Source organism: Kitasatospora sp. NPDC098652 (genome assembly GCF_044760155.1).
In the GTDB taxonomy this organism is placed as follows: domain Bacteria; phylum Actinomycetota; class Actinomycetes; order Streptomycetales; family Streptomycetaceae; genus Kitasatospora.
Genome location: NZ_JBIWAQ010000015.1, coordinates 57,672 through 112,268, shown reverse-complemented (window position 1 = coordinate 112,268; position 54,597 = coordinate 57,672). Strand labels below are relative to the sequence as shown.

The 54,597-nt window shown below is 69.7% G+C and carries 46 protein-coding genes, 3 tRNA genes and 1 pseudogene (1 of these 50 cut by a window edge); 25 read left to right on the top strand and 25 right to left on the bottom strand.

Features of this window, described 5'->3' with window-relative positions:
- The 5 genes from ACIQWA_RS28150 to crcB (ACIQWA_RS28130) form a co-directional block, all read right to left on the bottom strand.
- Window positions 1-1,830 (bottom strand): DEAD/DEAH box helicase (locus ACIQWA_RS28150; RefSeq protein ID WP_402487271.1); only part of this gene is annotated, 1,830 nt, incomplete at its 3' end.
- 195 nt (window positions 1,831-2,025) lie between these two features.
- Window positions 2,026-2,676, bottom strand: a complete 651-nt coding sequence (locus ACIQWA_RS28145) for a hypothetical protein (protein WP_402487269.1) — start codon at window positions 2,674-2,676, stop codon at window positions 2,026-2,028.
- A 144-nt stretch (window positions 2,677-2,820) separates the two neighbouring features.
- Window positions 2,821-3,195 carry a fluoride efflux transporter CrcB gene (crcB, locus tag ACIQWA_RS28140; RefSeq protein WP_360237829.1) on the bottom strand — a complete coding sequence of 125 codons (375 nt, stop codon included), beginning with the start codon at window positions 3,193-3,195 and terminating at the stop codon, window positions 2,821-2,823.
- Window positions 3,192-3,596 (bottom strand): DUF190 domain-containing protein, encoded by a 405-nt coding sequence (locus ACIQWA_RS28135; protein ID WP_402487267.1) that lies wholly within the window; start codon window positions 3,594-3,596, stop codon window positions 3,192-3,194. The genes crcB (ACIQWA_RS28140) and ACIQWA_RS28135 overlap by 4 nt, the downstream gene beginning before the upstream one ends.
- On the bottom strand, window positions 3,593-4,066 hold the full coding sequence (gene crcB, locus ACIQWA_RS28130) for a fluoride efflux transporter CrcB (RefSeq protein WP_402487265.1): 474 nt from the start codon (window positions 4,064-4,066) through the stop codon (window positions 3,593-3,595). Before crcB (ACIQWA_RS28130) ends, ACIQWA_RS28135 begins: the two co-directional genes overlap by 4 nt.
- Window positions 4,067-4,136: 70 nt before the next feature.
- Between crcB (ACIQWA_RS28130) and ACIQWA_RS28125 the strand changes: the two genes are divergently transcribed.
- The 8 genes from ACIQWA_RS28125 (at window position 4,137) to ACIQWA_RS28090 (ending at window position 8,850) form a co-directional block, all read left to right on the top strand.
- Window positions 4,137-4,478, top strand: coding sequence for a metallopeptidase family protein (locus tag ACIQWA_RS28125; RefSeq protein ID WP_360237987.1), 342 nt, complete (start codon window positions 4,137-4,139; stop codon window positions 4,476-4,478).
- Between the two features lie 129 nt (window positions 4,479-4,607).
- Window positions 4,608-4,680: transfer RNA gene (locus ACIQWA_RS28120), tRNA-Glu, on the top strand.
- Window positions 4,681-4,735: 55 nt separating this feature from the next.
- A tRNA-Asp gene (locus ACIQWA_RS28115) sits at window positions 4,736-4,809 on the top strand.
- Between the two features lie 27 nt (window positions 4,810-4,836).
- Window positions 4,837-4,913: transfer RNA gene (locus ACIQWA_RS28110), tRNA-Phe, on the top strand.
- Window positions 4,914-5,146: 233 nt separating this feature from the next.
- Complete coding sequence (locus ACIQWA_RS28105) at window positions 5,147-5,968, top strand: hypothetical protein (RefSeq protein WP_402487263.1); 822 nt, start codon at window positions 5,147-5,149, stop codon at window positions 5,966-5,968.
- Entirely contained in the window at window positions 5,965-6,678 is a 714-nt protein-coding gene (locus tag ACIQWA_RS28100; RefSeq protein ID WP_402487261.1) for an SMI1/KNR4 family protein, read from the top strand. The genes ACIQWA_RS28105 and ACIQWA_RS28100 overlap by 4 nt, the downstream gene beginning before the upstream one ends.
- Window positions 6,679-6,982: 304 nt before the next feature.
- Window positions 6,983-7,897, top strand: coding sequence for an NADAR family protein (locus ACIQWA_RS28095; RefSeq protein ID WP_402487260.1), 915 nt, complete (start codon window positions 6,983-6,985; stop codon window positions 7,895-7,897).
- 482 nt (window positions 7,898-8,379) lie between these two features.
- Window positions 8,380-8,850, top strand: coding sequence for a hypothetical protein (locus ACIQWA_RS28090; RefSeq protein WP_402487258.1), 471 nt, complete (start codon window positions 8,380-8,382; stop codon window positions 8,848-8,850).
- Between the two features lie 58 nt (window positions 8,851-8,908).
- Here the strand turns inward: ACIQWA_RS28090 and ACIQWA_RS28085 are convergent, their stop codons facing one another.
- From ACIQWA_RS28085 to ACIQWA_RS28070, 4 genes are all read right to left on the bottom strand, one after another.
- Window positions 8,909-9,664, bottom strand: a complete 756-nt coding sequence (locus ACIQWA_RS28085) for a DUF6928 family protein (protein ID WP_402487256.1) — start codon at window positions 9,662-9,664, stop codon at window positions 8,909-8,911.
- 136 nt (window positions 9,665-9,800) lie between these two features.
- Window positions 9,801-11,009, bottom strand: coding sequence for a tyrosine-type recombinase/integrase (locus ACIQWA_RS28080; RefSeq protein WP_402487254.1), 1,209 nt, complete (start codon window positions 11,007-11,009; stop codon window positions 9,801-9,803).
- Complete coding sequence (locus tag ACIQWA_RS28075; protein WP_375895234.1) at window positions 11,009-11,176, bottom strand: helix-turn-helix domain-containing protein; 168 nt, start codon at window positions 11,174-11,176, stop codon at window positions 11,009-11,011. The genes ACIQWA_RS28080 and ACIQWA_RS28075 overlap by 1 nt, the downstream gene beginning before the upstream one ends.
- 679 nt (window positions 11,177-11,855) lie before the next feature.
- Window positions 11,856-12,485, bottom strand: a complete 630-nt coding sequence (locus ACIQWA_RS28070; protein WP_402487252.1) for a helix-turn-helix domain-containing protein — start codon at window positions 12,483-12,485, stop codon at window positions 11,856-11,858.
- A gap of 626 nt (window positions 12,486-13,111) precedes the next feature.
- Here ACIQWA_RS28070 and ACIQWA_RS28065 point away from each other — a divergent pair.
- From ACIQWA_RS28065 to ACIQWA_RS28040, 6 genes are all read left to right on the top strand, one after another.
- Window positions 13,112-14,158 (top strand): hypothetical protein, encoded by a 1,047-nt coding sequence (locus tag ACIQWA_RS28065; RefSeq protein WP_402487250.1) that lies wholly within the window; start codon window positions 13,112-13,114, stop codon window positions 14,156-14,158.
- An 80-nt stretch (window positions 14,159-14,238) separates the two neighbouring features.
- Entirely contained in the window at window positions 14,239-14,868 is a 630-nt protein-coding gene (locus ACIQWA_RS28060; protein WP_402487395.1) for an ATP-binding protein, read from the top strand.
- A 121-nt stretch (window positions 14,869-14,989) separates the two neighbouring features.
- Window positions 14,990-15,949, top strand: a complete 960-nt coding sequence (locus ACIQWA_RS28055; protein WP_402487248.1) for a DUF2637 domain-containing protein — start codon at window positions 14,990-14,992, stop codon at window positions 15,947-15,949.
- Between the two features lie 450 nt (window positions 15,950-16,399).
- On the top strand, window positions 16,400-16,972 hold the full coding sequence (locus ACIQWA_RS28050) for a plasmid mobilization protein (protein WP_402487247.1): 573 nt from the start codon (window positions 16,400-16,402) through the stop codon (window positions 16,970-16,972).
- Window positions 16,969-18,729, top strand: a complete 1,761-nt coding sequence (locus ACIQWA_RS28045) for a hypothetical protein (RefSeq protein ID WP_402487245.1) — start codon at window positions 16,969-16,971, stop codon at window positions 18,727-18,729. Before ACIQWA_RS28050 ends, ACIQWA_RS28045 begins: the two co-directional genes overlap by 4 nt.
- A gap of 285 nt (window positions 18,730-19,014) precedes the next feature.
- Window positions 19,015-19,350 (top strand): hypothetical protein, encoded by a 336-nt coding sequence (locus ACIQWA_RS28040; RefSeq protein ID WP_402487243.1) that lies wholly within the window; start codon window positions 19,015-19,017, stop codon window positions 19,348-19,350.
- 93 nt (window positions 19,351-19,443) lie between these two features.
- Here ACIQWA_RS28040 and ACIQWA_RS28035 read toward each other — a convergent pair whose 3' ends face one another.
- Both ACIQWA_RS28035 and ACIQWA_RS28030 read right to left on the bottom strand, forming a co-directional pair.
- The gene (locus tag ACIQWA_RS28035) at window positions 19,444-20,607 is read right to left on the bottom strand and encodes a damage-control phosphatase ARMT1 family protein (protein WP_402487241.1); all 1,164 of its coding nucleotides are present in this window, start codon (window positions 20,605-20,607) and stop codon (window positions 19,444-19,446) included.
- A gap of 31 nt (window positions 20,608-20,638) precedes the next feature.
- Entirely contained in the window at window positions 20,639-21,523 is an 885-nt protein-coding gene (locus tag ACIQWA_RS28030; protein ID WP_402487239.1) for a phosphotransferase enzyme family protein, read from the bottom strand.
- Between the two features lie 188 nt (window positions 21,524-21,711).
- Here ACIQWA_RS28030 and ACIQWA_RS28025 point away from each other — a divergent pair, with 188 nt between their 5' ends.
- Window positions 21,712-24,345 carry a valine--tRNA ligase gene (locus ACIQWA_RS28025; protein WP_402487237.1) on the top strand — a complete coding sequence of 878 codons (2,634 nt, stop codon included), beginning with the start codon at window positions 21,712-21,714 and terminating at the stop codon, window positions 24,343-24,345.
- Between the two features lie 100 nt (window positions 24,346-24,445).
- Here the strand turns inward: ACIQWA_RS28025 and ACIQWA_RS28020 are convergent, their stop codons facing one another.
- From ACIQWA_RS28020 to ACIQWA_RS28010, 3 genes are read right to left on the bottom strand one after another with little or no spacing between them, the layout of a single operon-like run.
- The gene (locus ACIQWA_RS28020) at window positions 24,446-25,372 is read right to left on the bottom strand and encodes a glycosyltransferase family 2 protein (protein ID WP_402487236.1); all 927 of its coding nucleotides are present in this window, start codon (window positions 25,370-25,372) and stop codon (window positions 24,446-24,448) included.
- A complete protein-coding gene (locus tag ACIQWA_RS28015) occupies window positions 25,369-26,085 on the bottom strand; it encodes a class I SAM-dependent methyltransferase (RefSeq protein ID WP_402487234.1) in 717 nt (238 codons plus the stop codon). Before ACIQWA_RS28015 ends, ACIQWA_RS28020 begins: the two co-directional genes overlap by 4 nt.
- Before the next feature lie 42 nt (window positions 26,086-26,127).
- Entirely contained in the window at window positions 26,128-27,474 is a 1,347-nt protein-coding gene (locus ACIQWA_RS28010) for a hypothetical protein (RefSeq protein ID WP_402487232.1), read from the bottom strand.
- Window positions 27,475-27,972: 498 nt separating this feature from the next.
- On the opposite strand from ACIQWA_RS28010, the gene ACIQWA_RS28005 reads away from it, so the two are divergent.
- Window positions 27,973-29,052 carry an XRE family transcriptional regulator gene (locus ACIQWA_RS28005; RefSeq protein WP_402487230.1) on the top strand — a complete coding sequence of 360 codons (1,080 nt, stop codon included), beginning with the start codon at window positions 27,973-27,975 and terminating at the stop codon, window positions 29,050-29,052.
- A 21-nt stretch (window positions 29,053-29,073) separates the two neighbouring features.
- Here ACIQWA_RS28005 and ACIQWA_RS28000 read toward each other — a convergent pair whose 3' ends face one another.
- Window positions 29,074-29,628 (bottom strand): NUDIX hydrolase, encoded by a 555-nt coding sequence (locus ACIQWA_RS28000; protein WP_402487228.1) that lies wholly within the window; start codon window positions 29,626-29,628, stop codon window positions 29,074-29,076.
- 374 nt (window positions 29,629-30,002) lie between these two features.
- Here ACIQWA_RS28000 and ACIQWA_RS27995 point away from each other — a divergent pair, with 374 nt between their 5' ends.
- Window positions 30,003-30,788: an aminoglycoside phosphotransferase family protein gene (locus tag ACIQWA_RS27995; RefSeq protein ID WP_402487226.1), complete on the top strand. Its 786-nt coding sequence runs from the start codon at window positions 30,003-30,005 to the stop codon at window positions 30,786-30,788.
- Window positions 30,789-30,800: 12 nt separating this feature from the next.
- On the top strand, window positions 30,801-30,956 hold the full coding sequence (locus tag ACIQWA_RS27990) for a hypothetical protein (protein WP_402487224.1): 156 nt from the start codon (window positions 30,801-30,803) through the stop codon (window positions 30,954-30,956).
- A 98-nt stretch (window positions 30,957-31,054) separates the two neighbouring features.
- Here ACIQWA_RS27990 and ACIQWA_RS27985 read toward each other — a convergent pair whose 3' ends face one another.
- From ACIQWA_RS27985 to ACIQWA_RS27970, 4 genes are all read right to left on the bottom strand, one after another.
- Complete coding sequence (locus ACIQWA_RS27985) at window positions 31,055-32,611, bottom strand: N-6 DNA methylase (protein ID WP_402487222.1); 1,557 nt, start codon at window positions 32,609-32,611, stop codon at window positions 31,055-31,057.
- Window positions 32,608-34,083 carry a restriction endonuclease subunit S gene (locus ACIQWA_RS27980; protein ID WP_402487220.1) on the bottom strand — a complete coding sequence of 492 codons (1,476 nt, stop codon included), beginning with the start codon at window positions 34,081-34,083 and terminating at the stop codon, window positions 32,608-32,610. The genes ACIQWA_RS27985 and ACIQWA_RS27980 overlap by 4 nt, the downstream gene beginning before the upstream one ends.
- Window positions 34,080-37,637, bottom strand: a complete 3,558-nt coding sequence (locus ACIQWA_RS27975) for a DEAD/DEAH box helicase family protein (protein WP_402487218.1) — start codon at window positions 37,635-37,637, stop codon at window positions 34,080-34,082. The genes ACIQWA_RS27980 and ACIQWA_RS27975 overlap by 4 nt, the downstream gene beginning before the upstream one ends.
- Window positions 37,638-37,814: 177 nt before the next feature.
- Window positions 37,815-40,484 carry a TIGR02391 family protein gene (locus tag ACIQWA_RS27970; protein WP_402487216.1) on the bottom strand — a complete coding sequence of 890 codons (2,670 nt, stop codon included), beginning with the start codon at window positions 40,482-40,484 and terminating at the stop codon, window positions 37,815-37,817.
- 380 nt (window positions 40,485-40,864) lie between these two features.
- Here ACIQWA_RS27970 and ACIQWA_RS27965 point away from each other — a divergent pair, with 380 nt between their 5' ends.
- Window positions 40,865-41,632 (top strand): hypothetical protein, encoded by a 768-nt coding sequence (locus ACIQWA_RS27965; RefSeq protein WP_402487214.1) that lies wholly within the window; start codon window positions 40,865-40,867, stop codon window positions 41,630-41,632.
- A 391-nt stretch (window positions 41,633-42,023) separates the two neighbouring features.
- Here the strand turns inward: ACIQWA_RS27965 and ACIQWA_RS27960 are convergent, their stop codons facing one another.
- Window positions 42,024-42,779: a DUF6928 family protein gene (locus ACIQWA_RS27960; RefSeq protein ID WP_402487213.1), complete on the bottom strand. Its 756-nt coding sequence runs from the start codon at window positions 42,777-42,779 to the stop codon at window positions 42,024-42,026.
- 543 nt (window positions 42,780-43,322) lie between these two features.
- On the opposite strand from ACIQWA_RS27960, the gene ACIQWA_RS27955 reads away from it, so the two are divergent.
- The 3 genes from ACIQWA_RS27955 to ACIQWA_RS27945 are packed head-to-tail and all read left to right on the top strand — an operon-like array spanning window position 43,323 to window position 45,858.
- Window positions 43,323-43,634: a hypothetical protein gene (locus ACIQWA_RS27955; protein WP_360237821.1), complete on the top strand. Its 312-nt coding sequence runs from the start codon at window positions 43,323-43,325 to the stop codon at window positions 43,632-43,634.
- A complete protein-coding gene (locus ACIQWA_RS27950) occupies window positions 43,631-45,277 on the top strand; it encodes an alpha/beta hydrolase (protein WP_402487211.1) in 1,647 nt (548 codons plus the stop codon). The genes ACIQWA_RS27955 and ACIQWA_RS27950 overlap by 4 nt, the downstream gene beginning before the upstream one ends.
- Window positions 45,278-45,300: 23 nt before the next feature.
- Window positions 45,301-45,858 carry a hypothetical protein gene (locus tag ACIQWA_RS27945; RefSeq protein WP_402487209.1) on the top strand — a complete coding sequence of 186 codons (558 nt, stop codon included), beginning with the start codon at window positions 45,301-45,303 and terminating at the stop codon, window positions 45,856-45,858.
- 94 nt (window positions 45,859-45,952) lie between these two features.
- On the opposite strand, the gene ACIQWA_RS27940 is transcribed toward ACIQWA_RS27945, so the two are convergent.
- Window positions 45,953-47,113: a helicase-associated domain-containing protein gene (locus ACIQWA_RS27940; protein ID WP_402487393.1), complete on the bottom strand. Its 1,161-nt coding sequence runs from the start codon at window positions 47,111-47,113 to the stop codon at window positions 45,953-45,955.
- A gap of 1,455 nt (window positions 47,114-48,568) precedes the next feature.
- Here ACIQWA_RS27940 and ACIQWA_RS27935 point away from each other — a divergent pair.
- Window positions 48,569-48,670: pseudogene (locus ACIQWA_RS27935) on the top strand (DUF664 domain-containing protein); the annotation flags it as partial.
- A 98-nt stretch (window positions 48,671-48,768) separates the two neighbouring features.
- Here ACIQWA_RS27935 and ACIQWA_RS27930 read toward each other — a convergent pair.
- Window positions 48,769-49,815 carry an alpha/beta hydrolase family protein gene (locus ACIQWA_RS27930; RefSeq protein ID WP_402487207.1) on the bottom strand — a complete coding sequence of 349 codons (1,047 nt, stop codon included), beginning with the start codon at window positions 49,813-49,815 and terminating at the stop codon, window positions 48,769-48,771.
- A 15-nt stretch (window positions 49,816-49,830) separates the two neighbouring features.
- Window positions 49,831-50,751 (bottom strand): zinc-binding dehydrogenase, encoded by a 921-nt coding sequence (locus tag ACIQWA_RS27925; RefSeq protein ID WP_402487206.1) that lies wholly within the window; start codon window positions 50,749-50,751, stop codon window positions 49,831-49,833.
- A gap of 418 nt (window positions 50,752-51,169) precedes the next feature.
- Between ACIQWA_RS27925 and ACIQWA_RS27920 the strand changes: the two genes are divergently transcribed.
- Window positions 51,170-52,147, top strand: a complete 978-nt coding sequence (locus ACIQWA_RS27920; protein WP_402487204.1) for a LysR family transcriptional regulator — start codon at window positions 51,170-51,172, stop codon at window positions 52,145-52,147.
- Window positions 52,148-52,208: 61 nt separating this feature from the next.
- Here the strand turns inward: ACIQWA_RS27920 and ACIQWA_RS27915 are convergent, their stop codons facing one another.
- A complete protein-coding gene (locus ACIQWA_RS27915; RefSeq protein WP_402487203.1) occupies window positions 52,209-53,258 on the bottom strand; it encodes a hypothetical protein in 1,050 nt (349 codons plus the stop codon).
- Entirely contained in the window at window positions 53,255-53,776 is a 522-nt protein-coding gene (locus ACIQWA_RS27910) for a SigE family RNA polymerase sigma factor (RefSeq protein ID WP_402487201.1), read from the bottom strand. Before ACIQWA_RS27910 ends, ACIQWA_RS27915 begins: the two co-directional genes overlap by 4 nt.
- Before the next feature lie 231 nt (window positions 53,777-54,007).
- On the opposite strand from ACIQWA_RS27910, the gene hrpA reads away from it, so the two are divergent.
- On the top strand, window positions 54,008-54,597 hold the 5' end (the start) of the coding sequence (gene hrpA / locus ACIQWA_RS27905; RefSeq protein ID WP_402487199.1) for an ATP-dependent RNA helicase HrpA. Its footprint extends 3,391 nt past the window's final position; only the first 590 of its 3,981 coding nucleotides appear in the window; it begins with the start codon at window positions 54,008-54,010; its stop codon lies beyond the right edge, outside the window.

The following is a 54,597-nucleotide window of genomic DNA, read 5'->3' as shown; positions in this document are numbered from 1 at the left end:
ACGGTCACGGTTGAAGCCACCCGAACGGCCACCACGGTCGTCACGGTCACGGTTGAAGCCACCGGAACGCTCGCGGTCACCGAAGCCACCGGAACGCTCGCGGTCACCGAAGCCACCGGAACGGCCACCACGGTCATCGCGGTCACGGTCACGGCCGAAGGCCGGACGCTCGCTGCGCGCCTCGCGGTACGCCGGGGTGCGCTCCTCGACCTGCGGCGCGGCGGCCGGAGCCTCGGCAGCGGCCGGGGCGGCCTCCTCGCCGGCCTCGGCGGACGCGGCCGGGGCCTCGTCCTCGATGCCCAGCTCGGCCCGCTCGCGCGCCGCACGGGCGGCCAGGCGGTCGGCCTCCTCGCGCAGCTCGGTGGCGCGGCGCTGCGCGCGCTCCAGCTGGCGGGTCATGTCGGCGAGCTCGCGCTCGGCGGCACCGGCGATGTTGGCGGCGCTCTCGGCCTGGACCTCGGTCAGCGAACGGGCGCCGGTGATCTTGGCGACCTCGGCGTCGAAGGCGTGGTCCAGGATGTGGCGGCTGGCGTCGACGCCCGCGTCCTCCATCAGGCGGAAGACGCCGCGGCGCTGGTGCGGCAGCACCAGGGTGACGACGGCGCCGGAGCGGCCGGCCCGCGCGGTGCGGCCCGAGCGGTGCAGGTAGTCCTTGTGGTCGCCGGCCGGGTCCACGTTGAGGACCAGGTCGATGCCGTCGACGTGGATGCCACGGGCGGCGACGTCGGTGGCGACGACGACGTTGACGTAGCCGTCCTTGAAGTCGCCGAGGACGCGGGTACGGGCGCCCTGGGTCATGCCGCCGTGCAGCGCGTCGGCCTTGACGCCGGCCTCGATCAGCTGCTCGGCGACGCGGTCGGCGCCCATCTGGGTGCGGACGAAGATGATGGTGCGGCCCTTGCGGGCGGCGATCGCGTTGGTGATCGGCGCCTTGTCCTTGGGCTTCACCACGAGGATGTGGTGGGTCATGGTGGTGACGGCACCGGCCGACGGGTCGACCTCGTGGGTGACCGGGTTCTTGAGGTAGCGCTTCACCAGGGTGTCGATCTCGTTCTCCAGGGTGGCGGAGAACAGCAGGCGCTGGCCGCCGGCCGGCACCTGGTCGAGGATCTCGGTGACCTCGGGCAGGAAGCCCATGTCGGCCATCTGGTCGGCCTCGTCGAGCACGACGGTCCGGACGTCGTCCAGCTTGGCCGAGCCGCGGTTCAGCAGGTCGCGCAGGCGGCCCGGGGTGGCGACCAGGACGTCGACGCCGCGCTCCAGCGCGTAGATCTGGTTCGACATCGAGGTACCGCCGCAGACGACCTTGAGGCGCAGGCCGAGCACCGAGCCGAAGGGCTCCAGGGCGTCGGCGACCTGCATGGCCAGCTCGCGGGTCGGGACCAGGATCAGGCCGCGCGGGTGCTTGGCGCGGGTGCGCTCGCCGTCGGCCAGACGGGTGAGCAGCGGCAGACCGAAGCTGAGGGTCTTGCCGGAGCCGGTGCGACCGCGGCCCAGCACGTCCTTGCCGGCCAGGGCGTCCGGGATGGTCGCGGCCTGGATCGGGAACGGGGTGGTGACGCCGCGCTTGGCGAGGGCGCGCACGACGTCGTCGTGCAGGCCCAGGTCGCCGAAGGTGATGGTCGGCTCGGCGGGCTCGGTGTCCTCGGCCGCCTCCTCGACGGTCTCGGCGGCGTCGGCGGTCTCGGTGACCTCGGCGGTGAGCTCCGCGGCCTCGGCGGCGAGCTCCGCGGCCTCGGCGGTCAGCTCGGTGGTGTCGGTGACATCGGTGACATCGGCGGCAGCCTCGTTCGCGGGCATGGCGAAGCGGGCGTCGTCAACGAGAGACATGCAAAACCTTCCGGAAGTGGCACGCGCCAAAGTCCGGGGTTCTGTTTCACAACCGCCTCTATGCGGTCAGCCACGGATCGCCGGAACGCGCCAAGGGCGCCAGATGGGAATAGGGCGCCAATCAAATGAATCAAACGAACGATCTACCACCATAGAGGAACCTCGGGATCGGAGGCAAATGCCCTGGCCAGGCCGCTAATGCGCACCCGCAGCGGGGCTCGGGGCCGAAGATCCGGAGCTGCCGGTCGAGGGCTGCGGGCCCGGCGGGACGGTCGCGGCCGGCGTGGTGCGCTCCGGGTCCGGGGTACCGGACGGGTGGCCGCTCGGGGTGCCCGACGGGGTTGCGGCCGAACCGCCGCCGGACCGGCCCTCCCCGGTGCCGGTGGTCCCGCCGGTGCCCGTCGAGCCGCCGGTCGAGGCACCACCCGGGTGGGGCGCGGGGCTGGTGTTCGCGCCGCCCGACGTACCGCTGCCGCCCGGCGCGCCCTCGGGAGCGGCCGCCCCCGGCACCGGGACCACCCCGGCCACCACGCCGTTCGCGCCGGGCGCGAGCTCGCCCGGCGTGGCGCTCGTCGCCCCGGCCGGCGCGTTCTCGGCCTGCAAGCCCCCCTGGTGCTCCGGGCGCCCTGACGCGCCCCCCGGGTGCCCGCTGGCGGCCGGCGCCGAGGGGCCGCCCGTCGCCCCCGGCCGGCCCGCCGGACCGGCCTGCCCGACCGGCGCCACGCCGTGCTTCTCCTCCGCGCCCGGACCGACCGACATGCACCCGGTCAGGCCCAGCCCGGCCACCGCCAGCACCGCCGCCGCCCGTACCACCGCGCCCGAACCCGCCGTCCGCACCGAAGCCACCGAGCTTCCTCTCCATCGCCCCACCCGGGCCGCCCACTGGCGCGCGGCCACTTTCGGTGCCCAACGCGCGCCGGGCGCGGCGGGACACGGGTGGGTGGCGCGGTTCTCGACGGTCGCCCCCTCGGGAGCCCGCCCCGAGCCCGCTCAGCCCCAGAGCGCCGAGGCCAGCTCCGCCCCCGCGTACACCGCGCCCAGCCCCGCCGCCAGGCTCCCGGCCACGTTCGCCACCGCGTACCGCCCGGCGCCGGACTCGGCCAGCCGCAGCGTCTCGTACGAGAAGGTCGAGTAGGTGGTCAGCGCCCCGCAGAAGCCCGTGCCGACCAGCAGTTGGACGTGCGAGGAGGCCGCGCCGGCCGCCACCGCCCCGGTCAGCAGGCCGAGCACCAGGCAGCCGAACACGTTCACCGTGAAGGTGCCCCACGGGAACACCGAGTCGTGCCGGGACTGCACCGCCCGGTCGGTCAGGTACCGGAGCGGGGCGCCGACCGCCGCGCCCGCCACCACCAGCAGCCAGTTCACTCCCCCGACTCCCCCACGCCCGGGCCCACGCCCCCACCCGGCTCCGCCTCCGCACCCGGGCCCGCGGCCCGCCCCGCGTACCGGACCACCTCGCAGCGGTCCAGCAACACCAGCCCCTCCGCGACCAGTTCCTCCAGCTGCGGCAGGAACGCCCGCACCCGCTCCTCCTCGTCCACGATCACCACCGCCACCGGCAGGTCCTCGCTCAGCGACAGCAGCCGCGCCGTGTGCACCAGCGAGGAGGCCCCGAAGCCCTCGATCCCCCGGAACACGCTCGCCCCGGCCAGCCCGGCCGCCCGCGCCCGGTGCACGATCTCGCTGTACAGCGGCCGGTGGTGCCAGGTGTCGCTCTCCCCGACCAGGGCGGTCAGCCGCAGCGCCGGCCCGCCCAGCCGGCTCACCGGGCACCGCCGCGGTGGATCACACGCCGGGTCAGCACCGCGGCCGCCCACACCGCACCGAGCGCGCCCGCCAGGGTCAGCCCCAGGTACGCCAGCCCCGGCCCGAGCCGCCCGGCCTCCAGCAGCCGGCGGACGTCCACCGCGTACGTCGAGAAGGTGGTGAACCCGCCCAGCACCCCGGTGCCGAAGAACGGCCGCAGCAGCGGGTGCGCCGGACGCCCCTCGGTGACCACCACCAGGAACACCCCGATCACCGCGCAGCCCACCACGTTGACCAGCAGGGTCGTCCACGGGAAGGCCGACGGCCCGGTCCCCCGGCCCAGCCCGGCGGCGTACCGCGCCAGCGCCCCGATCGCCCCGCCCGCCGCGACCACCGCCACGGCCGGCCCCTGCCCGCGCAGCACCGGCGGACGCGGGAGCGCCGGTGTCGCCGCCGCGGGATCGTCCACCGCGTCCTCCGAGGTCGTCACGGGCCCATCAAACACCGCTGTCCGCCGCCTGGCACACCGTCACCCCAGACCCGACAATGATCCGGTGGAGATGACCCGGGAAGAGTTCGAGTCGCTGGTCGCCGACGCCCTCGACCAGATCCCCCCGAAGCTCGCGGCGATGATGGACAACGTCGCGGTCTTCGTCGAGGAGGAACCCGACCCGGCCGACCCGGAACTCCTCGGCCTCTACGAGGGCACCCCGCTCACCGAGCGCGGCGAGTGGTACGCCGGCGTCCTGCCCGACCGCATCCTGATCTACCGCGGCCCCACCCTGCGCCACTGCGAGACCCACGAGCAGGTGGTCGAGGAGGTCCGCACCACCGTCATCCACGAGGTCGCCCACCACTTCGGCTTCGACGACCACGAGCTGGACGAGCTCGGCTGGTCCTGACCCCGCCGCCGCAGCCCCCTCCGGACGCCCCACCCCCACCCGGCCCAAACCCGTTTTGGCGATCCGCCCCGCATCCCATATGCTTCTCGACGTCCCCGGGAACGCTGGAAACAGCCGAACGGACCACAAGCCCTCATCGTCTAGTGGCCCAGGACGCCGCCCTTTCAAGGCGGTAGCACGGGTTCGAATCCCGTTGGGGGCACGCAGTACCGTAGTAAAGTGCAGTGCCTCAAGACCTTGGTGGTCCGCCACCACAAGGTCCCGTGGAGCAGTTGGTTAGCTCGCCACCCTGTCAAGGTGGAGGTCGCGGGTTCAAGTCCCGTCGGGATCGCTCGTCTCGCAAGAGACGGTGCAGTACGGCCAGGTAGCTCAGTTGGTACGAGCGTCCGCCTGAAAAGCGGAAGGTCGCCGGTTCGACCCCGGCCCTGGCCACCAGACTTGACCAGGCACGATGCCCTCGAAGCAGCTCGCTTCGGGGGCATTTTCGTGCCGGTTGACGCCAACGCTGACGCCAACGGGCCCGAATCGCTCTGGATCCGAGCAGCCAAGATGGCCGGCCCCGGCAATGGGTACACGTGACGCCAGTCACAGGATGCTGCTCCGCAGGGATTACCGGCGTCGGCGGAATCCCGTTGATCCCCTCCAACCGAGGCTGACACGATCGCCCGGTGGTGACTCCGGAGGACCTCGTCGGTCGGCAAGTGCAACGCGTGACGTGCTCGTGGTTCCAAGCCAGCGACGGCGGTGGCGAGCCCGAGCTGTTGCACATGTGGCTGCACGTGGAGGACCTCGGCCCGGTCCGGTTCCACACGCTGGACCACATACTCGATCTCCGGATCGATGAGCCCCACGACTCCTACGACATGGACATGCTCGGGAATGTCACGGTCAGCGACGCACCGGATGAGTTCCCTCTCGCACCGTTCACAGGCAGCAGGCTCGTCTCCATCCAACACATCCGACAGCGGTCCATCGACAGCCGCGTCGGCTTCGAGCTGGCCTTCCAGGCTGGAAGTGTCCGGATCCTCGCTCTGGCTGATGACCTGGTCGTCACGGCAGCCAGGCTGCCGGGGAACTGGGAAGACGACCTGGTTCTTGATCCACCGGACACCGGCCCATCGTCCGAGGCCATGCTCCGCATCCTTGCGGATCAGACTCAGGTCTGCAGGGCGGCACGGGAGGCGGTGCTTACAGGCGGTGCCTTCAGGATCGGGGGCGGAGTGGTGCCCGCGGAGGTGCTGACCGGCACTTACGCTGTCCGGCTCGAACACACGCGGGCCGCGAACATCGAGACCATCGGGCTGCCCGAGACCGTGGTGGCCCTGAGGGAGCACGGCGCCCAACCGGTCCGACTGGGTTCCATCGACAGTCCGGACGGCTCATGGCACTTCGTGGTCTTCCTCACCGCTGACGGTTCGCTGGTGGCCTGTACGGGCGTTCGAAAGATCAGACCTGAAACAACCGAGGATCACGGGGAGGCTCGATCATGACGGGCAAAGCACAGGGGTCAGAGATCGCCGACTCAGGAGTGGACTGGTCGGGAGTTCGTGAGCGGGTCCTGGCCCTACGGGACGCTCCGTTCGCGGAGAAGGTCTTCGGGGCTCGCTGGCAGGGCTCCGGGCACGGCTTCCTGCTGGAGCCGCCGCTCGGTGAGGCCGAGCTGACAGAAGCCGAGGAAGAGCTTGGTGTCTTCCTCCCGTCCGACTACCGCACCTTCCTCCTCGAGGTGGGCGCGGGCGGGGCCGGCCCCTTCTACGGGCTCTTCCCGCTGCGGCGGGACGAGCAGGGCTGGCACTGGTTGGAGCACGGCAAGGTCCGAAGCGACAACGCGCTCCTGGGCAAGCCGTTCCCTTCCGTGGAGGAGCGGGCTCGCTGGTCGGAGGAGCTCGACGCTCGTGAGCCCGTCAAGGGCAGCTTCTCTGACGAGCAGTCCTATCTCGCGGCGTACCGCGCCTGGGACGACAAGTGGGAGAAGCTCAACCACGAGATGACCGCCGGGGCGGTATGTCTCAGCCACGAGGGATGCGGCTACTACACATGGCTCGTCGTGACCGGGCCAGAGTGTGGCACCCTCTGGAAGGACCTGCGGGCCTGCGACGGCCCCATCCAACCGCTCTCCGCGGCCGGTCACCGCGTCAGCTTCAGCGAGTGGTACCTGGACTGGCTGGCCAAGGCAACCAGCCAAGCTCGCGGTCGGTGAGTTCCAAGACAGCCCCACCGAGTAGCGTGCACCCATGACGTGGCGGGGACCGACGTATCGAACGGTGGACGGGGAGAGAATCGACGGGGCCTGGTGCCACGTCTGGCAGCGGAATCGATGGGATGCCGAGTACTACCTCGACGACCTGATCGTCTTCGCGGACGGCGCCGTCAGGTGCCAGGACCGGACTGACCTGGCCGGCCTGGAGAAGCTCCTGGCCTCGGGCCGAATCTCCGTGACACGGCCCGGCGCTCCCGCTCTTCCTGACGAACCCTCGAAGTGGCGCTCCCGCCGCGGTGAACCGTTGACCCCGGAGGGCTTCCTGAGCGAGGTCGCCGACAAGATCGAGGAACTCAACGGCCGACCGACCACCGGGCAGCGCTGCTGGGAGGCGATCCGCCGCTACCAGCAGGAGCCCGAGGAGCGGAATCGCGAGCTCCTTCGAGACGCCTACCTGGCAGTCCCAGCTCACCGCAGGATCTATGTGCTCGGCGACATGGACCTTCAGGACCGCCCCTTGCGCATCCTGCTCACCGACCTGGGTGAGGCCGTGGACGGGGATGGCCCGGTCGTGACGGCGGACATGCATCAGGAGTCGCTGGACTACTTCCGCCGCGGGGACGAAGGCGTGGCCCGCGAGCAGGAGAGGCGCGCTGTCCAGTACGCCGACGATCCGAGCGGGCCAGGCCAGGCGGCCGTCATCTCCCACCAGACCGTCTACCCGCAGGGCTGGCCCGAGGCGCTGGGCCTGTTCGTACTCCGCAACGACTACCCGGCGCAGATCACGTTCGCCGGCGAGACCTACCCGTCCGTGCTCCACGGCTACTGGGCCATGTCGGCTGCCGACACGGCCGATCACCGGCTGATCCAGGAGATGCCGTCCGGGCGGGAGGCACAAGACCTGGGCGGCCGGGCGGTCCAACGAGCGGACTGGCCTGCCGTCCGGCTCGCGGTCATGGGCGGCCTGCTGCGCGCGAAGTTCACCCAGCACCCCGAGCTCGCCGAGATCCTGCTTGCCACCGGGGACGCGACGATCAGCTACACCGGCTTCTCGGACTCACCCTTCTGGCGGGACGCTCCTGACAGCCGCGGGCGGAACTGGATGGGCCGTCTCCTTGAGCTCGTCCGGTCCGAACTCCGCGCCAAGCAGTCGTTAGGCGACCACCGCGATCCCGGGAGTTCAACGGTGGCCGGGAATTCCACGAAGTCGCAGATATGACGGGTACCCACGACGGCCAGCTGCCGCCGGCAGCGCCGAAGTCGACACCCGCGACCGGGAGCACCCGTTCGGGGGAGGTCGACGACCGGGACTTGGCCGAGCGCCTGGCGATCCAGGCGTTCATCGAGATCCGGTACCTGGCCAGTCGCGCTCGGCGGCTTCCGGAGGAGCTCCCGTCCGACGACGCCCTCGACCGCATCAGGCTCCTGGCCGACCTGGGCCACAACCTGCCTGTAGGAACCCGGCCGCGCGCTCGACGTCCCGCCCGTGGGACGCACGACGGCAGGCGGGAACGGGCGATGAGGGAGCGGCCGATGAGCTGGCTCTGGAACACTGCCGGCCCGGAGAAGCGAGCCTGGATCGTTTCGCAACTCGAGAAGGCCGGACTCCGTTGGACTCCCCCGCCTCCGCTCCCGACCCCGCGCACGGGAGTCTCCCCGCTCAGCGCGCGGCAACGCCTGGGCCTGCTGGCAGGCTGGCCGGTGAAAACCCCTTCTGGCCGTCGGCCCCTGCCCCGCGAGGCGCGGGTCCTGAAGGCTCTGGACAACGACGCGGTCTTCGCCCTCCACGAGGAAGCCGGGCGCCTGCGGCTCGGCCTGGGCGGGAGCAGTCCGTGGTTCCAAGCTCACCTGGCGCCCGGCGGTCCCCACTACCTGCTCCCTGATCCGGCCGACTACTACTGGCCGGACCCGGAGGCGGGGCGACGCTGGTGGCAGTGCCGCGTGCTCCTGACGATGTTCGACGGCGAGCAGGTCAGCAGCATGCTGGCCGTACTTCCCAAGACCTTCATTGCCCTGCCCTCAACAGTGCCGCGCTTCAGGCAGCGTCATCTCGCCCACATCGCCCGCGCCACCGAGCGGGACACCGGCCTCTGGGGCCGGGACCACAAGACGCACTGCGGCCCTGAGCACTGCGGATACGTCCCCGCCGAGGAGGAGACCGCCTCGACGTGACCGCCTGCTCATGCAGGACCGGCTCCATCCACTCGTCGCGCTGTGGGACCCACGTCGGTCACCGCCGGTCGACCACGATCAGGGTGCCATCGGGACCGTAGGTCAACATCCGCGGCGGCCGCATCCTGCTGACGGCTGCCCGCAGCACGGCCTCCTTCTCCCCTGGCGTGGGCCCACCCGGCACCGCGAGGTGGAAGCCTCGCAGCGCCACCTCGTAAGGGTCGATGTTGTCGGGCTCGGGCATTCCCTCCAGCACGAAGCCGAAGAAGGCGCGCAGTGCCTCCTCACCGAGTTCGAGGGGATGGAACGCCAAGGGGTACGGGTCCTGCTCGCCCCACGCCTCGTCCAGCTCCACCGAGTGCTCCCCGGCCCAGAACGGCGCCTCGAACGCGAGGCGCTCGCCGATGTCCTCCACCACCCCGCTGTCGGGCGAGAGGCTGAGCGAGCGGACCAGTTGCCCGTCCTCCCAGACCGCGAAGGCCAGGAAGTCCACCACGCTGTGCATCCAGTGGACGACGAGCCGACGCCCCGCGCTCGCGTCGATCAGGTGCTGCGGCAACTGTGAGGGGTAGTCGCTCATCCAGTGCCGGTCGCAGACAACGTCCACTCCGGGGAAGCTGCCCAGGTAAGCGGTCCCGTCCGGCGGGTAGGTCGCGTCGCCGAGCTCGCACCCAGCCGCCTCGGTGACCTCCCACCCGGGGTAGAGACGGCCGACCAGCTCCGCAGTCCGCTCCGGATCCGCTTCCGCCGGCAGCCGCAGCGGGCCGGACGAAGCAGCATCCATGTAGACGAGCAGTCCGGTCTTGGCTCCCACGTGTCGGCCCCTCTCCAGAACGATGACCCCCCGGTCCGGGGGCAGGCCGCAAGCTACCAACCGCGTAAGACACCGGTGCCCGGCAAGACCTGGGTCTTGCCGGGCACCGGACGAACTGAGGCGCCAGAGCGCGAGGCTACGAGAGCGCCTCCCCGAGGCGACTCAGGGCCTTGAGGCGCTCGGCGAGGGAGGCGTGAGCGTAGACCTTCATGGTCACGCCGACGTCGCTGTGGCCGGCGATCTCCCGGACGATGTGCGGGGGCACGCCGAGGTCGAGCAGCAGGGTGATGCAGGTGTGGCGGAGGTCGTGGAAGCGGAGGTCGTCCAGGCCGAGGCGCCCGCGGACCGCGTGCCAGCTGCGGCGCAGGTTGTCCGGCTCGTACGGGGTGCCGATCCGGGACGGGAAGACGAGGTCGTTCTCCTGCCAGTCCATGCCGGCGGCGGCGCGCTCGACGGCCTGACGTTCCCGGTGGTCCACCAGGGCGGCGAGGACCGGCGCGGGCAGCGGCAGGGTGCGCTCGGAGGACAGCGTCTTGGGCAGGACGAGCCGCAGCTCGCCCTCGACCCGCTGGAGGTTGGTGCTCACCGTGAGGGTGCCGCGCTCCAGGTCGACCGAGCTCCAGCGAAGGCCGAGCAGTTCGCCCCGGCGCATGCCGAGCATCAGCGCGAGCACATACAGGGTGTGCAGGCGGTGGCCACTCAGCTCCTTGAGCACGAGCTTGGCCTGAGCGGTGGTCAGGCCCTTGCCGATCCGGTAGTCGGGCGCGGGGACCTTCACGAGCTTGGCCACGTTCTTGTGGATCAGCTCCTCCCGGACGGCGTGCTCCAGCGCGTTGCGGAGCACGGCGTGCACGGACTGGATCATCCGCGCGGACAGCAGCCGCTTGCAGCACTCGCCTGCGGCACAGCAGATCGGCTTGGGTCGCTGTGCGTCCCAGCCGCCCTTGCAGCACTGGCACTCGGCACGCACCCGGTTCAGCCAGACCCGGACCTCCTGGGCGCGAAGGTCGCGCAGCCGTTTGGTGCCGAGGCCGGGTATGAGGTGGACGCGGACCACGCTCTCGTAGCCCTGGTAGGTCTTGGGCCGGCGGTTGGGCAGGACTTCCTCGGCGAGCCAGTAGTTGAGGTACTGGCCGACGTTGGAGTCGGTGTCGGGCAGCGGGATGCCGTTGATGGCGTCGGCCTGCAGCTCGACGAGGGCGTTGTGGACCTCGTCCCAGGTCTTGCCGTAGATGGAGACCCGCTTGCGGAGGCCGGAGGTGGTGATCACGTAGGCGCGGCCGTGGTAGCGGCCGTCCTTGCGCAGGGTGATGCTGCCCGCGCCGTTGGGGTTGCGCTTGGCCATTAGGCAGCCACCTCTGCGAGCTCGGCGACGAACGTACGGACGGCGGCGGCCGGGACGCGGCGGGAGCGGCCGATGGTGACCGAGGGCAGGCGGCGGGTGCGGATGAGGTCGTAGACGGTGGAGCGGCCGAGCTGGAGCTGGGCCATGACGTCCGGGATGGTGAGCAGGAGCTGCTCGTGCGGGGCCGTGGGGTCGGCCGCGCCGGCCGGAGCGGCGGCGGGTGCCGAGACGAGGACCGGACCGCCGAGCGAGCGGGCGGCTTCGGCGGAGGTGAGCGACGGCGACGCCGGGACCTTCGGCGAAGCAACGATCGAGAGTGCCATGCTAGGGACAGGACCCTTCAGTTGGCGGGCGTGCGAGCGCCCAGGTGCGGAGGGATCTGGCCCGGCAGGGGCGAAGGTTTGGCGACTGGACGCCTCTGCCGGGAATAGGAGAGAAGTCCCGACCGGCCCCGGTGCGGGGCGGCGGGTGACTGGGAAGAAGCTGTCGGCCCGAAGGCGGCACCGGGACGTGGTCACCGGCGACAGCGTGAACAGACCGTCAGATCGGTCTGTGGGCCGCGATGGCGGCAAGCATGGCAGGTACGGCGAGACGGCCGAGGATGACCTCGGCCTGCGCGGGGCCAGTGGCAGTCTGGTCGGCGGCATGGCGACGCGTGGACAGCACGCGGTTCCTTCCCCGGTGGTTGGTGGGCGGCAACCCGGCACCGTGGTTGATCGTCGTGGATGGGCGTTTCACGCGGTTGGTAGCCGCAGTGGGGTGTGACAGTAGCTCTGGATTCCGGCCGCACCAAATGGCAGGGCAACGGCCGAGGGGCGCTCGGGCGGTCGGCCCGGAACGGGCTCGTTACTGGGCGCTCTCCGAGGACTCCAGGTAGGCGAATTCGTCGGGCAGCGCGGGAGGCACGACCTCCTGTTCGCGCATGCGAGCACGCCAGTCGCGGAGCGCCTGGATGTCTTGCGCGTGGATTCTGTCGAACTCGGCGACCATGCGAAGGAACTTCGCCCGGTGCTCGGGGTCTCTGGCCAACGCCGCCTCACGACGCTTCTCTTCGCCCCTCTCGCGGCTGCGCGATGCGACCATGACGAGGATGCCGTGTTCGCGGAACATGTTGAGCAGCGCCTGCGCGGGCGCCTCGGGGGCCTCCCATAGCTCGCCAGTCACCCAGGCCACCGCGTCCCACATCGACACTTCCCGCCCCGGCAGGACCTCGATGGTGGGGGCGGCGCCGAGAGGGAAGAGCATGGTGATCGGGGGCACGCCGAGGACCTCCGCAAGGACGAGGAGCTCGGCAACATCGACACTCGCCCGCCGGCCGCTCTCGAGGTTGGCGATCACGGTGCGCGGGATCGGGTACCCGAGCGCGGCGCAAGCGTCGGTGACGTCCTGGGCGCTCAGGCCGAGCTCCTTGCGCCGTGCCCGAAGAGCGTCGGCGACGCGAGCTGTCACCTTGGACGGCCAGTCGGTCTGTGTCATGGATGCAAAAGTAGCTACGATTGTGTGTCGCCGCAAGTCCGTGGTAGGGATTGGGGCACCGATTTCCCGACCCGCCGGACGAGGTGACCTCATGAGCGCACAGGAGCACCGGCTTGCTGTGTCGCAAGCCGCAACCATGGAGGACCCCAGACCTTCGCGTGGTGACCGCTTCCGTCGCGCCGGCGCGTAGCGCGAGCGGGCGCGCGCCCAAGCGCTGCCGAACGACCATGGCGAGCAGCCTCGTGATCCCGGCGGCCCCGTCCTGTCTGCCGTGAGCGGATGGGGCCACTTCGCGTTGGATCTTCGAGGGGGACCGACATAGTGTCGAGCTCGCACCGCCAAGCGGACGGTCGCTTCAACGCTCCCTGCATATCTGGCAGTTGACCAAAACTGCTGCAGCCTCGCCAAAGAGGCCGCCCACCTACACCGAGGCCCTCGGTGCTACCAACACCGAGGGCCTCCACGGATCCCCTAACCGCCCATCCACGACGATCGACCGCGGTGACCGGATTGCCGTCCGAAATGTCACCGGGGAAGGAATCTCCGTGCCCAAGCGTACGACGCCGCGTGCCGCCAGCGCACGCCTTGTCTCGCACGCCTTCTCCCCGAAGGCGGGGTGGTAGGCCATGGCGCGCATCCGCACCATCAAGCCCGAGTACCCCGTCTCGGAAGACCTCGCCTCCGTGTCGCTGACCGCCGAGCGCACGTTCGTCTGCCTGCTCACCCAAGCCGACGACGAGGGGCGCCAGCGCGACAACGCGGCCGTCCTCAACGGCGCGTTGTGGTCGCTGCGGCCCGAGCACACCGCGCTCGACACCGAGGACGAGCTGCGCCAGCTCGCCGAGACCGGCCTGATCTGCCGGTACACCGGCTGCGACGGCCGCCAGTACCTGCACGTCACCAAGTGGCACGAGCACCAGAAGATCTCCCACCCCACCGCGTCGCGCCTGCCCTCCTGCCCCGTCCACGAGCCCGCGGGCTGGTGCGGCAAGTGCAAGGCCAAGGGCCAGGGCTGCGCGCGCCCGGCTCCGGAGAACTTCCGGAGCCTTCCGGAACCGCTCGCGACCCTCGCGGAGACCGTCCCCGCCCAGCGGCCCTGCTCAGCCGACGCCGAGTCCACCCCTGCAGTCGCCCTCCCGGTGCCCAATGCGGCAGCTCCGAGCGAAAGTGCAGGTCAGACGGCTTCTCCGGAGTCCCTCCGGAGGACTCCGGAGAACGTCGTGCCTGGACCATGGACCTTGGACCATGGATCTACCCCTAAAGGGGGCGGCGACGCCGCGCCCACCCCGGCACCCTCGTCGGCAGCACCCGACCGGGACGGCAAGGTCCTGGTCGGCACGCCCACCGGCAAGCCGCCGGTGAACGCGGGCGACCTGGTGGCCGAGTACATCGCCACCTGCCCGAAGCCGGTACCGGCCAACGTGCGGGGCCACCTCGGCAAGGTCATCAAGGACCTGCTCGACGGCGGCACCAGCGACGACGACATCCGCGCCGGGCTGCAGTTGTACGCGGCGAAGCCGATGAGCCCGAGCGTGCTGCCGAGCATGGTCCACGAGGCGATCAACGCCCAGCCCGCCGGGTCCTCCCGAGCCGGGCAGAGCGCTGCCCGGTCCCCGTACCGGCCCTTCGCCAACCCGGCCGACGCCCGCGACTACTACGAGGGGGACCTGTGACCAGCCTGCCCAACCCCCGCCGCGCGGACGAGCGTCGCGAGCCGCAGCCGGCCTCCGGCGCCGTCCTGCGCCTGGAGCGGATGCTGGCCGCCAAGGGCATCGACCCCGACCGGCCGCTGCCCGACACCGACCAGCCCTCCACCGCGCTGGAGCTCGCCGACCAGCGCATCCCGCCGCGCTACCGCCTCGCCGAAGCCGACCACCCGGAGGTCACCACCTGGGTCCAGCAGGTCACCCTGGCCTGCCGACCCGGCCCCGGCGGCACCCCGGGCATCGCCCAGGGGCCCTCGCTCCTGATCGCCGGTCCCACCGGCTCGGGCAAGACCCACCAGGCGTACGGGGCGATCCGCAGCCTGCTGAAGGCCGGGGTTCGTCTGCGCTGGACCAAGCTCACCGCCACCGAGCTGTACGCCTCCCAGCGGCCCCGCCAGGGCGCGGACACCGAGCGGGAGATGCGCGATCTGATGACCTGCTCGCTGCTGGTCCTCGACGACCTCGGCGCCGCCAAGGCGTCCGAGTGGACCGAGGAGCTGACCCTGCGGCTGGTCGACCACCGCTACGAGCACCTGCTCCCGACGATCTTCACCACCAATCTGGCGCCCGGCGAGGTCAAGAACGCCCTCGGCGACCGCACCGCCTCCCGCCTCGCCGAGATGTGCGAACGCGCCATCCTCACCGGCACCGACCGCCGCAGGCGAACTGCCGCCTGACCGGCGCCGGTGCCCAGCGCACCCCGGCCGGTGCGCCGGCCTTCCCCGAACTTCTCCCCGCCCCTCGCCTCGCCGCTTCGCCATGCCCGCCTGCGGCGAGGCCACCCCTGGAGCACCACCCTTGACCACCATCGCGATACCCCCTGCCCGCACCCCGTCCGCCCGGGTCACCGTCTGGGACCGCCTCGCTGTCGGTTTGCTCGGTGTCCTCGGCTTCGTCCTGTCCTACGATGCCCTGCGGCAGATGGCCGGCGCGACCCATGTGCGCGGCCCGCTCACCTACCTGTTCCCGATCATCATCGACGGCTTCATCGCCTACGGCGTCCGCGCCCTTCTCGTCCTGCGCGAGGCCCGATGGCCCGCCCGCGCCTACGCCTGGACGCTCTTCGCCGGAGCGACCGCCACCAGCGTCTGGGCCAACGCCCTGCACGCCATCCGCCTCAACGAACTGCCTACCACCGGCAGTGGGCTGAGGCTCACCGACACCGTCGTCGGCGTCCTGTCCACCCTTGCCCCGCTCGCCCTCGGCGGCGCCGTCCACCTCTACATCCTCATCGCCCGCCACGGCCACGACACCGCAACCGCTTCCGCTCTCGCTCCCGCCGAGCAGAACGCCCTTCCGCGCGCCGAGACTTCTGCCGACTGGGTGACTGCCGACCCTGAATCGGAGCTCCGGCCGGAACGGGTGGAGGACCGCAGCGACGAGAACGCGCTCCTGACGCTCCTGTCCGCCGCCGGACTTCTGCCCGCAGAGTGGCGCGACGCGCTGCCCGACCCCGAACCGGCAGAAGCCGACGACCGACCGGCCGATGACCCGGACCCCCAGGCCGAAGCCGCCGGAGGTACCGCCGGGGCGGAGAACAAGCCGATCGGGCGTCCGCCGGGCGCGCCGATGGAGCGACTGCTGGAGGTGGGCCGCGCGGCGGTCGCCGCCGAGGGCCGTCTCACCCGCGCGATCGTCGAACAGGCCGTGCGCGACGCTGGCCTTCCGCTCGGCAGTACCCGCCTCACCGAGCTGATGCGCAAGCTCCGCGAAGAGCAAGCCGACGAACAGAACCCTCCGCACCCCGAGACCGACTGACCGGCCCCGGTGTCCGGCTGACCGGCCCGGTCGGTCAGCCGGACACCGACTTCTGCCGACCCACCGCCGCACTCGGCAGAAGGCCACCGCCGCCCGGTCACTGCACCCGGCCGGACTCGACTCGCACCGCAGACACCAGTCCCACCGGCGGTCGGTCCCGGGAAGACCGCGCCTGACACGTCGCCCATACCTGCGACTTCCGGCACGGCCAAACCGGCACCCACCCGGACACTGCCCACCCGCACACTCACCAGCCCGCGAATCGCCAGCCGCCACCGAGGAACGACACGCGTGAACGCCGTCCGACGAACCCTGCACAGCCTGCTCGGGAAGCCTGTAAGCTCCCAGGACCGCAACGGAGTTGACATCCTCCCTGCCCCTGGCGGAGCAAGCGAGTGCGTACGGGGCCCCTACGGGGCCACGCACGCGGACGTCCCCGCCCAGGAGGGCGTGGACGAGCCGGTGCTGCCGAGGGCGGCAGCATCGGAGCTTCACCGCGAGGGCGCGGCGAAGCAGGAGAAGCCCTCCGACACGCCGTCCGAGCCCACCGCCGACGTGCTGACGCTCCCCGTTGCCAGCTCTTCCGCGAGCGCCGCCCGCCGCGTACAGCGCGCCCCGAAGCGTCGCCGCCGTGACCCCGAGAGCCCCTTGCCGAAGAAGGTCGGCTTCCGCTGCACTGAAGCCCAGAAGGCGCGTATCGAGCAGCTAGCCGCCGCAGCCGAACTGAACGTTGCCGCCTACCTGGAGCGCAAGGCGCTGGCCGACGACTTCGCCGGCATCACCACCCGCGACGAGCAGTTGGAGCGGGCCATCGTGGCGCTCGACGCGGCACGCGGCCAGCTGGCGCCGGTCGGCAACAACGCCAACCAGATCGCCTACCGGCTCAACGCCGGCATCGGCGTCGAACCGGGACCTGCGGCAGCCGTCCTCGACAGGGCCCTGGTCCTGGTCGCCGAGGTCCGGGCGGCCATCGCGGAGGTCGACGCTTCCGCCATGCGCCTGGCGAAGGCGAAGCGCCGATGATCAGCAAGCCCATACGCGGGTCCAAGACGCACGGCGCGCTCAAGTACCTCTTCGGTCCAGGCAAGGCCAACGAGCACACCGATGCGCACATCGTCGCGTCCTGGAGCGGCTTCGCCCCAGACCCCGGCCGCGACCCGGGCGACCCCGATACCACCCTGGTCCAGCTCCGCGACGCGCTCGACCTGCACGTCGTCCGCTACGGCAAGCCGGTCACCAAGCACGTCTACCACCGGCCCGTGCGGGCGGACCCGACCGACCGCATCCTCAGCGACGAGGAGTGGGGCACCATCGCCCGCCGGATCGTGGCCGCTTCGGGGATCGCGCCCGAAGGCGACCCGAACGGCTGCCGCTGGATCGCCGTGCGCCACGCCGACGACCACATCCACATCCTCGCGACCGTCGTCCGGGCGGACCTCACGCAGGCCCGCCTGCGCGGCGACCAGTACCGCGTCGAGACCGAACTCACGAAGATCGAACGCGAGTACAAGCTCAAGGACCTCTCCGACACCCGCACCCGCGAGTACCGGGACGCGATCCCCATGCGCGCCAAGGGCGCGGAGTTGCACAAGGCCCAGCGCCTCGGCCAGGAGGGCACCGACCGCGACCGCCTGCGAACCGCCGTACGCCAGGCCCTGGCCGGGGCCGCGGACGAGCAGGAGTTCACCGCCCGACTCACCGCGAAGGGCGTGCTCCTCGCCGTGCGCCGCGCACCCTCCGGCGACGTGACCGGCTACAAGTTCGCCCTCCCCACCGGCAACGAGAGCGAGCCGATCTGGTTCTCCGGCAGCAAGCTCGCCTCCGACCTCACCCAGCCGAAGATCCAGGCACGCTTCGCCCTCGGCGTCGACGAACCCGCCTTCCCCACGCCCGACCCCCGCACCTGGCCCGCTGACGGCCGCAACCGGGCCAGCACCACCATCGAACGCGCCTACCCGGCCTTCGACGACGACCAGGACGCCGCCCGAGCGGAGGCGGTGATCCGAGGCGGCCTCGAAGTCCTCGACACGCTCGCCGCCACCAGCCCGACCCTCAGCAGGAAGGAACTCCACCAGGCCGCACGGGCCCTGGAGTACACCCGCACCGCCCACACCCGCGCAGCCGGCGCCGACCTGCGCGCGATGCGCTCCGCCGCCCGCGAACTCCTCCACGCCGGACCCGCCACCGGCCGGGGCGAGGACGGCACGGCCGCCGCCACGGCCCTGACCAGCCTCGTCCTGCTCGCCATCATGATCGCCAAGTGGCACGCCTCCCAAGGCCACCGCCACCAGGCCGACGCCGCCCGCACGGCGGCCGACCACCTTCGCGCCGCCTACACCCGGCACGCGGCCAAACCGATCGCCCACCTCACCCTCGAAGGCCGACTCCTCCCGAAGCCCGACCACGACCGGCAGGCCGACGCCGTCCGCCGCACCCTGCCCGCCGACCAGGCCACCCGCCTCCTCGCCGAGGACAACTGGGCAGCCCTCGCCGCCACCCTCGCCCAAGCCGAGGCCGCCGGCCACAACCCGACCACCCTGCTCACCAACGCCGCCGGGCGCCGCGAACTCGCCACCGCCGACTCACCCGCCGCCGTCCTCACCTGGCGCATCCGCCGCGACGCCAACCTCCCCACCCCCGCACCGGCCGCAACCCCCGACGAACTGCGCACCAGGGCAGCCCGCGCCCGCACGACCAGCCGCACCACCGGCACACCGGCTACCCCGGTCATCACCCCGCCGGCGCCGGTCGCACCCGACCAGGTGCGCCGGACGCGCTGACCAACCCAGGTGGGCGGGAACGGAGCCCCCGCACCCGCCCACCAGCCCCCACCCACCAATCCCGCCCCGCACGGACGTCACCCGTCAGCCGCCGCCGAAAGCAGGACCCAGCCAACGAAGCAGACCGCCGGGACTTCCCGAGGAAACCCGGCGGCCGGAGCGCCACAACTACCCTGCAACAAGGTGACGGTGTCGATTCGATGTCCTTCTCGCTGGGAGGGATCCATTCCGGCAGCGCACGTCGTATGGTCCCTTGCTGCCCCGCTGCCGACCCGAAAGGACCGCATGACCGACTACGACCACGACTTCTACAACCCCGCCCCCGAACCCGCGCGTGCCGTCATCCGCGCCGTCCCGCACCCCGCCGAGCTCAACCCCCGCGGCATCACCATCACCTGCACCGGCTGCGGCGCCCGCCGAGACTGGCTCCTCCTCGCCGTCCACGACCAGATCTTCGTCCGCTGCCGCTGCGCCCACGAATGGCGCGAGCCCGACCTCACCCGGGCCGACTTCGACCGGCACTACGTCGAACCCGAGTACGAGTGGGACGACTTCGACACCGCCATGAGAGCCCTCGCCTTCGACGGACTCCTCGCCGGAACGACTTGGAACCTGGACTGAGGTCCACGCCGCACCCGCCGCTGTTCACCTCCGACGCCTGCCGCGTCACGCCCAGACGAGCGAGGACAGCGGGGCACACGGACGGCGCTTCGACTACCGGCGGAGGTCGACCTGGATCACGGCGTGGCGGCCGTTGGTACGCCACGGCGTCCCGGCATTGTCGAGCTGAGCGACGACGGCAGCGTCGACGCCGACGATCACGTCCGACTTCAGCGTCCGCAACGCCGTGACGGCTGAAGGGAAGTGGCTGGCCACCTCGGTGAACGCAGTGGTGGGCGGCCACAGCTGATCGCCCACCAGCCGACGATAGTTGAGGTCACCCTTGAGGATCGTCATCGCTGCACCGACGAACTCGGACCGGAGGTCGGCCGGCATGTCGTGGAACGGCAGCGGCGCGCAGAAGAACGGGTGCGTGCGGACCACGAGCGCACCGCTGTTCATCGCCCGCCACAGCCGTTCGCCGATCGTCCCGGCAGCCACAGTGGCGGAGGTGCGCAGGCGCTCGACGGTGACAAGGACATCGGCCATCGTCGCGTCCGACACGTAGTACGGCTGCGGCTTCACGTAGACGACGACCTGCGCCGCGAGGCCGGAAGCCAGGAGATGGTCGACGAGCACCAGGTCCGGCAGGAGCTCCCGTCCGGCGTTGTCCGCGATGATGCAGACACGCCCGCCTTCGGCACGCTCCAGCTCAGCCCAGAGCACCTCACTGTCGTCAGCCACCAGGTCGGACGCGATCGCCCCTCCGGCCTCCGCCGTGATCTGGAAGCTCAGGTCGGCGCGGTTGCCCCAGAGCGCCGAGGAGAGAAGCGCGGCGGCTCGCTTGTCGGTGAAGTCCGAAGGCAGGTCGCCGAGGGCCGCCAGCTCGGCGTCAACGGCCGGGCCGGCGAGTTCGGCGTCCTTGAACGGCGCGAACGGGTCGATGCCCTGCCAAGTGCCGGGCCGGAAGTGGCCGGTGGCTTCGAGCAGCCTGCGGTAGAAGTAGCTCTCGGCCCACAGGAACGGCGCCTCGCCCCACGACCGTCCGAACAGACCCTCACCCCACTCCAGCCACTGCTGGTGATCGTGGGCACTGGTGCTGAGCGGCTGTAGTACCCCGTCAGTGCTCTCGGCGAGAAGCTCCTCGACCGCGGCTCGCTCGCTCGGCCCGTACGGCAGTGCATCGAGCACCTGCTGGACGAGCTTCGGGTGCCGCTCGTGGAAGACATCCCGGGCGAACGAACCTGGGGTACCGCTCAAGATCACGGGTGCAGTCATCACGGTCGGGCTCGCCTCTCTGATCGACATCTCAGCTGACAGCTGTCCAGCCCCACGGGCGTGGACCGTTCTGCCCTTGCAAACAGGAGAGACGGTAGTGGGCTTCCGCCCGGTGTCGAGCCGGATCAGCTGCCGCGTGCTGGAGAGCGAAGCAGGTGACCCGGAGCTCGCGGATGCTCCGCAGCACCGGGTAGCCGGCCCAGGTCATCACGTCGGCTCCGTACGCCGCGCAGAAGTCGGCGTACTCGCTGTCCGAAATCGAGCCGAAGCTGCCGTAGCCGACGGCGGTAGCGGTGAGGTCCCAGTCGGGAGGCCCCAGGGAGGTCCGTTCGAAGTCGAGCAGGTACGTGGTGGTGGGGGTGACCGCTACGTTGCCGCGCCAGGCGTCGCCGTGGATGACGCTCGTCGGTAGGGTCGGCTGGAGGCCCAGCCAAGCGGTTTCGAGTTCGGCCAGGTGGCCGCGCAGCCACAGTCGCTGGTCGTCGTCGAGGGTCGCCGCGGCGTCGATCCTGGCGGTCAGGCGGACGAACGGGTCCAGGCAGCCCAACGGGAAGGAAGGGACAGGTAGTTCGTGGAGGCGCCGGAGGAGTGGTGCGATGTCAGCGGCCTCTCCTGGCCGGTGCGGGGGAAGCTCGTGCCAGAAGGTGACAGGGTTGCCGTCCACCTCGAGCGGTTCCGGCAGGTGTGCGAGAGGGTGCACTGCGGGCACCCCGCAGTCGTACAGCCAGCGGGCAACTGCCAGCTCGCGGCTGGCGGCGGCGGATTGGCCGGGGCGGCTGATACGGGCCACGATCCCCTGTGGCAGCCGCCACAGTGCGTTCTCGCCGATCCGGATCGGCTCGGCTCCGGTAGCGGACAGGCCGATTTCCGCGCACGCCTTGAGTAGCAAGGCACGGGAGATTTCGAGGCTGCTCACACCGCCACCGTAGCGGCGATCCGTTCCCGCAGGTCCCGGATGTCGGAGAGGCTACGGAGGCAGCGGGCGACCCGGGCGAGCTCACCTCCCTACCCCCTCCGTGCGGTCACTCCTGCGTCCCAGTGACACCCCGCTCGCACCAGGAAAGTCGGCGAGGGCAGAGGTGCCGCGGGCCTAGAATGACCGTCGTGACCGACAACACTCCACAGCGCCCCGAAAGCGGGCCAACGCCTACCCATGAGCTGCCGACCCAGTACGCGCCGGCCGAGGTAGAGGTAGCGCTGTACGAGCGTTGGGTAGAACGCGGGTACTTCGAGGCCGACGCGAAGAGCGAGAAGCCGGCGTACACGATCGTCATCCCGCCCCCGAACGTCACCGGCTCGCTTCACCTGGGCCACGCCTTCGAGCACACGCTGATCGACGCCCTCACCCGCCGCAAGCGCATGCAGGGCTACGAGACGTTGTGGCAGCCCGGCATGGACCACGCCGGTATCGCCACCCAGAACGTCGTCGAGCGTGAGCTCGCGAAGGAGGGCAAGTCCCGTCACGACCTGGGCCGTGAAGCCTTCGTCGAGCGTGTGTGGGAGTGGAAGGCCGAGTCCGGTGGGCAGATCGCCGGCCAGATGCGGCGCCTCGGCGAGGGACTGGCGTGGAGCCGGGACCGCTTCACGATGGACGAGGGCCTGTCTCGGGCTGTCCAGACCGTCTTCAAGAAGATGTTCGACGACGGGCTGATCTACCGCGCCGAGCGCATCATCAACTGGTGCCCCCGCTGTCTGACGGCCATCTCCGACATCGAGGTCGACTACCAGGACGACGACGGCGAGCTCGTCTCCATGAAGTACGGCGCGGGCGAGGACACCATCGTCGTCGCCACCACTCGCGCGGAGACGATGCTCGGCGACACCGCCGTCGCCGTCCACCCCGACGACGAGCGCTATGCCCACCTGATCGGGAAGCTGATCAAGCTCCCGTTGACCGACCGGAGCATTCCGGTCGTCGCCGACACGCACGTCGACCCGGAGTTCGGCACCGGCGCCGTCAAGGTGACCCCGGCGCACGACCCGAACGACTTCGCCATCGGCCAGCGCCACAACCTCGAATCCATCGAGGTCCTCGACGAGCGCGGCATCATCACCGTCCACGGCCCCTTCCAGGGCCTGGACCGCTTCGAGGCGCGCTCCGCGATCGTCGCCGCCCTGCGCGCCGAGGGCCGGATCGTCGCCGAGAAGCGCCCCTACGTCCACTCCGTCGGCCACTGCTCACGCTGCAAGACGACGCTGGAACCCCGCCTGTCGATGCAGTGGTGGGTCAAGGTCGAAACGCTCGCCAAGGCGGCCGGCGACGCGGTCCGCGACGGTCGGGTCAACATCCATCCGGCCGACATGTCGCAGCGGTACTTCGATTGGGTCGACAACCTCAACGACTGGTGCATCTCGCGTCAGCTGTGGTGGGGCCACCGCATCCCGGTCTGGCACGGCCCGAACGGCGAACTGGTCTGCGTCGGCCCCGACGACGAGCCGCCCACGGGCGAGGGCTGGACGCAGGACACCGACGTCCTCGACACGTGGTTCTCGTCGGGCCTGTGGCCGTTCTCCACGCTCGGCTGGCCCGAGCAGACGCCGGATCTGGAGAAGTTCTACCCGAACTCCGTCCTGGTCACCGGCTACGACCTGATGTTCTTCTGGGTCGCCCGGATGATGATGTTCGCTCTCTACGCGATGGACGGCCAGCCGCCGTTCCGCACGATCGCGTTCCACGGCATGGTCCGGGACGAGTTCGGCAAGAAGATGTCGAAGTCGTTCGGCAACACGGTCAACCCGCTGGACTGGATGGACAAGTACGGCTCCGACGCCCTGCGCTTCACCCTGGCCAAGGGCGCCAACCCGGGGGTCGACGTCCCGATCGGCGAGGACTGGGTCCAGGCGTCCCGCAACTTCGCCAACAAGATCTGGAACGCGACGCGCTTCGCGCTCATGAACGGCGCCACGGTCGAGGGTGAACTCCCGCCTGCCGAGAAGCTCTCGGCCACCGACCGCTGGATCCTCTCGCGGCTGAACAAGGTCGTCACCGAGGCGGATGCGTACTACGAGGACTACCAGTTCGCCAAGCTCGCGGACGCCCTGTACCACTTCGCGTGGGACGAGGTCTTCGACTGGTACGTCGAGCTGTCGAAGACGACGTTCTTCGAGGGCGGCGAACCGGCCAAGGTCTCGGCCCGCGTGCTCGGCGAGGTCCTCGACGTCACCCTGCGCTTGCTGCACCCGATCGTCCCGTTCGTCACGGACGCCCTGTGGACCACGCTGACGGTCCGTGAGTCGGTCGTCATCGCCGAGTGGCCGAAGGACTCCGGGTTCCGCGACGAGGCCGCGGAGCAGGAGATCGAGCTGGTCCAGCAGGTCGTCACCGAGGTCCGCCGCTTCCGCTCCGACCAGGGCCTCCAGCCCGCCCAGAAGGTCCCGGCTCGTCTGGAGCTCGACGGCACGGCGCTGGCCCCGCACGAGGCGGCCATCCGTCAGGTGCTCCGCCTCCAGCCGGAAGGCGAGGGCTTCGCCGCCACCGCATCCCTGCCGGTGGCCGGCGCCACTGTCTCGCTCGACCTGTCGGGCACCATCGACGTGGCGGCCGAGCGCAAGCGACTGGGTAAGGACCTGGCCGCCGCCGAGAAGGAGAAGCAGCAGGCCGAGGCCAAGCTCGGCAACGAGGCGTTCATCGCCAAGGCCCCCGACGACGTCGTGGACAAGATCAAGGGCCGCCTCGCCAAGGCCGAGGCGGACATCGCCCGGCTTCAGGCCCAACTGGCCAAGCTGCCTCCGCAGTAGGCACCGGAACACGCCCGGAGGGGGCCCAGACCATGCGGTCTGGGCCCCCTCCGGGCTGTCCGGCCTTGGGCGACTCTACGCGCGCTTCGAGTGGCGACTCCTACGGGATTCCCAGCGCCTCGTACGGGCTCGACAGGGAGAACTCGCGCTGCTCCGCGACGATCTGAGCCTGGTGGAGATCGAAGTTCGCCATGTGCAGGAGGTCGTCGAGGCGCGTCGGCTTCTGACCCAGCAGGTCGCGGGCGATCTCGGCAGCCCCGTCGTTCCGGTCCAGCCGGTCCCGGAAGAAGTCCAGGTTCTTCTCCACGACGAGGAGAGTCATGTCGAGCTCCGAGACCGTCGCATCGGACACTCGCTCGACCCGTGAGTGCACTCGGTACTCGTGGAAGGGCCCGGCGACGCATCGGATGGTGTTGCCTGCCCCTCGCCGGTGCCGGCTTGCCAGCAGGTTGACCGCGAAGGCCCAGTCTCCCCACTTGAGCACCTTCGGGTCGTACAGCCCGCATTTGAGAGCGTCGGCCCGCCGGCAGACTATCGACGTCGGGACGTGGTGCTTACGCACCACCAAGTCCTCGCGGCACGGGTACGAGGAGATGGTGTACCCCTCGAAGTCACCGATCATCCACGACATGGTGTGGACGAAGGCCGTATCGGCATCAGCCTCGAGGATCTCCACCGCCCGGTCCGGATAGGACCCCTCCCTGAGGAGATACGGTTCGGTGGCCAGCCGGTCGTCGGCGTCCACCTGCATCACGTACTCCATCCGCGCGGCTGCCACGCCGGTGTTCCTGGCGACGTGGTGCCCTTGGCGCTGTTCGAGCCGGATGAGGCGTACACCAGACAGTTCGGTGCAGGTGCCGATGGCCTTGAGGGTCGACTCGTCGTCCGACCCATCGTCCACGATCACCACCTCGTACGGGCGCTGAAGCGGCTGCCCGAGAACAGACTCCACAGCTTCGATGAGATAGTCCCCCGCGTTGTGGCAGGGGACAACGAAGCTGATACCTCCGGACTCCGCGACGGTCATGCTGTCTCCGTTCCACTCATGGCCGCTGTGCCGACTGGGGCCGGGAACCGGCGCGACGCCACGACGGTCGCGCGAGTCGCTTCGAAGTAGCTGCGCCCCGAGCGCGTGTCCTGCTCGGTGTGGTCGTCCCAGCGCACGGAGACGTCCCAGCCGTCGTAGATCCGCTCCAGCGCGCGGCCGAGGGTGTCCGGCGTGTACCGGGCCTCGCCCTCGATGTGGATCTGCCCGCCATGGGTGTCCGTCCGGGAGATCGCGGTGAAGATCTCCAGGTAGTGCAGGTTGACCGTTCGGGAGCTGCGGACGGCCCCGGTGAGCAGACGTTCGACGTCGTGCTGTGACAGGTAGTGCAGGACGTCCTTCGCGACGAGCAGGCCGAAGTCCTCCTGGACCGCGTACTTCTCGATGAGGGACTCCACCACGGTGACCCGTTCCGCCAGGTCCTTGCGCGCCAAGAGCCGGTGGAGCAGCGGCTCGGCCGGCGCCTGGTCCACCGCGACGACGGTGAACCCGGCCTCCGCCAGGGCGATGGTGTACGCCCCGGCGCCGTACCCGAGGTCCAGAGCGCGGCGCGGAGTGTCCGCGGGGAGAGAAGCCAGAAGGGCGAGGAACCGTGCCGGAACGGGGGCGGACAGCTTCTCGCCGGTGCTCCGGCCGTTCCGTAACGCCTCTGCGTAGAAGGCGTGAAGCGACGCCTTCGAGTGCTGTACAGACAAGGGGCACCACCTGAGGTTGGAGGGATGATCGAGGACAGGCGCCTAGAACTCGTCGATCTCGACGGCCCGGCCGGGCGTGAGCAGAGAGGAGGCCAACGCCTCGGCGACCTTCATCGGCAGCAGGTGTGCAGAGAGCGAGCTCCTGTTCTCGGTCCCCTGCAGCCAGTTCTCCATGAGCTGCCTGTTGCTGTCGCTGTGGAACAACCCGTCGAACGTGTTGACCGACGTGTACTGCTCATTCGGCAGCAGAGAAGCGTTCGCTCGCGTGGTCAGCCGGGCGAAGGCGTCGATCTTGTCCGCGTTCTGCCCACGGGGCACGTCGTAGCAGTGGACATGTGCGGAGTAGAGGGTCGACAGCTGGGCTTCGAGGTCGACGCTCGAAGTGCGCCCGTTCTTGTTGTAGAGGTCCTCCGGGAGGTCCTGCCAGCTGCGGATGGACGGCGTCGTCTGCTCGAAGGACAGCGTCCCGACGGTCAGTGTCCGATCCGACGCGACATCGACCAGCCGGAACGCGGCGGTGATGTCCGTCTCGCCGAAGGAGTGCGCCGCGGTCTCGGCGGACGGCCAGCGCGGGCTCCCGTCCTCGAACCGGCTGGCGGTCGGATTCGGGATCCGGAGGTGCTGGTCGGTCGGGAAGGCGCCGAACGAGCTGACTTCGAGCCTGAAGCGGCGGTCCGGAAACACGAGCTTGTTGAGGGACAGGCACTGCACGGCGAGATCGATGTAGTGGTACGCGCCGTGCATCACCATCCCGTAGCCGTACCGGTAGGGGTGATCGTCCCGCGACTCGTACTCGTGCTGGAGGTTCCACACACCGCCGGCGGCACGCAGGTGGAATGACGTGACGGGGGCCTGCCATTCCTGAACCCGCTCTTCGAGCGAGCGCAGCAACTCCCCGTTGTAGATGCGGTGGTACCTGCTCAGCGTCATCACGGAGTGGTTGGCGCCGGTACGACCGGCCTGAGCGATGAGCTCCTGCATGACCTCGGTGATCCGGGCCGGCGCGAACCGACCGTTCACCAACGGAGCCAAGACCGGCTTCTCCACCAGCGAATCGATGCCGTTCTCGACGCAGTAGCGCAGATAGGCTTCGTGCGCCCGCACCTCGGTCGCGATGTACACCTTCATCGGCAGCTCAGGCAGACGAAGCTGCCCGATCGCGGCCCCGATCAGTTCCGGCTGCCTCCGCAGCGCGGTGGCGCCGCTACCCACCTCGGGAAGGTAGACGACCTCGCGGGGCTTCAGGTCGACTCCATGGATGCGCTCCTCGATCGTCGACCGTTCCGATTCCAGGTCGATGATGGAGTACGAGTCGACATAGCCGGCCTCGATCGCGTCGCTGATGCAAGGCAGGTACTTGTTCGCGACGATCTCGTCGAAGCCGACCACCACGAGGTTGTGCCGACGTGTAGCGCGGCGGACATCGCGAACGGCAGATCGCCCCATTGGCTCCTCGACAGAGCAGAGGACCGGGTGCCTGGGGCCCAGGGGAACTGTCAGCTGAGACGTTCGAGAGTCGGTTCTCATCCGGATTGCTCCCATTCGTGTTGTCATTGCCCGGAGCCGTTCCGAAGCAGACGGGATGTTGCCGAACACGCATTGGTGGCGTTGGTGAGTGATCTCCAACGTGCCGCCGCCCGAGGGGATCCGGACGAACCTTGGACCGGCGGGCAGCTCATTGATTAGCGTGGGAACAATGGAAGTTGACTGTGCGCCAGGCTGGTAGCCAACCGTCCCTAACGTCTGCGAGTTAACCCTCTCTGACCTGCGGCGACACGGCCAGGACGCATCAGTCGGCATGATCAAGGGGTGGGCCGAGGAGTGTCAGCTCAGTTGCGGCAGGCTCGGAAGGAGCGGGGCTGGTCTCAGGAGCGGCTTGTCCACGAGATGGAGAGGCACGCCCGCCAGCATCTCCTCGACATCGCCTCGACAGCGAGCCTGCGCGTCTACGTCTCGGAGTGGGAGAACGGTCGTCGACCGATCGGACCCATGTACGCCTCAGTGCTTCGCGCGCTGCTCGGGCTCACCGACCGAGAACTTCTCGGCAGCGGCGCAACAGGTGGCCAACCACTGACCGTTGACGGCTACGACGAACTCGTCGGCCGCATCGAAGCGGCGCACAGCCTCAGCCTCGGCATGGTGGACACCTTCATGGCCCAGACCGAGCTCCTGCGTACGGTGGACCGCCAGATGGGCGCTGCCGCGCTGGTGGACCAGATGCAGGCACACCTGACAGCCCTGGAAGATTCGCTGACCTTCGCCGTGCTGCCGGCCACCAGGGAGCCCATCGCTCGGGCACTCGCCGGGGCAGCCACACTGGCGGCGTGGCAGGCACTCGACGTCGGTGCCACGGAACGAGCCTGGCGCCACTACGAACTGGGTAAGAGAGCCGCCGCCGAGGCGAAGGAACCGATGTACCTGGCGCACGCCATGGCCGAGCAGGCGTACGTGTTGTCCGCTGCCGGAAAGAGTGAACTCGCCGTACAGCTCGTCCAGGAAGCGCACCGTTCCGTTGGCACCAGCGCCTCCCCTCGGCTGGCTGCATGGCTGCACGCTGCCGAAGCCGAACTCCTGGCTCAGGCCGGCCAGACAGAAGCCTGCCGACGGTCCCTGGACCTGGCGGCGGCCACTCTCCCCGCCGGAGGTTCAGACCGAGACCCGGACATGTTGAGCATCTTCCTCAACGACGGTCACCTGGCCCGGTGGCGGGGCAATGTCCTCGCCCGCCTGGGCGACGCCGCCGCGATGAGCGACCTGTACGACGCGCTCGGCAAGATGGACGCAACCTTCACGCGGGCGACCGCCGGCCTGCACTGCGATCTCGCCCAGGCCCACCTCGCCCGAGAGGAACAGAACGAGGCCATGAACCACCTACGGCAGGCGCGGCTCCTGGCCAACCGCACGGGGTCAGCCCGCCAACGCGCCCGAATCGACCAACTGGTCGGAAAGTTCGAAGAACCGCGATGAGGGTGGCGAGCTCCCGAGCTGTCACTGCCTACGGGAAGCCAGAACATGCAGAAGCGCCACCAAGGTTCCCGAACCCATGAGCTTCCCCTCTGCCATGAGCACCGGGATCTCGGACATCGGCACCCACGCGACGTGGCCGGCCTCCTCACCGTCCTCGGGCGCGCCCACGAGGGTCGCCCCGTGGCCGACGAACACCTCGTGCGGCGAGTCCACCATGCCGACCATCGGCTGGAAGGTAACCACGTGGTCGAGGTGGTCCGGTCGCCAGCCGGTCTCCTCCTCGACCTCGCGCAGAGCGGCCCCCAGGCCGTCCTCTCCGGGATCGACGATGCCACCGGGAAGCTCCCAGCCCCAGGACTGCGGCACGAATCGGTACCGCCAGAGCATCAACACGCGGTCATCGGCATCCAGCACCGCGGCTATGGCCACGCGCTTCAACCGCACGACGTGATGCTCGAAGCGCGCCACACCAGGCGGCTCAACGTCCACGAGCGCCAGTTGCACCCATGGGTTGTCATAGACCACGCGGTCGCCGTAGATCTTCCACGGCTCGAGCCCATCGGCCTGAGTGCTCATCAGCAATCACATCCTGGGAAGGCGGCAGTGGGCATAGTTGACCACACCTGCCGAGTGGGTGGCGCCCGTCGAGCGCATGTGAATCAGCCTCGTTCGCGGATGACCGCTCTCCCGCAGGTCGGCCAGAGTACGCAGAGCGTCATCGGGGATCCATCTACACACAGGATTAGGAGACACGATCAGCCATGGCACCAGAGAGGCTCGAACGACACCAGTCCAGCTGGAGCACAACACCACCGCTGAAGCAGGACCGCAGCTCAGAGCCGAGGAATGTTCTCCCCAGTGATCTGGCTGCTCTGGCACACACGCACTGCCGGGACATCGCGCGGGTACGCAACTGCTCCTGGCCGCGACCCGGCTCCGCGGTGTACTGCGTGATCAGTGGCGACGGCAGGGCGTTCTACGCCAAGCAGCATCACTCCTCACTGCTTCACCAGCGCGAGGTCCACGCCTACCGGCATTGGACACCGGCACTGGGCACCGGCCACGCCCCGGTCCTCTTGGCCGCTGACGAGCAGACGCGCTGTGTCCTGCTGAGCGAACTGCCGGGCCGTCCATTGGGTCCTGACCGCCTGGAGTCCGCTCTTGCCCGGACCGTCAACCTCCGCGCGGGGACGTTGCTGCGGAGCTTCCACGAAGCCGAACCCCCCAGACACGAGCCACCCGCCATCACCGGCACCGCCTTGGCCACGCAAAGGCTCGCAGGCATCGCGGGGATGCTCAGCCGTGCAGATGAGGAGCTGGTTCTGGGCCTGGCGGCAGACCTCGACGCTGTACTGCCCGAACTGGGCCAGGTGCCCACCCATGGTGACCTGTGGCAGCACCAGTTCGTCATCTCTCCAGCGGGAGACTCGCTCGGCCTGCTCGACTTCGAACGTAGCGCCTGGCGACCCGCTATCCGGGACCTCGTCCGCTTCGAGTACGGCGGCGGCATGTGGGACGGTCACCGCGACCTCCGTGCGGCCTTCCTCGACGGCTACGGACGCGCACTCACTTCCGCCGAGGAAGCAGCCGAGCCCGGATTCGCCGTGCTCACAGCCCTGTTCAATCTCCGCTGGGGCAAAGCCTCCCAGAATCGTGTGGTGCTCAACCGGGGTTGGCGAACCATAGAGCGGCTCCGGGGATCGAGAGGGGCGGCGGCAGCAGCCTCCATTCCATGATGGCCGCCGCATGTGCCGGTCTGCGGCCCGCTCGCCGAGGGCGTCGACGGCGAGCAGCACACCACCCAGCTCGACGAGGGCAGCACCCAGCAGGCGCTGTCCGCGCTCGTCGGCGAGGCGACCTTCTACCTCAAGGCAGGCCGGAAGATCACCCATATCGATGTCTGACCAGCGTGTGGGGTGGTGGGGCCTGGCCCCACCACCCCACACGCTGTCGAGTCGAGGTCTAACCCACTGCTCAAAAGACCCGCGTGGAGAGACGTCCGTTAGCCAGCGGCTTCGACAGCTTCGTCCTCGCTGACCAGCTCGTCCGGGTCCACCCCGAGGGCTTCCGCGATGGCCTCGAATTCGGCCAACGCGGTCTTCAGGTCCTCGACAATCTCCTGGGCGATCACGCCGGGCGGCAGCTGGCTGTCCGCATCGTCCAGCGCCGGGTCCTTCATCCAGGTGATGTCGAGGTTGACCTTGTCACGCGCAACCAGCTCGTCGTAGGCGAAGGGCTTGAACCGCCCTGACTCGAGCTCAGTGCGCTCGGAGCGATCCTTGCCCGGCCGGTACGCGTCCACGAACTCCTGGAGGTCGGCCCGGCGAAGGGGCCGGGTCTTCAAGGTGAAGTGCTTGGCAGTGCGGAGGTCGTAAACCCAGGTGATGCTGGTGTGCGGCTTGCCGTCGGTCCGCGGGGCCTTCTTGTCGAAGAACAGTACGTTCGCCTTGACACCGCCGGCGTAGAAGATGCCAGTCGGCAGCCGAAGGATCGTGTGCAGGTCGAAGTCCTGCAGCAGCCGGCGCCGGATCTTCTCACCCGCCCCGCCTTCAAAGAGGACGTTGTCGGGCAGGACGACGGCGGCTCGGCCGTCGATGGCCATCAACGACATGATGTGCTGCAGGAAGTTGAGCTGCTTGTTGGTGGTGCTGGCACGGAAGTCATCGCGGTCGTAGGAGATGTCCTCCCGCTCGGACTTCCCGTCGGTACCGATCACCGTGATGGCGGACTTCTTACCGAACGGCGGATTCGCCAGGACGAGCGATGCGTGACGCGACGGCTTCTTGGCCAAGGCGTCCCCGACGTTGATCAGTGATGGGCCATCGCTGTGGCCGATGCCATGAAGCAGCATGTTCATCGCGGCGAGGCGGGCCGTGCCTGGCACCAGCTCATTGCCGAAGATGTTGGTCTCCAGGTCGAGCCGCTGTTCGCGGGACATGCTGCTGCCGTAGTGCTCGCGGATGTACTGCCGAGCGGCGATGAGGAATCCGCCCGTGCCGCACGCCGGATCGGTGATCGTGTCCTCGAGCGTCGGCTGGGTCACCTCAACCATCGCATCGATCAGCACGCGAGGGGTGAAGTACTGGCCAGCACCAGTCTTGGTGTCTTCGGCGCCCTTGGCCAGAAGACCCTCGTACGCGTCGCCCTTGAGGTCTGTCCCGGTACCGGTCCAGTCCTGGGCGCCGATTAGATCGACGGCCAGCTTCTGCAGCAGCGCCGGCTCAGTGATGCGGTTCTGTGCCTTGGCGAAGATCGTGCCGAGAGTCGTTCCGGGATGCTTCGCAAGCTCGGCGAGGGTATTGCGGTACTGCTCCTCCAAGGCGGTGCCAGTCTTGGAGACGAGCGCCTGCCAGTCGTACTCAGCGGGGACGATACGCGCTGCGGAGGGGTCGTCGGCGAACGGGTCGGTGGCGATCTCGTCGGCCATCTTGAGGAAGAGCAGGTACGAGAGCTGCTCGACGTACTCGATGGTGGATAGACCGTTGTCACGCAGGACGTTGCAGTAGTTCCAGAGTTTGGCTACCAGGGCGCCGGTCTGGGCGGAAGCAGCGGTGGTCATACGTCGAACTCCTGCTGGGCGGGGGAAGTGCGAGTGCGCTGGGAGGAGGCACGTCGGCGTACTGGCTTGACGCCAGCAGATTCACGCTCGGCCGCGAAACGGGCGAGCAATGTATCCGCCGGCTCCTCATTGGGATCTTGATTCGCAAGTTGACCGGAGAGGGCACGGGCGAGAATTGCACCGCGAAGGGACTTTGACCGCGCTCGGGATCGCGCAACCAGCTCCGATACATTGTCCATCACCGACAGGTCGTCATCGATGCGCTCGACAATTCGATGCTGCTCACCCTGCGGCGGGACAGGCAACGGGAACTTCTTGATCTTCGAAAGGCTGATGGAAGCGAGGTTCACGCTCTGCTTCCCGTTCTGATCAAACCAGCGGCCCGAGCTATTCGCATACCAGGAGAGGATCTTAGGATCGATCTCTCCACCGAGCACGCGAGCCCTGAAAACATGATTCTGGTGGATGGCCCCCGGGATTTGCCCATCCCAGACCCAACCGCGTCCGAGCTTGTCGCGATCCCCGCCTTCGTTCAGCAGTACATCATTGGGCTGAAGCGCCAGCGCCTCAGCCTTCTTTACCGAAACCCTGATCATGGACACGTGATCCAGATCCAGCCGCCCACGCTGGACGTTGGCGACTCGGAGATAAGGAACTTCGGGCAGATCGGGGTCGCTCTGCTTCTTGCTGTCCTTGGTGACGCCGCCGACGACTTCAGCCACATCCTCTAGCCGTTGCCAGCGCCATCCAGGGGGGACTCGCGGAAGATCGCTGTCGATAGTGCCCGCTGGCGGGGGATAAACGGCTGCCTCTGCGTTCGCATCCACCGTGTATCCGAAGACCGGATTAAGCAACGTGTCGCGAACCTTGCGAAGGCGGATCGAGCACCGCTCCATCAAAGCCTCTGCCGCGTCAAGTCGAGACAGATGGTCCTCAAGGACGTCAACGATACGGCGCTGCTCCTCGAGCGGCGGGACGGGGAGGCGAATGCTCTTCAGAGAGGAACCGGAGATTCCCGCCTGCCCAGCCGTCGTCTTCACATGGTTCCGGATTTGACTCCGAGTTCCACTCCACGCCCACGCGTAACTGAGGAAACGACTATCAACCACAGAGTCAGGGAGCGTGACCCTGATCAACTTATCGGGATAGGCGAGCGGGAAGCTCTGGTCCGGCACGCGCGCACAGGCCCCCACGAAGCTCGGGTTTCCGCTGTAGCGGGTGAAGAGGAGATCGCCGGGGCGCGCAAGGCCATCTTTCGCTTCAACCTCGGCAAGCGACATGCCCGTATAGCGAAGATCTTTCGTGCTGAGAGCCATCGGACGGACGGCACTGATCCGCAAAATTGGCACGCCGTCCGGCTCCATCCCCGGACGCGAGACGTAGATTCCATTCTTGACGGAGATTGCCAACTCGCCCAGAGTGGCCCACACCCAGCCTTGCGGCAGGGGGTTCGCATCGCTAATCTTGCTCAAGCCAATTCCTGATTCAGTTCCATCAAAAGTTTCCGGGCTGCCCCGGGGTCTCCTCCGAAGGCCGCGATGAAGCCCCGACTGCCACCGCGCTCGGTGAACGGCTCATGACGTAGTGCCTCCACCTCTACACCGACGTCACTGGCCACGCGGTTGCAGATCCGTTCCAGCCACCACATCTGCTCGTCGCTGTACGTAGCACCGGCCTGGTGCTGCCGTAGCAGCCAGCCCGCGAAGCGTTCCCCGACCGACGTGCGGTAAGGCCGTAGCTCACTGTCTGCCCCAAGCTCGAAGCGGATGAGCGAGATCAGGTCAGGAATGCCCGCCGTCTGACCAGGCCGCGCTACGGCACGGCCCAGGTCCTCGTATGCCTGCCAGAGTATCTGGGGCGTCCAGTCGTACTGCGGGCGCTTGATGTAAGTAGCGAGCTCCCGCAGGGCAGCGTACGCGGCGTCCGGTGCCACCCGCTTCTGACCAAGGGCGATCTCGATCGCGGTTAGCTCGTCCCGCTGCCTGTCCAGCAGGCTGTGCCAGTCGGATACGTACTTCTGTGCCCGCTCCTCACGGGGAACCTCACGGAGGGTCGTGATGGTGGCGACGGTCACCTCGTCGATCGTCAGGTCTTCCTGGCGCCGTATCCCCATGATGACCTTGCGGAGTTCGGCGTTCGCCAACGGAATGGTCGCGTCAAGGATCAGCTGTCGCGCCGCTGCCGGCCCATCTCTCAGCAAGACCCGCTCTTGGCGCTCCGGATCGCAGGCATCGGTCAGCCACCCGGTGATGGTCACCAGGCTGACGCCGCCTGCGACGTGCGCGATCGTCTCGTGTTGTTCGTTCGTCAGCTGCCTGCCCAACCGGCCGAGTCGGCGCGCCAGCACCTCGGTCTCCTCGGCACTGATCGCCTTGGAGGCAGCCTTGTCGAGCAGCTTCTGCAGCGACATCCCAGGCGCAGTGGGAAGCGGCCTGGCCTCCACCAACGGAGTGTCGGTGACTCCTGCGGCGTCGATGAGCAGGAAGCGGTCCTTCACCACGGGCGGGAAGGACTCGTCGGCGCCGGGCGTGACCTCGCTCAGCTCGGTCGGGTCGATCGACCGAGCTCCTCGCCCCTTCATCTGCTCGAACAGCACGGCGCTCTTGACCGACCGCATGAAGATGACGCACTCGAGCGCGCGCACATCGGTACCCGTGGCGATCATGTCGACGGTCACAGCGATACGGAGGCGCGGCGAGTTGCGCAGGTCGTTGATCAGCTCATCCGGGTTCTGACCACTTTCCCGGCTCTTGTAGGTGATCTTCGCGGCGAAATCGTCACCACGCCCGAAGACCTCCCGCGTCTGCTTGAGTACCTCCTCCGCGTGCGCTTCGCTGACCGCGAAGATCAGGGTCTTCGGGACCTCCTGTCGGCCGGGGAACCAGCCCTGCCAGTTGTCCCGGTAGGTCTGCAAGACCGTGCGAATGTCATCCTCGGCGATGACCGAGCGTCCGAGCTGCTGGCCCGAGTAGGCGAAGTCGTCCTCGAGTTCCTCCAGCCGCCGGCGCCGTGACGCTCGGTCGAGTATGGGGACCGTCGTCCCCGCCTCGATGGTGGAGCCCTCCTTGTGGACGTCCGTCAGCAGTTCCACCACGTCGAAGTCGACGTTCACGCCGTCGGCGACTGCCTTGGCGAAGGAGTAGCTGGACACCAGGTTCTGGTCGAAGAAGCCCTTGGTCTGTGCTGTGGGAGTAGCGGTGAGCCCGACCAGGTGGGCGTCGAAGTACTCGAGTACGCCACGCCACAACCCGTAGATGGACCGGTGGCATTCGTCGACCACGATCAGGTCGAACGACTCGATCGGCACATCCGGGTTGTAAACAACCTCGACAGGACGGCCGTTCTCGAACGCTTCATCGGCCGCATCCGCGCGGTCATCCGCCGCATCGTCGTCGACCAACGGCTGGCCGCGCAGCAGCGAATGCATCTTCTGGATGGTGCCGATGACCACCGAGGATGTCTCTTGCAGCCCTGCCGCACCTAGCCGGTCCACCCCGTACAGCTCGGAGAACTTCCGGCCGTCGTCCGGCGTGGTGTAGTTGCGGAACTCGGCGAGCGCTTGCCTCGCGAGGTTGTTCCGGTCCACCAGGAAGAGCACACGCTTCGCCTGCGAGTACTTGAGGAGCCGGTAAACCTCCGTCACCGCGGTGAACGTCTTACCGGCGCCGGTGGCCATCTGGATCAGTGCTCGCGGCCGATCCGCAGCGAGCGAGGTCTCGAGACCAGTGATCGCCTCGATCTGGGCAGGCCGAAGGCCACCGGTTTCCAGCGCCGGCATGGTCCGGAAGCCAGCCCGCAAGGTCGGCGCCTGCGGATGCTCGTCCGCGCGACGCATCCATGCCGCGATCGTCTCGGGCCGGTGGAAGGAGAAGACCTCGCGGGACCGTGCCTCCGGATCGATCCGGTTGATGAAGTAGGTCTCCGCGCCGGTTGTCGCGTAGCGGAAGGCGAATGGCTCACTCTCACGCCAAACCGCGAGCCGGAACTCCTTGAGAACCCCACGCGCGTAGCGGTCGTTCTGGGCCAAGGCGTGGCTCAGTGCCTCGCCCTCACGCTTGGCCTCGACCACACCGACGATAGAGCCGTCGACGTACAGGACATAGTCCGCGCGCCCGGTGGCCACCGTGAACTCGCGAACAGCCACGCCGCGGCCCGCAAGCGGGTTGAGGTCTTCGCGATCCTGGATCACCCAGCCCGCTTCGACGAGCATCCGGTCGATGACCTCACGGGCCTGGACCTCGCTCAGCGGCTTGGCCCGCTGAGCCCGCTCCACGATCGCCTCACGTGCCGCGCGCGCCACCGGCGCCGGCTGCTTGCGAGCCTGCTCGTAGTCCTGCTGCTGAACCTGGCGAAGTGCGACGATCTCCCGCTCGAGCTGATCGATCCGAGAGGCGAGTTCGGCACGACTGGCTGCCGCGCTCTCGACGAGGGTCGCGGCCTCGTCCTGCGCGCGCTGTTCGGCCTCGGCCTGTGCCTGCCGGGACTCTGCCAGCTTCGTCCGGGACAGGGCGAGGTCACGGCGGTAGCTCTCCAGCTCGGCGTGAAGCTTCGCGATCTCGGCAGGGTCGGTGACGCCCTGATCAGCGGTAGGAGCAGTCGGAGGAACGAAGGCGGTGACGGTCCGCTTGCCGGAGACGGCGAGGTGGAACCAGTTGCCCAGTTCGTAAGCGGTCTCGACGGCCTTGAGCGCACGGACCGTGTCGAACAGGTGCTCGTGGGCCGCGCGATTCCTGCTCCTACGCAGCTCATCGAAAGCGGTGCGCACCTGCGGGGTAAGGGCACCGATGCGCGTCAGAGCAGCCAGCCGATCGACCTGCCGGTCACCGTCGACCCGGAGGCCCACCCTCGTGACCAGCTCTTCGGTCAGGATCTCACCGAACTGGCCAGCCTGGACCAGAGCTGCGTTGGGGTTGGTGAAGACCGTGGCCTCCGCCAATGCGCCGTATAGCGCGAGCAGGGGCTGGTACTGGAAGAGCACACCGAAGTTCGGGGACCGTCGGGCAAGATCCCGAAGCCGCTCGTCCATATACTCCGTCCGTCCACCGCACGCGGGCGTGCCCATCCGCTAATCCAGGTGCAGCGACCCAGACTACGCAAAAAGCGCGCCGCCCGTGCGCGATCCGAGGACCGGCGGGCTCGGAGCTGCGCTCTGCCCGCCGGTCCTGCCGCAGAGTCGTCCAGTACGACCTCGCGGTGGAATCGATCACGCCATGACGCGTCGTACCGCACCTGCGCCGAACTCCGCGACGTAGATGTCACCCGAGTCTGCGACCGTGAGCTGGCTCGGCTTCCTGAGGCCAGTGGCCAGAGTCCTCACCCGCCCGTCCGTGAGGCGGAGCAACTTACCGTTCGCGAAGTCGCTCAGCAGGATCCCCTCACTGCTCCAGGCCACTCCGTTCAAGCCCGCCAGCGTCTGGCCTTCCAGCAGGTCCAGCGGATCACTGTCCGGCGTCTCGAGCTGGACCTCCCAGAGCACGTTCCGACCGTGCTGGCCGGGAGAGCAGAGCACGTGGAGCACGTCGCCCGCGTGGGACATGGCGACGGGCTGGCCGGGCACGGACCCGAGCAGCGTGAAAGTGCCGTCCATCTTCACCCGTTTCAGAGCACCTGTGAACATCGCCACGATCAGATCGTCGCCGTCCCAGATGAATGCCATCGGCGTGCCAGCCGGCCCTTCGGGGAGCCTGATCAGCTTGCTACTCGCATAGTCGCTGCTGTGGTGGAGCACCAGAATTCCGGGACGGTCAACAAGCCGGACGGCGAGCTCTCCGTCGGCTCGGGCAGCCATGGAATCCGATCCCAGGTTCCGCAGGAGACGGGAGGGAACTGCGGCAACCAGGCGGTAGACACCGTCCGAACCCACCCGCCACAGTTCTTGCCCCCGCGTGCTCACCATCAGTCCGTTCGGGGTCCAGGCGACACCAGCCACAGGAGGAAGTCCGGAGAGGAAGGTCGTGACCGTCCCGGTCGGATGGGCGGCGATCTCCAAGCTCGCTTCTGCTGTGCAGCCGTCGTGGAGGCACCGGAGCACGCTCCTTCCCGGTCCCTTGGCGAAGACGGCTCCACCCTTGAAGACAGCGACCTTCTCGTTGCTGGACTCGACCTGGGGGTCATCGATGGGGGAGGTCCAGGTCGCGGTGCCGTCAGTGAAGTGACCCAGCACCCGCAGTGGAGTCTTGCCCTTGCCACGCAGCAGGAGGTGAGACGGCTCGATGCTGATCTTCATCAGACGCTCGGGGTGAGCAGGGGCGACCGGCTGACCGTCGAAGACTCCGTTGTCCTCCCACAACCTGCGGAGGGGGTCACCTGGCCGGTTGCGCACCCAAGCGCTGCCGATCCCGTGATCAGAGCCGGCCCAGTGCCAGGAGACGTAGTGGCCCACTTGGTACGTCTCGCGCGTCGCCAAGATCCGCTCACCCGGGACGCCCGCTTCGAGAGTCGCGAGCCGCACGCCACCCAGGTCCAGTTGGCGGTGCCCGGACTCATCGGCAAACAGCGGAATGTTCACCTCCACCACCCGGTACCAGTTCGTCTGACCGGGCGCGAGAGTGATCCACACCACGTGTGCGGGCCCTTGGCGAGTCCCGTCGACCAGGTGGATCCGGTGTTCACCAGCTGGCACGCCAGCGACGTCCACGGTCAACGTGCCCGTCTGGAAACTGGTCTTTTCGAGCTTGCGCTTCTCGTCCAGCCACACCTCCACTTGGCTACCAGCTCTCTCCACCCACAGCGTGAGCGTGGTCCCCTGGTCATGGCGGTACCCACGAACCGCGGGTGCCCGATCGACATCGCGGTCCAGCAGGTCGAGCAGCGAGCTCGCGTGAGCGAGGATCCGCAGGCACTCACGGCGCGATCGGCAGGGCAGCAAGGGCCGGTCCTTGTGGGATCGGTCCCCCTTGAACAGCCCGATCGCCCCGGCAAACAGTTCGAAGAGGCGGTCGGCGTCTCGCTCTCGATCTGAGATGCGGATACCGTCCTTCCTCTCCTTGAACGCGGAGCTGACGAGCTCGTTGCCGATGGCAGGACTCCCGATCCTCTGCTGCACCTCGTGCTCGAGCCGCCGGAAGGCAGCGAAAATGGCGTCGTCAAACCGGTCCGCCCTCAGCAACTGCGCGCACACCTCGACCACCTCCGGGCGGAGGAGCGTCAGATGGACGGCCAACTCCCCGTCCCCCGCTCCCGGCAGTGCCGGATGATCAGTTCCAGCCTTGGGGGCGGCGCGGGGCACTTGCGGCTCGGGCAGCCGGCGGGTGCTCTCCCCGTCCAGGAACGCGAGCAGCCCCTCGACTCCCTGGACGCTGCGGTACGGCCGAGTACCTCGCCGGTTCACGCTGAACTGCCACTGCCAAGGGCTGACCGTTTGCCTGTTGCTCCCCCTCCACAGCTGTGGAAGCAGGTCTGCAAGAACGAACAGGCGGCCCATCAGCTCACGGGCGTGCGTGACTTCACTGGTCGGAGGAACAGAGTCTCCGCCGGCCGAGCTCAGTGGCAGCTTCAGGTGTGCAGCGAAGTCCAGGCTGGAGGCAACGAGGTCCTTCTCGGGATCAGCAGAGCTGTTCTGCTCCAACTCCACGGTCCACTTGACGAACTCACTCAGTCGGGCCAGATCGCCCGGGCCGCCTTGACAGGCTGCCACTCCACGGAGAGTGAGCCGCACCTCGTCCTGGTCCGAATAGCCGTGAGCCTCCCATGGATCGGCAACGTAGCGGGAGCTGATCGCGACCAAGGCCGCCTGGGCGTCCTCGATGCCGAGGTCGCGGTCGGCCTTGAGGTCGACGGCCGTGAAGGTCGGCCAGGATCCTCGCTGTCCCATCAACTCGTACACGGTCTGGAGTAGAACCTGATCCTGGGAGTTCAGCACGTCGTCGGTCACGTCACGATTCTCGTGCGTGGGCTGGGATCGGCGCACGGAGATTGTGTTGGAGATTGCAGAATGTGCACCCCGGGTGCTGGCGATCCAGGGTGGGGCACGAAGATCGCGGAAGGCGAGCCAGCGCAGCGCCTCCTGGCCCACTGCGGACTAGCAAGATGACGCCAACGCCAACCGTCCCGAACAATGGCGTCCCACGGCGGCCATACACGGACGGCGTTCGCCCAACTGGGGCATCGCGATGCCACCGGCTTGGCCTGGACTCCGTGCGCTGGGAACCCTGCTGCACACCGACACCAAGTACGTCCTCAAGGTCCGTGGGTGGTAATAGAGTTACCACTCCGGACAGTTGCGTCGGGCCCGACCGGAACAAGGGGAACAGCGTGAGCGAGATCGCCAAAGCGGTAGCGGCGCTTGAGGAGCAGGCCGCCGAGGCGCGCGAGCTTCGGCGGACCGTCGAGCGTGTCGAGACCGAGATCGCCGACCATCTGGACGAACTTCGCAGCATCGGCAGTGCGATCCTCGACCTCCATTTCGACCTTGACAACCAGATCGCCGAGCACGACTACTCGGCTGTTGAGCAGACGGTCGGAACCCTTGAGGCCCTCGTGGACGTCGCAGAGCTCCTTCCCAAGATCGACGCGGTCTTGCTTCTGACCGCGCTCCTGGAGGGCACGCCCACCCCCGACCTCACGGTGCCGGTCGAGCTGTTCAAGACTGGGGAAACGCCTGCCTTCGATCACCCGCGGCTGACCCAGGAGGACCTCGACCGTCAGTTCCAGAACGAGATGGCCGACTGGTCGGAGCCGGACGAGCAGGACGACCGATGGGCTGAGGACCACTGGAGCGCCGAGCAGGAGGCCATCCGTAACCGTGCCCACAAGGCCGGCTTGCACCTGATGGAGCTCTTCAACCACATCGGAGACAACCTCTGGCCCGAGCTCATCGAGTCGGTCGAGACCGGCCGGCGCGACGACGCGGTCCGTACGCTGGCAGCCGCCGCTGCAGCAGCGCGTGACGCACGGCCCGGGTACAAGCTGTACGAGGTCAACCTGTCGATCCAGTACGAGGCAGACCCGTCATCGCTCGGGGCGATGGGTGAGTTCCTGTCCGGCTTCGAGACCTGGCTGTTTTCGCAGAAGGACTCGTAGAGGCACCTCACCAGTCGCACGGCCAGGCGACGGGTGAGGTGCCCGGTACGGCACCCCGAGCCACCGTTCTACCGGCCACCAGACCTCGGGCTGGCCCCCGGTTGACGCCAACGCTGACGCCAACCATCCCGAACAATGGCATCTGACGGAAGCCTTCCACGGACGGCAGAATCACCCAAACCTGGGCATTCCGAAGCCCCGGCTTGGCCTGAAAAGCGGAAGGTCGCCGGTTCGACCCCGGCCCTGGCCACATCGCCTGACCAGGCACGATGCCCTCGAAGCAGACAGCTTCGGGGGCATTTTCGTGCCGTCCGACGCCAACGGCTCCGAATCGCGGCGAACCCCGGGCAGCCTGGTGGGGCCGCCCGGGTTCGAGGCAGAGTGACGCCGATCACAAGCCTTCAACTTCGACCATGGTGCCGTCAGGGCCATGCGTGAAGATCCGGGGTGTCCCCATCCGGCTGATGATGGCCCGCATCGCGGCTTTCTTCTCCTCCGGAGTCGGCCCGTCCGGATCAGTGAGACCGAAGCCTTGGAGAGCCACCTCGTAGGGGTCCATGTCCTCTGCCTCCGGCATGCCCTCCAGCACGAAGCCGAAGAAGAACCGAAGCGCCTCCTCCCCCAGGTCGAGAGGATGGAACGGCAGCGGGTACGGCCCCTTGGCCGGCCATCCCGGCACCGGATCCACCGGGCGCTCCCCGGCCCAGAAGGGCGCCTCGAACGGCAGCGGCTCACCGATGTTCTCCATCACCCCGCTGCCAGGCGAGAGGCTGAGCGAACGGACCAGCTGCCCGTCCTCCCAGACCGCGAAGGCCAGGAAGTCCACCACGCTGTGCATCCAGTGCACGACCAGTCGGCGTCCCGCGCTCGCATCGATCAGGTGCTGCGGCAGCCGTGAGGGATGGTCACCCACCCAGTGCTGATCGCAGACGATGTCGACTCCGGGGAAGCTGCCGAGGTAGGCGGTCCCGTCCGGCGGGTACGTCGCGTCGCCGAGCTCGCACCTGGCCGACTCCGTGACCTCCCACCCGGGGTAGAGGCGGCCGACCAGCTCCGCCGTCCGCTCCGGATCCGCTTCCGCCGGCAGCCGCAGCGGGCCGGACGAAGCAGGGGCCATATAGACGAGCAACCCAGTCTTGGCTCCCACGGTCAGTTCCTCTCCAACACGGCGAACCCCTCGGTCCGGGGGCAGGCCGCAAGCTACCAACCGCGTAAGACAGCGGTGCCCGGCAAGACCTGGGTCTTACCGGGCACCGGACGAACTGATGAGCCGGAGCGCGAGGCTATGAAACCTCCCGAGGCGGCTCAGGGCTGGCGTCGACGGCGGCGCGGTCGAGTTCGAGGCCGTGGGTGAAGAAGTGCGGGGGCAAGGTCAGCGGCGCGGGCGGCGGTTATCGGGGTCAACCCTGTTCGCCGCCATCGCCCTGGTCGTCTGGCTCTCCGCCTTCCTCCTTGCGGTCAACCCGGGCCGTACCTCGGGCTGAGGCCAGGCAGGCACCTTCGCCCGTTCCCCTCCTCCGGGTAAGGGCGGCAGGCCTCGCGATGAGCGGCAGAAGGCTGACGCCGGACCACATCACCCCCATAGTGCTCATATCATCTGAATGTCCGCATGGATGCTTAACTCCACACGAACGAAGTACCGTCGGGCTTGTCCGTGTACACACTCATCATCTGATTCGGGGGAATCACCATGGCCGGCACGGTCACCGTTGATCCGCAGGCGCTCACCGCCTCCTCAGGGGTGGCGAAGAACCTCGCCGAGGAGGTCACCAAACCTGTTCACGACGCGCTGACTTCGGCCACTACCGCCTCCGGTCAGCTCACCGGCTGGTCGATCGCCGCAGGGCTCGGAAAGCTCGGCAGCGACTGGGCCGCGCCGCTTGACGCGCTCCGGAAGCGACTCACCGACACCAGCACCAACCTGCAGACCAACGCCGACACCCACGCGCACAACGAGCAGGCAACCGCAAGCGCTTGGAGCCAGCGAAAGGCCGCGCAGTGAGCAGTGCCTACGAACTGTTGGTCGCGTTCGACCCGCACGGACTGCGCGACGCCGCGAAGGCGTGGAAGGCGCTCGCCCACAGCATGGAGACCACGGCCACGCGGCACCGCAACCAGGTGAACGGCCCGCTGCGCCGGGGGTGGAAGGGCGCGGACGCCGAGGCCGCCTTCCCGTTCATGGACCAGACCGAGCAGCGGCTCGGCATCGTCCGGGTCGAGGCGGAGGCCGCCGCGCTGGCCCTGAACACGGTCGCGGACCGGATGTACCAGGCGCAGACCAACCTGACCAACGCCGTGCACCGCGCCCAGGATGCCAAGTTGACTGTGTCCGCCGAGGGGATTGTCGGCCTCCCGCCCGAGGGTCCAGGCGAGCACAACGACCCCGACGCGCAGGCCGCGCGCCGCAGCCTCACCGATCTCAAGACCGGCTTCCAGCAGCGGATCGACACGGCGATCAAGGACGCCCAGACGGCCAGCGACCAGGGCAACAAGGCCCTCGGCCACCTGGGTGCCGACATCCTCGGCGATCAGCGGGCGAACGGCGCCATGGCCGAGACCCGCACCGACGTCGCCGACGTCATGAAGGACCTCGGGCTGGCCGATCCGTACATCCCCGACGGCAAGGACCCGCAGAAGAACGCCGACTGGTGGAAGGGCCTCACACCCGACCAGCAGGAGACCTACCTCGCCCTGAACGCGGCCCGGATCGGAAACCTGGACGGCATTCCGGCGGGCGCCCGCGACGAGGCCAACCGCCTCGTCCTCGACCAGAAGCTCGACGCCCTCCAAGCCGGGACGCCCGCCTCCTTCGGCCTCGACCAGACCACGTACGACAAGCGCAAGGCCGCGCTGACGGAGATCAAGAAGAAGCTGGAGGAGAACGCCGACGCGAAGGACGAGGAGCACCAGCTGTTCCTCCTCGCGATCGACCCCGAGGCGTACGGGGGAGACGGACGCGCGATCGTTGCGACCGGCAACCCCGACAAGGCAAGCCACACCTCGGTGTTCGTGCCCGGGACGAACACCGACATCAACGGGGTGCCGGGCCAGATCGACCGCATCCGGCAGCTGCAGGGCTACGGCAAGCAGTACGCCAAGGCCGGCGAAACCGTCTCAGTCATCTCCTACCTCGGCTACGACGCCCCGGAGAGCCTCGCAGGGGCGTCCAGCCCAATGCGCGGACTCGACGGCGCCGAGGACATGCGCCGTTTCTCCAACGGCCTCAGGGTGGCGCACGGCGAGCCTAGGACCCACCTCAGCTACATCGCGCACAGCTACGGCAGTTTCGCCGTGGGCGTCGCCGACAGCGGAGGAAGCCATGGCCTGGACGCCGACGACATCGTCACTCTCGGCAGCCCGGGCATGGGCGTGCTCACCGCCGAGCAGTTGAACGTCAACCCCGATCACCTCTGGATCGGCGAGGCCACCGACGACCCCACCCGCGCGGTCGGTGGCTTCTCGCTCGGCCCCAGCCCGCACATCGCGGGATTCGGCGGGAACAACATCCACATCGACACGTCCGGGCACGGCGGCTACTGGGACGAGGGCTCGGACAGCCTGAAGAACCAGGGCAAGATCATCGCCGGGAAGCCGCCCCACACCACATGGAAGGAGGACCCGATCTGGGGTTCGATACCCCACTGAACCGCCGGCCGGAAAGAGCCCCCATGCGCAACCTGATCACCCATCCGCCAGTCACTGGTACCCGGCTGAAGCAGCTCCTGGCGACGGCGCTGATGGCCACGACCCTCGGAGCCTGTATGTCCAGCCCCGGAGCAGGGAAGAACGATCCCCTGCCCGTCAAATCCCGGCAGGAAACACTCGACTGGGCGAAGCAGCTCACCGAGCACCTGGCCCAGACGGCCGGGATCCGGATCAACGACGAACCTGCCGACCCCGTCTTCACCTCGTGCATCGGCAAGAACGGCGAGACCGCGCCCGACGACCGCTACATCCTGATCTACGGGGTCCACAGCACCGTCCCCAACGCCCAGCACAACGACGTCGTCCGCAAGGTCCGCGACCGGCTCACGAGCGAGGGCCTCAAGATCACCGAATACCAGGAGACCCAAGGCGCGGAACCGGACTCCACCGTCAGCGCACGCCACCCCAGCAGCCGGTACGTCGTCGACGTCGCCAGCACCGCGGGCAACGACCGCATGGTCCTGAGCGTCACCACCCCGTGCCTGATGCCCCCGTCCGCATCGCCCGTCCCCACCCCCTGACCGGTCCGTCGCCAGCTGCAACGGCCCTGGATCGGGGCCCGCAGGCGAGGCCCCGCCTTCGGAACGCTGATCCGTCGGTGAGTCAGATGCGAGGTCAACGGCCGGCCAGCAGCGCGCTCGCCAGCGCAGTGGCGGTGCTCGGCCCCTTGCCGTGGCGAGGTCGTGCTCCGGACAGTGACGGCATGCGCATGGGACCGCGTTCCTGGCGGGCCTTCTCGATGACCGTCGTCCCGGTCTCCGCCTCCAGCACGGGGGCGTAGCCGGCGGCCCGAAGCGCGGCAAGGGTGGCTTCGGGCTCGGCCGTGCTGATCAGTACGGTCGGCGCGATCCGTCGCAACCCGAGCCTGGACAGCGCACGGGCCGCGGCGAGCTCCGACACCAGTGCCTCGTCGTCGGAGCGGATGCAGCAGGCGGAACGCACCACTCGCATCCTGCCGTGGGTCCTTGCGGTGTCCTTGATCAGGTACTCCAGGGGCTGCGGAAGCGGCCGCCCGCCCTCGGAGACGTCGGCCAGCCGAGCCAGCAGGTCGGCGGCGTCCGATCCGGAGTCCAGCGCCCGGCGGACCGCCGCAGGGGTGATCCGCCACACCACGGCATGCCCCTCCGACTCCCGGTCCGCACAGGCGGCCAGCAGGTCGGTCAGCTCCGATGCGGCAGCTCCGGCGACCACGGCCGTGAGGTCCGCCTGGAACCGGGCGGTGGTCTGTGGCGCGGGCAGCAGCGCGTCCAGGGCTGTGGACAGCTGCCGAACCGCGTCGTCCAGAGCAGGATGGTCCCGCAGCGCCGGCCCGGCGCCCGGAACGGCGGGGAAGTGGCGGTGTGCACCCGCCCTCAGGAGCCCGAGCACGGCGTGCCCGAGCGGAGTCAGCGCTCCGTGGGCGACGACCCCGAACAGCTCCGCCTCCGCCAGGGTCGCCTCGACCCGCTCAGCCTCCCACGCACCTTGGGCGAGGGCGGCCGGGCGGAACCAGGCCGCCGTGGCGATGAGACCGGCGAGAGCGGTCGCCCGAGCGCGAGCGGACTTGCCGGTGGGGACTCCGCGCCCGGCCGGGAGGGTGGCCAGAGCCTCCAGCACGGCACGGCGCAGATCGACAGCCTCGCCGTCCTCCGGCGTGACCAGCGCGACCGGGGTGTCATTCTCGTCCGGCCAAAAGCTGAACACCTCGGGCACCACCGCCCAGGTGGCGACGAGCGGCAGCAGCCGCTGAGCGGGTGGAGCCGCCAGCCACTCGTCGTACCGCTCGGTGGGCAGCATCCGAGCAGGTGGCTGCGACTCCGGCCGACGCGCGCGGCCCCGTCCTCTCGTCGGGGCCTCCGCTTCCTCGGCGCAAGGGGTGATCAGGTCCGCGTTGTTCGCCAGGTCGAGCCACAGCCGGGCTTGTTCCTCCGGCATGCCGACCGCCTTCGCCAGCCGACGGGTGTCCCGGACCGCGATTCCGCCCGCCTTGCGCACAGCGAGCGGCTGCACGGCCACCTGACGGAGCATCGACTCGACCCGGGAGGCCGCCTCGGCCAACGCCGCCTGCGCCTGGCTCTCGACTGCACCATCCGGGATCTCCACCGTGCCCTCGACCGGGGGCGGGGCAGACTGATAGCTCGGCGCGCGGTCGTGGTCGCGCAACGCGTCGGCCACCTCGCGCGGCAGTTCCGCCAGGTCCTCATCCACCGGAAGGACCAGGCCGCGGGCGGCCAGCCAGTCCGTGCCGGGATCTCCCGAGCCGCCTTCCCGGAAGGTGAACTTGCCTCCGGAACCCGGGTAGAAGCCGCCGTACCGGGAGACGAAGCAGTGCGTGCGCAGCAGTGGCGGGCCCGGGACCAGTTTGTCCAGCAGCTCCAAGGCCGCGGGCGGCGCCTCGGCGGCCATGGCGCGCACGCGCTTCGCGTCCCTGAGCACGTCCACGATCTGCCGCTGCGCCTCGTCCCGAGTCCGCGCCTTCACGAGCCCCAGCCCCTGCGCGATGCGGTGAATCTCCGGAGCGTTGAAGGCCTCGCTGAGCAGTTGTTCGGCGGGCCGACCGTAACCGCCTCCTTCACCCGCCTGGCGGTGGACCAGGATCGGAACGACGACCCTGCTTCCGGACGAGGGCAGTACCAGGGCCCGCTCGGTCAGCCGGGACAGCGCGGCCTCGGCCGCGGACCGACCCGCGCCGTCGAGTTGCAGGAATCGGAAGAGCTGGTCCCGGGTCACGGACCGGTCAGCGGGGTCGACCGCAGGCGCGTCGAGCCGTGGAGAACGGCCGCCGTAGCCCATGAACAGGTGATGAGCAGGCGGAACGGCCGGTAGCGGACCGTGTAACCGTTCGGCCAAGGTCGCCACAGCGACCAGCAGTTGAAGGTCCCCGAGGCTGATCTCGCTCAGCCCCAGGGCCGTGGAGGCGTCCGTCAGCAGGTGGCCGGCCAGATCGGTCAGGCTCGCCACCCTTGCCGCGTAGGGAAGTTCGCGCTGCTCCAGCAGTTCGGTCAGCTGCGAAGGAGTGCGGTCGGCCAGCCACATCGCGAGGCTTCGTTCGGCTTTCACCACACCCAGCGTAGTGAGCCGCCAACGGGGACGGGACCAGAGGTTTGAAGCTCGCTTCGGGGGCATTTTCGTGCTGCTTGAACGGGACGGCAGACGGTCACCGCCCTCCCGCCCGAGGGCAAGCCGTGCGACGACCGCCGGGTACGCCGCGCCTGACAGACTCGCGGTCATGCGCTCCGCCATGGCAAGACCGACGTGCGATGGGTGCTGATGCACATGGTCGAGGAAACGGCCCGGCACAACGGGCATGCCGATATCATCCGCGAGCTGATCGACGGTGTCACCGGCGAGTAGCAGGGCCGAACACCGAAGCCGGCGGTGGCCCCGGGGAGTTCACTCTCCGGGGCCGCTCGCGTTTCCCGAACTCGCCCGCGCCGGAAGGCGGTTGACCATCAGGCCAGCTGGGTGGCGAGCCAGTCGGCGGTGGCCGGGAGCCAGTCGGGCAGGGCGGTGCCGAGCAGGTGGTTGCCGTGCGGGACGAGCAGCAGTTCGGCGTTCGGGGCGTGCTCGGCGAGGACGGTGGCGTTGGTGACGCCCGGGATGCGGTCCTCGCCGCCCTCGACCACCAGCAGCGGGAGGGTGATCGTCGGGGCGAGCGCGGTCAGGTCCAGCCGGTCGGCGAAGGCGCGGGCCGCCTCCGGGCTCCCGCAGCGTTGGACCAGCGTCTCGGTGACGAACGGGGGCAGCTCCACCCAGTCCAGCCGGTACGGTCCGCTGACCGTCGCGGCGGCGCGCAGCCGGGGCTCGTGGGCGGCGGCCCGCGCCGCGTAGTAGCCGCCCAGGCTGAGGCCGACCACGGCGGCGCGGTCGAGGTCCAGGCCCTCCTGGTCGGCGAGCGCGTCCAGGGCCCGGCCGACCACCCGGTGGTAGTCCGGCTCTGGCGCGCTGGTGGCCGCCAGCACCCCCTGGCCGGGCCCGTCCATCGCCAACACGGCGACCCCCCGGGCCAGCAGGGCCTCGATCAGGGTGTGGAACTCCTCCTTCGAGGAGTCCATGCCCGGCACCACCAGCACCACCGGGGCCCCGCCCCGGACCGCCGCCGGCCGGCGCAGCCAGCCCGCGAAGCCCTCGCCCTCGACCCGCCGCGCGCCCGGCTCCAGCAGCGCCAACGACCGCCGCATCGCCTCGTCGGCCTCGGCGGCGAGCCGCGCGGCGCCGGCCCGGTCGGGGTGCGGCATCAACCCGGCCGCGTGGAACCAGCGGGCGGCGCAGCGGTAGGCGGTGCCGGCGGTCACCGTCCGCCCCTCGGCCGCGGCCCGCTCGGCCTCGGCGACGTACCGGCGGCCGGTGGCGCCGAACGCGTCCGGCCACTCCTCCAGCGCGGCCAGCCCGGCGGTCACCCGGTCGTACTCGTACAGGTCGAGACCGGCTCCGTGCGCCCGTGGGCGGGCGTCCGCCACGTACGCGGGCAGCAGACCGGGGGTGTCGAAGAAGGACACGACGGGATTCTCCGTTCAGACGAGAGTGAGCACGGCCTTGCCGCGGATCCGGCGGTCGCGCAGGTCGGTGAGGGTGGTCGCGGTGTCGCCCCAGGGGGCCGTCCGGCCGATCTCCGGGGTCAGCCGGCCGGCCGCCGCCAGGCGCACCAGGGTGGCCAGGTCCGGGCCGTACGGGACGTCGGAGTCGGCGTAGTGGAAGTGCCGCAGGGTGGCCGACTCGGGGCCCTTGAAGAAGTCGAAGAAGTCCAGGGTCACCGGCGTCCGCGAGGCCTGCCCGAACCAGACCAGAGTGCCCCGCCGGGCCAACCGGGCCAGCGCCACCGGCAGGTTCGCACCCCCGGTCGACTCCAGCACCAGGTCGTACGGGCCGCGCGCCTCCCCGAGGTCGTGCACCACCTCGGCCGCCCCCAGCTCGGCCAGCCGACGACCTCGCTCCGGCGAGGCGGTGACCACCGTCAGCTCGGCCCCGGCCGCGGCGGCCAACTCGGTGAAGTAGTGCCCGACCCCACCGGAAGCCCCGGTCATCAGCACCCGCCGCCCGGCCACCGCCCCCACCGTCCGCAGCAACCGCAACGCGGTCAGCCCCGCCAACGGCAACGCCGCCGCCCGCACCGCGTCCAGACTGTCCGGCAACTCGGCCACCGACCCCACCGGCACACACACGTACTCGGCCCACCCGCCCGCCGGAGGATGCGCGACCACCCGCCGACACACCGCCGGCCCCGACCCGTCGGCCGCAGCCTGCACCACCAGCCCCGCGACATCCTTCCCCGGCCGCCACCCCGGCTGCGGCGCCTCCAGCTGGAACGTCTCCCCCCGGTTCACCGAGAACGCCTCCACCTTCACCAGCACCTCCCCCGGCCCCGGCTGCGGCTGCGCCACCTCCGCGAACCGCACCAGCTCCCCCGGCTCCCCCGTCGCCACCAGCGCCTTCATCCCCGCACTCCCATCCACTCGGCAGACCCCCACCCCACCCCGCCCGCCCCCACCCGGTCCAACAACCCCCCACCCCCACCCACAACCACCAGTTGTCACCCCACGTGCACCGCCCGCTGCCCCCATGGGCGCGCGGGCAACGCCCCGCGCGCCCACCACCCCCTCCCCCCTCACCCGACCCAGGCGAGAGGGACGCGCTGCGGGAGGGGGCGGTGGAGGGGGTGGGTGCGGAAGGGGGCGTGACGGGTGATTTTCAGACCGCCAACGGCGAGCACCCCCCACCAAGAGGGTCGGCGGTCCGAAAATCATCCAGCCCCCGGAGCGCCCACCCCCGGAACCGCCCCCGGACCAACCCACCCTCCCGAGAGCCCACCCCCGAACCAAAGCCCCGCGCAGCGGCCCCCGTTAGGGTGCCGAGGTGGATCTGGATCTGGCACAGGTAAGAGCCTTCACCGCAACCGCCGAAGAACTCCACTTCGGCCGCGCCGCCGCCCGCCTGGGCATCACCCAGCAGGGCCTGTCGAAGCGAGTGGCCCGCCTGGAGGCCGCCCTCGGCGTGCGCCTGCTGGAGCGGGACGCCCGTGGCGTGGCCCTGACCGCCGCCGGTTCACAGTTCCTGGAACCGGCCCGGCGGCTGCTGTCGCAGGGCGAGCGCGCAGTGGCGACGGTGCGCGGCGCCGGGGCCGGACGGCCACTGCGGATCGACGTGTGGGGCCACCTGTACGCGCCGATGCGCACGCTCGCCCAGGCGGTGGACGCGGCGCCGGGGCTGGAGGTGGAGCCGGTGCCGGGCCGGGACCTGCCCTCGGTGGCGGCGGCGTTGCTGCGCGGCGAGTCGGATGCCGGGTTCGGCCGGGTGCACGCCCTGCCGGACGGCGCCGACGCCGGGTTGACGCACCGCCTGGTCCGACTCGAGCCGGTGGACGCGCTGTTGAGCGTCGACCATCCGCTGGCGGGCCGCGACACCCTGGCCCCGACGGACCTGCGCGGCAGCGTGCTGCGCTACCCGGCCGCCGTGGACCGCCTGGACTTCCTGACCCGCTTCGCCACCCGGTTCGGCATCGACGGCCGGGTCGGTTCGACCAACCTCGGCCTGGAGCACTTCCTGGACCAGGTCGGCGCCGATCCGACCTGCTTCTCGCTGGTGCCGGCCGACGGCCCGCTGCCCGACCGCCCGGGCGTGCGGACCGTTCCGCTGGCCGACCCGACCCCGCTGTACGCCTGGTCTCTGCTCTGGCGCTCCGACCGCGAGGCCGACCGGGACCCCGACCGGGACGGCCAACTGGACTTCCTGCTACGGGCGTTCACCGCGGAGGCGGCCCGCAGCCGGTGGCTGGAGTACGACCCGGCCCGGGACTGGCTCCCGGACGCCGACGAGGCCGCGCTCCAGCCGTGAGTGCTCCGGTCCGGTGCCGGGGTGCCGGGGCGCAGAGGCGCCGGGGCGCCGGGGCGCCGGTTCACCACCAGGTGGTCTGGGTCCGCAGCACCGACCCGTCCGCGGCGTAGGAGACGACGGTGTTGTCGGCGGAGCCCGGTCTGCGGACGACGGCGTACCAGCGGACCGTGGAGTCCCCGACCGCGACCGGCACCGCCTCGACCGAGCCGCCGGTCTTCCAGCCGACCACGACCCTGGCGACCTCGGGCCGGACCGGGACGACCACCATGTCCGGGCTGCCGGCCGTCCCGACCACGCGGTTGAGCATCACGCCGCCGATGACGGCGTCGGTGCCGGTCGGCTCCACCCCGCCCGGGGCGGGGACCGGATCCACGTAGTCGCCCGGCTGCCGCTTGCCGTCCACGACCAGGTAGACGTCGGCCCGGTCCGTGGCCGGGTCCCAGGCCGGGCCGACGTCCTGCCGGGGGGGCGGCGGGAGGCGAGGGTCGGCGGCGAGCCGCTCCTCCCCGATCAGCCGGCTCTGCCGGAGGCTGTCCTCCGCGGTGGGGGCGGCCGGCCACAGGGCGACCCAGGCCTCCAGGGCGTGGCCCTTCGCCGTGCCCTCGCCGACCTTGACCCGGACCGGCGTGAACGGGTCCCGGACGGCCCGGGACGGACCGGCCGAGGCCACCGGGGAGACCGAAGCCGTCGGGGTGACCGTCGACGACCCCGGCGACCCCGACCCCGACGGCCCCGCACCCGACACCCCCGAAGCCCCCGGACCGACCGCCCCCGGAGCCCCCGGAACACCCGCCCCCGGAGCACCCGGGGAGACCGCCGCCGGCGGTACCGCCGCCACCGAGGCGCCGCCGGCACCCCGCCCGTACCCGCCGAACACCGTGCCCGGACCGCCGAGCAGCGTCCCCGCCCCGCCGACCGCCACGACCAGCCCGGCGACCACCGCCCCGGTCAGCAGCCGGCGCCGCCGCAGCCGCCGCTGCCCGCCGGCCAGCAGCCGGTCGTACGGCACCGGACCGGCCTCGACGCTCTCGGCCAGTTCGCCCAGCTCCCACGAGACCGCGGCCTCGGCCGCCTCCACGTCCTCGTTCCCGGGCATGGACTCCGTGCTCATCTGCTGCTACCTCCGATGCTGGTCAGTCCGTTGAGTGAGGAGGACTCCCGCAGTTTGGCCAGCCCCCGGGCGGCCTGGCTCTTCACCGTGCCGACCGAGCAGTTCATCGCGGCCGCGGCCTGGGACTCGCTGAGGTCCTCCCAGTACCGCAGCACGACGGCCTCCCGCTGGCGCGGCGGCAGGGCGGCGAGGGCGGTGAGCAGCACGGCCCGGTCGTCCGGGTCGGGGCCGGCCGGGGCGGGCCGGTCGGGGAAGGCCTCGACCAGGTACTCGGCCGGTCTGCGGCGGAACCGCCGGGCGTGCTCGTTGATCAGGATGCGGCGCACGTAGGCGTTCGGGTCGTCGGCCGCCCGGACCTTGTTCCAGTGCACGTAGGCCCGTTCCAGCGCCTGCTGGACCAGGTCCTCGGCGCCGTGCCGGTCCCCCGCCAGCAGGTAGGCCGTCCGCAGCAGCCGTGACCACGCACTGCCGGTGAACGCCCGGAACTCCTCGTCCCGTGCGGTCTCGTGGGCTCCCATGAGCACCTCCTCCCCCTCCAGAGTCCGGAACGGCCCTGGATCGTTGCCCGGCTCACCCCACGCATTCCGCACAGCCCTCGCGATGCCCGCCGCCCGGCTCACCCCACCCGTTCCGCGCGGCCCGCGCGACCGGGGCGCCCGGCGTTCGCGATTCCGCACCGGCGGCTGTGACACTGGAGGGGCTCGAAAACCGAGGTGCGCTCCGCCGTGCCTCCTTGCGAACCTAGAGGGATGCCCGCAGTGAGTTCTCCCGCAGTCCAGTCCGCCTCCGTCCCCGCCGAGGGTCCCGGAATCGGTGAGCTGGCCGCCCGCCTGCCCGAGCTGACCCTGCGCGACGAGGTGCGGATCGGGCGCCGGCTGGAGGGGGCCCGCCGGGTCCGCAAGCCGGAGGCCCGTCAGCAGATCGCCGCCGAGATCGCCGCCGAGATCGACCGCGCCGAGCTGCTGGTCGAGCAGCGCCGGGCCGCCGTGCCGAAGATCACCTATCCCGCCGAGCTCCCGGTCAGCCAGAAGAAGGACGACATCCTGGCAGCGATCCGGGACCACCAGGTGGTGATCGTCGCCGGTGAGACCGGTTCCGGCAAGACCACCCAGATCCCGAAGATCTGCCTGGAGCTGGGCCGCGGCGTCCGCGGCCTGGTCGGCCACACCCAGCCGCGCCGGATCGCCGCCCGTACGGTGGCGGAGCGCGTCGCGGAGGAGCTCGACACCCCGCTCGGCGAGGCGGTCGGCTGGAAGGTCCGGTTCACCGACCAGGTCGGCCGGGACACCCTGGTCAAGCTGATGACGGACGGCATCCTGCTGGCGGAGATCCAGACCGA

Excerpts from the sequence above, each read along its gene's own strand:
- ACIQWA_RS28125 (WP_360237987.1), top strand. The coding sequence starts at position 4,137 with ATGACCCGGGAAGAGTTCGAGTCGCTGGTCGCCGACGCCCTCGACCAG.
- ACIQWA_RS28100 (WP_402487261.1), top strand. The coding sequence starts at position 5,965 with ATGACGGGCAAAGCACAGGGGTCAGAGATCGCCGACTCAGGAGTGGAC.
- ACIQWA_RS28080 (WP_402487254.1), bottom strand. The coding sequence starts at position 11,009 with ATGGCCAAGCGCAACCCCAACGGCGCGGGCAGCATCACCCTGCGCAAG.
- ACIQWA_RS28070 (WP_402487252.1), bottom strand. The coding sequence starts at position 12,485 with ATGACACAGACCGACTGGCCGTCCAAGGTGACAGCTCGCGTCGCCGAC.
- ACIQWA_RS28065 (WP_402487250.1), top strand. The coding sequence starts at position 13,112 with ATGGCGCGCATCCGCACCATCAAGCCCGAGTACCCCGTCTCGGAAGAC.
- ACIQWA_RS28060 (WP_402487395.1), top strand. The coding sequence starts at position 14,239 with ATGCTGGCCGCCAAGGGCATCGACCCCGACCGGCCGCTGCCCGACACC.
- ACIQWA_RS28045 (WP_402487245.1), top strand. The coding sequence starts at position 16,969 with ATGATCAGCAAGCCCATACGCGGGTCCAAGACGCACGGCGCGCTCAAG.
- ACIQWA_RS28040 (WP_402487243.1), top strand. The coding sequence starts at position 19,015 with ATGACCGACTACGACCACGACTTCTACAACCCCGCCCCCGAACCCGCG.
- ACIQWA_RS28035 (WP_402487241.1), bottom strand. The coding sequence starts at position 20,607 with ATGACTGCACCCGTGATCTTGAGCGGTACCCCAGGTTCGTTCGCCCGG.
- ACIQWA_RS28020 (WP_402487236.1), bottom strand. The coding sequence starts at position 25,372 with ATGACCGTCGCGGAGTCCGGAGGTATCAGCTTCGTTGTCCCCTGCCAC.
- ACIQWA_RS28005 (WP_402487230.1), top strand. The coding sequence starts at position 27,973 with ATGGAGAGGCACGCCCGCCAGCATCTCCTCGACATCGCCTCGACAGCG.
- ACIQWA_RS28000 (WP_402487228.1), bottom strand. The coding sequence starts at position 29,628 with ATGAGCACTCAGGCCGATGGGCTCGAGCCGTGGAAGATCTACGGCGAC.
- ACIQWA_RS27985 (WP_402487222.1), bottom strand. The coding sequence starts at position 32,611 with ATGACCACCGCTGCTTCCGCCCAGACCGGCGCCCTGGTAGCCAAACTC.
- ACIQWA_RS27975 (WP_402487218.1), bottom strand. The coding sequence starts at position 37,637 with ATGGACGAGCGGCTTCGGGATCTTGCCCGACGGTCCCCGAACTTCGGT.
- ACIQWA_RS27955 (WP_360237821.1), top strand. The coding sequence starts at position 43,323 with ATGGCCGGCACGGTCACCGTTGATCCGCAGGCGCTCACCGCCTCCTCA.
- ACIQWA_RS27945 (WP_402487209.1), top strand. The coding sequence starts at position 45,301 with ATGCGCAACCTGATCACCCATCCGCCAGTCACTGGTACCCGGCTGAAG.
- ACIQWA_RS27940 (WP_402487393.1), bottom strand. The coding sequence starts at position 47,113 with ATGCTGCCCACCGAGCGGTACGACGAGTGGCTGGCGGCTCCACCCGCT.
- ACIQWA_RS27925 (WP_402487206.1), bottom strand. The coding sequence starts at position 50,751 with ATGAAGGCGCTGGTGGCGACGGGGGAGCCGGGGGAGCTGGTGCGGTTC.
- ACIQWA_RS27915 (WP_402487203.1), bottom strand. The coding sequence starts at position 53,258 with ATGAGCACGGAGTCCATGCCCGGGAACGAGGACGTGGAGGCGGCCGAG.
- ACIQWA_RS27910 (WP_402487201.1), bottom strand. The coding sequence starts at position 53,776 with ATGGGAGCCCACGAGACCGCACGGGACGAGGAGTTCCGGGCGTTCACC.